At 66.5% G+C, this 46,631-nt stretch carries 43 protein-coding genes and 1 other RNA gene (2 of these 44 only partly in view); 29 read left to right on the top strand and 15 right to left on the bottom strand.

The genetic code is table 11. The features are described from left to right. The 4 genes in view from EXR94_11575 to EXR94_11560 are tightly spaced (at most 4 nt apart) and all read right to left on the bottom strand, a layout consistent with a single transcriptional unit that may run on beyond the window. On the bottom strand, positions 1–1,058 hold the 5' portion of the coding sequence (locus EXR94_11575; GenBank protein MSR03359.1) for an acyl-CoA synthetase. The gene continues 586 nt to the left of window position 1, outside the view; the window shows 1,058 of its 1,644 coding nt (coding positions 1–1,058); it begins with the start codon at positions 1,056–1,058; its stop codon lies off the left edge, out of view. Between the two features lie 4 nt (positions 1,059–1,062). Continuing rightward, positions 1,063–2,598 (bottom strand): D-aminoacylase, encoded by a 1,536-nt coding sequence (locus EXR94_11570; protein ID MSR03358.1) that lies wholly within the window; start codon positions 2,596–2,598, stop codon positions 1,063–1,065. Then, the gene (locus tag EXR94_11565; GenBank protein MSR03357.1) at positions 2,595–4,595 is read right to left on the bottom strand and encodes a S9 family peptidase; all 2,001 of its coding nucleotides are present in this window, start codon (positions 4,593–4,595) and stop codon (positions 2,595–2,597) included. Before EXR94_11565 ends, EXR94_11570 begins: the two co-directional genes overlap by 4 nt. Continuing rightward, the gene (locus EXR94_11560) at positions 4,592–6,598 is read right to left on the bottom strand and encodes a S9 family peptidase (protein ID MSR03356.1); all 2,007 of its coding nucleotides are present in this window, start codon (positions 6,596–6,598) and stop codon (positions 4,592–4,594) included. Before EXR94_11560 ends, EXR94_11565 begins: the two co-directional genes overlap by 4 nt. Before the next feature lie 97 nt (positions 6,599–6,695). Between EXR94_11560 and EXR94_11555 the strand changes: the two genes are divergently transcribed. The 22 genes from EXR94_11555 (at position 6,696) to ppk1 (ending at position 31,873) form a co-directional block, all read left to right on the top strand. Continuing rightward, entirely contained in the window at positions 6,696–7,838 is a 1,143-nt protein-coding gene (locus EXR94_11555) for an aminotransferase class V-fold PLP-dependent enzyme (protein MSR03355.1), read from the top strand. 206 nt (positions 7,839–8,044) lie between these two features. Continuing rightward, positions 8,045–9,058: a 3-deoxy-7-phosphoheptulonate synthase gene (gene aroF / locus EXR94_11550; protein ID MSR03354.1), complete on the top strand. Its 1,014-nt coding sequence runs from the start codon at positions 8,045–8,047 to the stop codon at positions 9,056–9,058. Next, on the top strand, positions 9,055–10,641 hold the full coding sequence (locus EXR94_11545; protein ID MSR03353.1) for an anthranilate synthase component 1: 1,587 nt from the start codon (positions 9,055–9,057) through the stop codon (positions 10,639–10,641). The genes aroF and EXR94_11545 overlap by 4 nt, the downstream gene beginning before the upstream one ends. Further along, on the top strand, positions 10,634–11,233 hold the full coding sequence (locus tag EXR94_11540) for an aminodeoxychorismate/anthranilate synthase component II (GenBank protein MSR03352.1): 600 nt from the start codon (positions 10,634–10,636) through the stop codon (positions 11,231–11,233). The genes EXR94_11545 and EXR94_11540 overlap by 8 nt, the downstream gene beginning before the upstream one ends. Continuing rightward, on the top strand, positions 11,220–12,236 hold the full coding sequence (gene trpD / locus EXR94_11535) for an anthranilate phosphoribosyltransferase (GenBank protein MSR03351.1): 1,017 nt from the start codon (positions 11,220–11,222) through the stop codon (positions 12,234–12,236). The genes EXR94_11540 and trpD overlap by 14 nt, the downstream gene beginning before the upstream one ends. Then, a complete protein-coding gene (gene trpF / locus EXR94_11530; GenBank protein ID MSR03350.1) occupies positions 12,226–13,614 on the top strand; it encodes a bifunctional indole-3-glycerol-phosphate synthase TrpC/phosphoribosylanthranilate isomerase TrpF in 1,389 nt (462 codons plus the stop codon). The genes trpD and trpF overlap by 11 nt, the downstream gene beginning before the upstream one ends. After that, the gene (trpB, locus tag EXR94_11525; GenBank protein ID MSR03349.1) at positions 13,614–14,783 is read left to right on the top strand and encodes a tryptophan synthase subunit beta; all 1,170 of its coding nucleotides are present in this window, start codon (positions 13,614–13,616) and stop codon (positions 14,781–14,783) included. Before trpF ends, trpB begins: the two co-directional genes overlap by 1 nt. Beyond that, complete coding sequence (trpA, locus tag EXR94_11520) at positions 14,780–15,622, top strand: tryptophan synthase subunit alpha (GenBank protein MSR03348.1); 843 nt, start codon at positions 14,780–14,782, stop codon at positions 15,620–15,622. The genes trpB and trpA overlap by 4 nt, the downstream gene beginning before the upstream one ends. Positions 15,623–15,644: 22 nt before the next feature. Continuing rightward, the gene (locus tag EXR94_11515; protein MSR03347.1) at positions 15,645–16,052 is read left to right on the top strand and encodes a RidA family protein; all 408 of its coding nucleotides are present in this window, start codon (positions 15,645–15,647) and stop codon (positions 16,050–16,052) included. Then, on the top strand, positions 16,049–17,287 hold the full coding sequence (locus EXR94_11510) for a M20/M25/M40 family metallo-hydrolase (protein ID MSR03346.1): 1,239 nt from the start codon (positions 16,049–16,051) through the stop codon (positions 17,285–17,287). The genes EXR94_11515 and EXR94_11510 overlap by 4 nt, the downstream gene beginning before the upstream one ends. 165 nt (positions 17,288–17,452) lie before the next feature. After that, on the top strand, positions 17,453–19,105 hold the full coding sequence (locus EXR94_11505; protein MSR03345.1) for a TolC family protein: 1,653 nt from the start codon (positions 17,453–17,455) through the stop codon (positions 19,103–19,105). Between the two features lie 15 nt (positions 19,106–19,120). Further along, the gene (locus EXR94_11500; protein MSR03344.1) at positions 19,121–20,389 is read left to right on the top strand and encodes an efflux RND transporter periplasmic adaptor subunit; all 1,269 of its coding nucleotides are present in this window, start codon (positions 19,121–19,123) and stop codon (positions 20,387–20,389) included. 44 nt (positions 20,390–20,433) lie between these two features. Continuing rightward, positions 20,434–21,090: an ABC transporter ATP-binding protein gene (locus tag EXR94_11495; GenBank protein ID MSR03343.1), complete on the top strand. Its 657-nt coding sequence runs from the start codon at positions 20,434–20,436 to the stop codon at positions 21,088–21,090. Between the two features lies 1 nt (position 21,091). Beyond that, entirely contained in the window at positions 21,092–22,333 is a 1,242-nt protein-coding gene (locus EXR94_11490) for an FtsX-like permease family protein (protein ID MSR03342.1), read from the top strand. Next, the gene (locus EXR94_11485) at positions 22,330–23,643 is read left to right on the top strand and encodes an ABC transporter permease (GenBank protein MSR03341.1); all 1,314 of its coding nucleotides are present in this window, start codon (positions 22,330–22,332) and stop codon (positions 23,641–23,643) included. The genes EXR94_11490 and EXR94_11485 overlap by 4 nt, the downstream gene beginning before the upstream one ends. Positions 23,644–23,692: 49 nt before the next feature. Then, on the top strand, positions 23,693–24,940 hold the full coding sequence (locus tag EXR94_11480) for an ABC transporter permease (protein MSR03340.1): 1,248 nt from the start codon (positions 23,693–23,695) through the stop codon (positions 24,938–24,940). 4 nt (positions 24,941–24,944) lie between these two features. Continuing rightward, a complete protein-coding gene (locus EXR94_11475; GenBank protein MSR03339.1) occupies positions 24,945–26,186 on the top strand; it encodes an ABC transporter permease in 1,242 nt (413 codons plus the stop codon). Between the two features lie 15 nt (positions 26,187–26,201). Continuing rightward, on the top strand, positions 26,202–26,918 hold the full coding sequence (gene bshB1, locus EXR94_11470) for a bacillithiol biosynthesis deacetylase BshB1 (protein ID MSR03338.1): 717 nt from the start codon (positions 26,202–26,204) through the stop codon (positions 26,916–26,918). Positions 26,919–26,957: 39 nt separating this feature from the next. After that, positions 26,958–28,133, top strand: coding sequence for a cysteine desulfurase (locus EXR94_11465; GenBank protein MSR03337.1), 1,176 nt, complete (start codon positions 26,958–26,960; stop codon positions 28,131–28,133). After that, a complete protein-coding gene (gene mnmA, locus EXR94_11460; protein MSR03336.1) occupies positions 28,036–29,184 on the top strand; it encodes a tRNA 2-thiouridine(34) synthase MnmA in 1,149 nt (382 codons plus the stop codon). Before EXR94_11465 ends, mnmA begins: the two co-directional genes overlap by 98 nt. Continuing rightward, positions 29,181–29,711: a hypothetical protein gene (locus tag EXR94_11455; GenBank protein MSR03335.1), complete on the top strand. Its 531-nt coding sequence runs from the start codon at positions 29,181–29,183 to the stop codon at positions 29,709–29,711. The genes mnmA and EXR94_11455 overlap by 4 nt, the downstream gene beginning before the upstream one ends. A gap of 47 nt (positions 29,712–29,758) precedes the next feature. Beyond that, positions 29,759–31,873, top strand: coding sequence for a polyphosphate kinase 1 (gene ppk1 / locus EXR94_11450; GenBank protein ID MSR03334.1), 2,115 nt, complete (start codon positions 29,759–29,761; stop codon positions 31,871–31,873). Here the strand turns inward: ppk1 and EXR94_11445 are convergent. The 9 genes from EXR94_11445 to dnaX all read right to left on the bottom strand — a co-directional run bounded on the left by EXR94_11445 (position 31,870) and on the right by dnaX (position 38,962). Continuing rightward, entirely contained in the window at positions 31,870–33,141 is a 1,272-nt protein-coding gene (locus tag EXR94_11445; protein ID MSR03333.1) for a J domain-containing protein, read from the bottom strand. The two genes, ppk1 and EXR94_11445, sit on opposite strands and share 4 nt — an antisense overlap. Next, positions 32,972–33,541 carry a nucleotide exchange factor GrpE gene (gene grpE, locus EXR94_11440; GenBank protein ID MSR03332.1) on the bottom strand — a complete coding sequence of 190 codons (570 nt, stop codon included), beginning with the start codon at positions 33,539–33,541 and terminating at the stop codon, positions 32,972–32,974. Before grpE ends, EXR94_11445 begins: the two co-directional genes overlap by 170 nt. After that, positions 33,538–34,818 carry a competence/damage-inducible protein A gene (locus EXR94_11435; GenBank protein MSR03331.1) on the bottom strand — a complete coding sequence of 427 codons (1,281 nt, stop codon included), beginning with the start codon at positions 34,816–34,818 and terminating at the stop codon, positions 33,538–33,540. The genes grpE and EXR94_11435 overlap by 4 nt, the downstream gene beginning before the upstream one ends. Positions 34,819–34,832: 14 nt before the next feature. Next, entirely contained in the window at positions 34,833–35,471 is a 639-nt protein-coding gene (pgsA, locus tag EXR94_11430) for a CDP-diacylglycerol--glycerol-3-phosphate 3-phosphatidyltransferase (protein ID MSR03330.1), read from the bottom strand. 6 nt (positions 35,472–35,477) lie between these two features. Further along, positions 35,478–35,969 carry a gliding-motility protein MglA gene (locus EXR94_11425; GenBank protein ID MSR03329.1) on the bottom strand — a complete coding sequence of 164 codons (492 nt, stop codon included), beginning with the start codon at positions 35,967–35,969 and terminating at the stop codon, positions 35,478–35,480. An 8-nt stretch (positions 35,970–35,977) separates the two neighbouring features. Further along, on the bottom strand, positions 35,978–36,223 hold the full coding sequence (locus EXR94_11420) for a hypothetical protein (protein MSR03328.1): 246 nt from the start codon (positions 36,221–36,223) through the stop codon (positions 35,978–35,980). Positions 36,224–36,371: 148 nt separating this feature from the next. Further along, positions 36,372–36,962: a recombination protein RecR gene (recR, locus tag EXR94_11415; GenBank protein ID MSR03327.1), complete on the bottom strand. Its 591-nt coding sequence runs from the start codon at positions 36,960–36,962 to the stop codon at positions 36,372–36,374. An 8-nt stretch (positions 36,963–36,970) separates the two neighbouring features. Beyond that, positions 36,971–37,279 carry a YbaB/EbfC family nucleoid-associated protein gene (locus EXR94_11410; protein MSR03326.1) on the bottom strand — a complete coding sequence of 103 codons (309 nt, stop codon included), beginning with the start codon at positions 37,277–37,279 and terminating at the stop codon, positions 36,971–36,973. A 6-nt stretch (positions 37,280–37,285) separates the two neighbouring features. Then, positions 37,286–38,962, bottom strand: a complete 1,677-nt coding sequence (dnaX, locus tag EXR94_11405; protein MSR03325.1) for a DNA polymerase III subunit gamma/tau — start codon at positions 38,960–38,962, stop codon at positions 37,286–37,288. Between the two features lie 130 nt (positions 38,963–39,092). On the opposite strand from dnaX, the gene EXR94_11400 reads away from it, so the two are divergent. Further along, positions 39,093–39,383, top strand: coding sequence for a four helix bundle protein (locus tag EXR94_11400; GenBank protein MSR03324.1), 291 nt, complete (start codon positions 39,093–39,095; stop codon positions 39,381–39,383). 28 nt (positions 39,384–39,411) lie between these two features. Here EXR94_11400 and ffs read toward each other — a convergent pair. Continuing rightward, an RNA gene (gene ffs, locus EXR94_11395) (signal recognition particle sRNA small type) lies at positions 39,412–39,509 on the bottom strand. 119 nt (positions 39,510–39,628) lie between these two features. Then, the gene (locus tag EXR94_11390; protein MSR03323.1) at positions 39,629–41,047 is read right to left on the bottom strand and encodes an aldolase; all 1,419 of its coding nucleotides are present in this window, start codon (positions 41,045–41,047) and stop codon (positions 39,629–39,631) included. Positions 41,048–41,563: 516 nt separating this feature from the next. Between EXR94_11390 and pyk the strand changes: the two genes are divergently transcribed. The 6 genes from pyk to EXR94_11360 all read left to right on the top strand — a co-directional run. Beyond that, a complete protein-coding gene (pyk, locus tag EXR94_11385) occupies positions 41,564–43,000 on the top strand; it encodes a pyruvate kinase (protein MSR03322.1) in 1,437 nt (478 codons plus the stop codon). A 10-nt stretch (positions 43,001–43,010) separates the two neighbouring features. After that, the gene (locus EXR94_11380; GenBank protein ID MSR03321.1) at positions 43,011–43,790 is read left to right on the top strand and encodes an MBL fold metallo-hydrolase; all 780 of its coding nucleotides are present in this window, start codon (positions 43,011–43,013) and stop codon (positions 43,788–43,790) included. A 20-nt stretch (positions 43,791–43,810) separates the two neighbouring features. Then, positions 43,811–45,178 carry a glucose-6-phosphate isomerase gene (locus tag EXR94_11375; GenBank protein ID MSR03320.1) on the top strand — a complete coding sequence of 456 codons (1,368 nt, stop codon included), beginning with the start codon at positions 43,811–43,813 and terminating at the stop codon, positions 45,176–45,178. A gap of 37 nt (positions 45,179–45,215) precedes the next feature. Continuing rightward, positions 45,216–45,488: a type II toxin-antitoxin system Phd/YefM family antitoxin gene (locus EXR94_11370; protein MSR03319.1), complete on the top strand. Its 273-nt coding sequence runs from the start codon at positions 45,216–45,218 to the stop codon at positions 45,486–45,488. Then, positions 45,485–45,859, top strand: a complete 375-nt coding sequence (locus EXR94_11365) for a type II toxin-antitoxin system VapC family toxin (protein MSR03318.1) — start codon at positions 45,485–45,487, stop codon at positions 45,857–45,859. The genes EXR94_11370 and EXR94_11365 overlap by 4 nt, the downstream gene beginning before the upstream one ends. Positions 45,860–46,429: 570 nt before the next feature. Continuing rightward, positions 46,430–46,631 carry the 5' portion of a hypothetical protein gene (locus tag EXR94_11360; GenBank protein MSR03317.1) on the top strand. It continues 194 nt past the right edge of the window, so the window shows 202 of its 396 coding nt (coding positions 1–202); it begins with the start codon at positions 46,430–46,432; its stop codon lies beyond the right edge, outside the window.

The following is a 46,631-nucleotide window of genomic DNA, read 5'->3' as shown; positions in this document are numbered from 1 at the left end:
ACGTCGAGGTCATTCCAGTCATCCTGTTTGGCACACACCGTGGCCGGCCCGTAGACCTCGGTCAAACCGTACACGTGGGTCAACTCGACCCCGCGGCGCTCCATGGCCTCGAGCGTGGCAATCGGCGGCGGCGCTCCGGCCACGAAGGCATGCAGCCGCTGGCCGATCCCGGCCCAGAGGGCGTCCGGCGCACCCAGCAGCGTGTTGTGCACGATCGGGGCACCGCAGTAATGAGTCACCCGATGGGCTTTGATCAGGCGGAAAATCGCCTCGGCATCGGCCTTCCGGAGGCAGACATTGGTGCCCGCGAGCGCCGCGATGGTCCACGGGAAACACCAGCCGTTGCAGTGATACATCGGCACGGTCCAGAGATAGACCGTGTGTCGGGGCATGCCCCACATCAAGACGTGGTTGATCGCATTGAGGTGGGCGCCGCGGTGATGATACACCACACCCTTGGGATTTCCGGTGGTGCCCGAGGTGTAGTTGAGCGAGATCGCATCCCATTCGTCCGGCGGCGGCGCCCAGGCAAACTCCGGGTCACCCCCCGCCAGAAAGCCCTCGTACTCGGCCTCGCCCAGCCGGTCGCCCGGGCCGGCATACTCGGGGTCGAGCACATCGATGATCATCGGCTTGGCCGAACATTGGCCTAACGCGGCGCGAACCGTCGGACTGAACTCGCGATCCGTGATCAGGACCTTGGCTTCGCCGTGGTCGAGCATGAAGGCGATGGTCGACGCGTCGAGCCGGACGTTCATCGTGTTGAGGACCGCCCCCGTCATCGGGACGCCGAAATGGCATTCGTACATCTCGGGCGTATTGGTCAGCATGACCGCGACGGTATCGCCGCGGCCAATTCCGGCCCGGACCAGGGCCGAGGCCAGCCGCCGGCTCCGCTGGTAGGTTTGGCGCCAAGTGAACTGGCGGGCCCCGTGGAGAACCGCCGGGCGGTCCGGGTACACCGAGGCGCTCCATTCCAGGAACGACACCGGCGAGAGCGGGGCAAAGTTGGCCGCACCCCGGTCGAGGCCGATGTCATAAATCCCGGGGTTCGGCATCGGGCTATCGTTCCCGCCGCGCCAGCGGACGGCCGGCCAGGACCGGTGTCGCCTTGCCGGCATCGATCGCCAGCCGGCCGTTCACCAGGACATAGCGCATCCCCACCGCCAAGAGCTCCGGCGCATCATACGTCGACTGGTCTTCGATCGTGGTGGAATCGAACACCGCGATGTCGGCATAGTTCCCGACGACCAAGGTGCCCCGTTCGGCCAGGCCGAGGATCTGGGCCGTTTGACCACTGCTGGCTTCGATGGCCCGGGTCAGGGAAATGACCCCCCGGTCCAGCGCATACCGGCGGATCTTCCGAGGGAACGTCCCATATTTCCTGGGATGGCCTCCCGATCCGTCCGAACCGGTCACCACGAAGCTCTGGGCCATGAACCGGTCGATATCGGCGTCATTCATATTGAACGACGCCACGCCGGCATCGCCGGCTTTGATGATCTCGAGGGCCGCTGAAATCGAGTCCACCTTCATGGCCGTCGCGATCGCGGCCAAGCGCTGCCCCTTCCACCGCCCCGCGGTCACCAGCAGCGACCCGGCCCCGCCCCGGCGCCGGAGGTTTTCGGTCATCTCTTTGACCAGTTTGTCTCGGGTGGCCGGGTCGTTGATCCGCCGAAGCAAAGAGTCACGCCCGCCCGCTTCGGCCCACCGAGGCAGCAACGATGCGCCTACGCTGGTCCCCGAGGCGGTATAGGGATACTGGTCGGCGGTAACCCGAAGGCCGCCCGCCCGGGCCGCCAGGATCTTGGCGACCACCTCGTCGCTCTTCCCCCAGACGTCGACGCCTAACGCTTTGATGTGGGCAAAGTGAACCGGGAGCGCCGCCTCGCGCCCGATCCGAAGCACTTCGTCCACCGCACCCAGCAGGCCGATCGTGTAGCTCGACTCATCTCGGATATGGGAGTCGTAGTAGCCACCAGCCCGGCCCGCGACCTTGGCGAGCTCGATCACTTCCTCGGTCGTCGCATAGCTGGCGGGCGCATAGTACAAGCCCGTCGAGAGGCCGAAGGCTCCTTCCCGCATTCCTTTGGCCACCAGGGTCCGCATGCTGTCGAGCTCGGCCGCCGTGGGCGCCCGGTCCGCCATGCCGAGCACGTGGCGGCGGATGGTGCCATGACCGACGAGGAACACGGCGTTGACGCCGAGACCGGCGCTGAGCCGCTGGCGGGCGGCCGCCACTTCGAACGGCCCGGAGCCGTCGCTGCCCATCACGACCGTCGTGACACCCTGGGCCAGGAACGGCACCAACCGCCGCCGAATCGGATCCCGGGCATCGGCATCGGTATGGGTGTGGGGGTCGATGAATCCCGGTGCCACCACCAGGCCCCGGGCGTCGATCACTCGTCCCGGCACCACCCTGACCGGGGCATCGCCGATGAAGATGATCCGGTCACCGGCAATCCCGATATCCGCCAGGCGCGGCGGTCCCCCGGTCCCGTCATACACACTGCCACCGCGAATCAGGACATCAATCCGGGCCTGTGCCGCCGCGGGCCCGGCCAGCAGCAATCCGAGGATGGCAACTCGAACGATCATGGCACCAGCTCCGCTTTGGGCTTGGGCTCGACACCCAACACATACTTGGCGAAAAAGTTGTACTCCCGGACGATCTTGTCGAGGGCGTGCCGGGGTTCCTGCAGCCCGTGGGGTTCCCGGGGAAAGAACACCAACTCGACCGGAATGTCGTTCTTCTTGAGCCCCATGTAGAGCTCTTGCGCCTGCCCGACCGGCACCCGGGTATCCTGCTGGCCGTGGAGAATCAGGGTCGGCGTCTTGGCTTGCTTGATGTGCACCATGGCCGAGGCCCGGCGGTAGGCTTGCTCGTCGTCCCAGGGCTCGCCCCCGAAGTAGTCCTCGAGCACCGACTGGAGGTCGTTGGTCGAGTACATCGAGTACATGTTGGTCAGGCCCGCCCCAACCATGATCGCTTTGAACCGATTGGTCTGGGTCAGGGTCCAGGCGCTCATATAACCGCCGTAGCTCCAGCCGCCCTGGGCCAGCTTGGTCGAGTCGGCAATGCCCCGCTTGACCAGGTAATCGAGGCCGGTCTGAATGTCTTGATAGTCGCCGCCACCCCAGTCGCGGTAGTTGGCCGCCAGGTATTTCTCCCCGTAGCCGCTCGAGCCGCGGGGGTTCGGCAGGAACGCCACCCAGCCTTGAGCGGCGTAGACCTGCGCCGGATTGTACCAGTTGGCGGGAAACGATTCGTCCCAGACACCCGATGGGCCGCCGTGGATGATCGCCACCGTCGGGTACCGCTTCCCGGGTTGGTACCCAACCGGATACACCACCACCCCTTCCGCCTCCATCCCGTCCCGGCTCTTCCACCGAACCACTTCGCCCCGGCCCATGGCCACCCCGGCCAACTCCGGATGCAGCGTGGTCAGCGCGGTGTGGACCCAGGGCGATTCGACCCGAGCGACGTACACCTCGTCGGGCGTCTCGACCGTGGAGCGCCCGAACGCAATCATCCGGCCGTCAGCCGACAGCGACGGCGGCCCCCCGGCGAACAGGCCTAACGATCCTTTGAGATCGGAAATCTGCTTGACCGGCCCACCGGCCACCGCGACCTGGTAGAGTTCGGGCCGGGTCCGGGTCACCGCCCAGAAATAGAGCGACTTCCCGTCCGGTGCCCACGCGGTCGGGCCGGGTTGATAGTGGAAATCACCCGCCAGCGTCCGCGGGGCCCCGCCGGCGGCCGCCACCACCACGAGCTTCGATTGCGTCGTCGAAGCCCGATTGGCGGATTTGGTGTCGAACGCGATCCAATTGCCGTCCGGCGACCAGCTCGGATTGGCATCCGGCCCTGCGTTCTCGATCAACCGGCGGGTCGCTCCCGAGGCAACATCGACGATCATGACGTCGGTGTGCCGGCTATCATCGGCCCGCGGCGTCGGCATCGAGACGTAGGCAATCTGCTTCCCGTCGGGCGACCAGGCCGCTCCGATAATCTGATAGTCGCCCTTGACGACCTCGGTAGCCTTCATGGCGCCGAGATCGAAGACATGAAGACGCGCCGGGACGAAATTTCGATCGACCTCGATGGCGTCGTCCTTTTCTTTCTGCTTCCGCTCCTCGTCGGGCGTCGGCTCGCGCCCGGCGACATAGGCGATCCGCCGGCTGTCCGCGGCCCACTCGAGCCCCTGCACGCCCGACTTCGAGTCGGTGAGCTTCTCGGCCTCGCCGCCAAACGGCGAGATCCGATAGATCTGCGGCTTGCCGTCGCGCGTGGACACGAACGCGATCCATTTGCCGTCGGGCGACCACCGCGCCTGATCGTCGACCGCCTTGCTGTTGGTGAGGCGGACCGGCTCACCGCCGGCCGACGACACCAACCAAATGTCCGAGTTGGTGCTGCTCTGTTTCAGGTCCTGCACCGTGACGGTGTAGGCAACCCACCGCCCGTCCGGCGAGATCCGGACGTTGCCGAGCTGCCGCATCCCCGCGGCCTGTTCCGCGGTGATGCCCGACTGCGCCGCCAAGGGCCCCGCCAGAAGCGCGAGGCCCGTCACTACCCGCACAATCATCGTCATGGCACCAGCTCCGGTTTGTCCTTCACCTCGACCCCGAGGACGGTCTTGGCAAAGAATGAGTACTCTCGCTTGATCTTGTCTAATTGATGGCGGGGTTCCGAGAGCCCGTGGCCTTCCCGCGGGAAGAACACCAAGGTGACCGGCACCTCGTTCTTCGTGAGGCCCATGTACAGCTCCTGCGCCTGGCCGATCGGCACCCGGTTGTCCTGCTGGCCGTGGAGAATCAGGGTCGGGGTCTTGGCCTGCTTGATGAACGTCATCGCCGACGCTCGGCGGTAGGCCTGCTCGTCGTCCCAGGGTTCGGCCCCGAAGTAATTCTCCAAGGTGGTTTGGAGGTCGTTGGTCGAGTACATCGAGTACATGTTGGTGAGCCCCGCCCCGACCATGACGCCCTTGAACCGGTTGGTCTGGGTCAAGGTCCACGCCGTCATGTACCCGCCGTAGCTCCAGCCGCTCTGGCCCAGGCGGGTCGAATCGGCGATTCCCCGCTTCACCAAATGGTCGAGCCCGGTTTGAATGTCTTGATAGTCGCCGCCACCCCAGTCCCGGACGTTGGCCTTGAGGTACTTCTCGCCGTACCCGCTCGACCCGCGGACGTTGGGAAAGAAACTCACCCAGCCCTGCCCGGCCCATACGTGGGCGTAATTGCCCCAACTCCCCGGGAAGGACTCCGTCCAGACTCCGGAGGGCCCGCCATGAATGAAGGCCATGGTCGGGTACCGCTTGGCCGGATCGTGGCCGACGGGATAGACCAGGACGCCCTCGATTTCCATCCCGTCCTTGCTCTTCCACCGAATCGTCTCGCTCCGACCTAACGCAATCTGGGCCAGGTCCGGATGATGGTTGGTCAGCCGGCGCGGTTCGATCGCTGCCGAGACCGGCGCGACGTACACGTCGTTGGGCTGCTGCACCGTGCCGAACGTGAACGCCAGGGTCCGCCGGTCCGCCGACATCGTTGGTGAGCTCATCACGCCCCGGACCTGCGTTAGCTGCTTGGGCTCGCCGCCCGCCACCGGGACCGAATACATCTGCGTCGTGGTCCGGGTCGGCGAGGCGAAGAACAGTGTTTGGCCGTCCGCAGACCACGTCGCGGGACCCGGCTGGTAGAGGAAGCTCGGGCTCACCGATCGCGGCCTGCCGCCGTCCGCCGCAATCACGGTCAGCCGTTGCTGCCCGAACGCCCGGAGGGTGTCGCCGCGGGACAAGTAGGCGATCCACCGGCCGTCCGGCGACCACCGGGGCCCGTTGTCGGGTCCGGCGTTCTCGATCAACTGCCGCCGCTCGCCGGTGGCGACCGTGACGATGTGGATGTCGGACCGGCTGCCGTCGTCCGCCTTGGGTGTCGGGGTGGTCGTGAAGGCAATCCGGGTTCCGTCCGGCGACCACTGCGGGTCCCCGACCTGGAATTCACCCTTCACCAACTCGGCGGCCTTCTTGGTGGCCAGGTCGATGGTCCAGAGCCAGCTCATTCGGAAATCGCGATCGACCACGATCGCGTCGTCCTTCTCTTTCTCTTTCTTCTCCTCGTCAGCCGTCGGTGCCCGGGTGGCCAGGAACGCGATCCGCTTCCCATCGGGCGACCATTGGAACGACTGGACCCCGGTCTTCGAATCGGTCAGCTTCTCCGCTTCGCCACCGTGCGGGCGGATCAACCAGACCTGGGGCCGGTCTTCCCGGGCCGACACGAACCCGATCCACCGGCCGTCCGGCGACCACCGGGGTTGGCCGTCCGCTTTCGGGCTCGAGGTCAACCGAACCGGCGGGCAAGCGGCCGGCCCCGCACAATCGGCGGCCACCAGCCACACGTCACTGTTCGCCGCGTTCTGGGCCATATCGGCGGCCGTAACGACATAGGCCACCCACTTCCCGTCCGGTGAGATCTGGGCGTCACTGACCTGGCGGATGGCCAGCACGTCTTCGGCCGTCATCGGCCGCTGGGCCATGGCGGCGACGATCGGCGTATGCAGGGCCGCCACGGCAAGCCCAAATCGGAGTATTCGCATCGGTCTTCACGCTCCACGGGTCGATTGGTTCGAATTGGTATCCAAAGGTGCCGACCTCTGACCAATCCGGCAACCGGTGTTAGAATCCTTGATGCCCATTCTCCTCTCTCAGCGTCATTTGTTCGATATCCCGGCCGACGTGGCGTATCTCAACTGCGCCTATATGTCCCCGCTCGCCAACTCGGTCACCAAGGCCGGGCAGGCGGGGTTGGTCCGGAAGCAGCGGCCGTGGAACGTGTCCCCCGCTGATTTCTTTACCCTGACCCAGCAGGCGCGGGAGACCTTTGCCCGGCTGATCGGACCGGGCGCCGCCGCCGAGGACATCGCGATCGTTCCGGCCGCCAGCTACGGGATGGCCACCGCCGCGGCCAACATCCCCCTCACCAAAGGCGACCGGATCCTGGTGCTGGAGGGCGAGTTCCCCTCGACCATCCTGACCTGGCGGGAACGGGCCCGGGCCACCGGCGCCGAGCTGGTCACGCTGCCGGAACCTCCCGACCACGACTGGACCCGCGTCATCCTGGCCGCCATCGACGACCGGACCCGGGTGGCGGCCCTCCCGGCCGTGCACTGGATCAGCGGCGCGGCGCTCGACCTCAAAGCCATCCGCCAGCGCCTCCAGGCGGTCCAGGGCGCGCTGGTGCTCGACTTGACCCAATCGTTAGGCGCCATGCCCTTCGACGCCGGCGACATCGACCCGGACTTCATGGTGGCCGCCTGTTATAAATGGCTGCTCGGACCGTACAGCACCGGGTTCCTCTACGTGGCGCCCCGCCACCACGGGGGCCGGCCGCTCGAGCACCATTGGTTCGGCCGGGCCGGCTCGGAGAACTTCAGCGGACTCGGGTATCCGGAAGAGTTCCAACCGGGGGCCCGGCGGTTCGACATGGGGGAGCCGGCGAACTTCGCGCTCCTTCCCGCCGCCATCGCCGCCGTCGAGTTGATTCTGAGTTGGGGGGTGGCCAACATCGCGGCAACCGCCGGGGCCTTTGCAGAGGACATCGTCGCCCGCGGCGGCGACCTCGGCCTGACGGCGGTCCCACCGAGGCTCCGGGCGCCGCATTATGTTGGCCTGACCTCGCGGGCCGGGCTGGCCCCCGGATTGGCCGACCGACTGGCCGCCAGCCGGGTGTATGTGACCGTTCGGGGCGGCCGGTCGCTCCGAATTACCCCCCACGTCTATAACGAACCGGCCGACGTCGACCGACTGTTCAGCGTCCTGACCCAGGCCCTGGCTTGACTCGAAGCGGATCGTGCCTTATCTATTTTCCTATGACTCAACCAATCGCGTTGAACCTTTGGTGGTGGCCCTGGCGCATTTCAGCGGTAGGGACTACTGACGTTTGAGTCGATAACTCGATCCTGACACTTGGAGCCCACCGCAGCCGCGGTGGGCTCCTTCGTTTCGGGCCCTTCCGTGCTGCGCGCTCCCCAGCAAGGAAGGCCATGATCATTGTCTTGAAGCACCATGCCACCCGCGCGGACGCCGACGAGCTGATCGATACGATCAGGTCGCAAGGGCTCACACCGCTGCATATGCCCGGTACCGAGCGGGTCGTTCTCGGCGCCCTCGGCGACGAACGGGTCCTCGCCCGACTCGGACTCGAAGCCCACCCAATGGTCGAGAGCGTCAAGCCGATCCTGGCCCCCTACAAGCTGGTGGCCCGCGAACTCCATCCCGCCGACACCGTGGTCGAGCTCGGCGGAGTCCCGATCGGCGGCGAACGGCTGGTCGTGATCGCCGGGCCCTGCTCGGTTGAAAGTGACGAGCAGATGCAGGCCACCGCCACCGCGGTGGTCGCGGCCGGCGCCTCCATCCTCCGAGGCGGCGCCTTCAAGCCCCGGACCAGCCCGTACGCGTTTCAAGGCCTCGGCCAAGCCGGCCTCGAGATCCTGAGGCGGGCCTCCGAAGCGACTGGAACCCCGACCCTGACCGAGGTGGTCGACGCCGCGGACGTGGAGTTGGTCGATCGGTACGCGGACGGGTTTCAAGCCGGCGCCCGGAACATGCAGAATTTCCGGCTTCTCAAGGCGTTAGGCCAGACCCGGAAACCGGTAGTTCTGAAACGCGGTCCGGCCGCTCGCATCGACGACCTGCTGCTCGCGGCCGAGTACATCTTGGCCGAGGGCAATCCGAACGTCATTCTGTGCGAGCGCGGCATCCAGAGTTTCGACCCGGCCACTCGCAATACGCTCGACCTGTCGGCCGTCCCCGCCATCAAGGCGCGCAGCCACCTGCCGGTCATCGTCGATCCGTCCCATGGCACTGGGGTCCGCGAATATGTCGCGCCCATGGCGAAGGCCGCCATCGCCTGCGGGGCGGACGGACTGCTCATCGAGGTTCATGTCGACCCGCGAACCGCCCTGTCCGACGGACACCAATCGCTTTTCCCAGCCCAATTCGCGGCGTTGATGCGTGACCTCGGCCGGTTCGCCGCGGCGGCGGGGAGGACCCTGTGACGCCAACCCGCCTCGGAATCGTGACCCCGGTGGTCCGGCGGATCCCGGGCGCCGGTGACCCGCTTAGCTGGTATCGGGCCGTCAGCGCCGACGGGGCCACGCCCCACACCCAGCTGCTTGAGTCCGCCGACCACACGCCCGGCGGAACGACCCGGAGCTTGATCGGCGTCCGCTCCGCGGTGCACCTCACCGCCGACCGAACGACCGTCACGGTCGCTCCGACCTCGCCGAACGGCCCGGCCGCCATTGCCTGGCTGGCCGAGCGGCGGCCGGACGGCCGAACCGACTCAGCCGGCATCTTTCGACTCGCGATACCGGCCGGTGGACCCGATCCGGCGGAGCGGGACCGGTTCCGCCAACCGTCCCCCCTCGATATCGTCCGGGAGTTGGCCGGCCAGATCCAACTCGCCGGCGCCCCGGCGCGGTGGTGCCATCTCCTGATCGGCACCATCGGCTACGACGCGATCGACTATTTCGAGACGTTGCCGGCGGGGCCCCAACCCGAGGCCGAGGCGCCTCGGGTCGAGTTCTGGGTTCCCGATCGGCTCATCGTCGTGGACCACACGAGAGACACCACGACCCTCATCGCCACGACCTGGTCCGGTCCCGGCGACGAGTACCGCCGCCATGATGCCAGCGCCGACCTGGCCGCCCTCGTCGAGTTGGGGTCCGGTCTTCCCGCCAACCTCGCCCACCGCCGCCTGGACGGCGGCATACCTGAGGCCCCGGCCGTCGACCAGGATGACCCAGCCTTCGAGGCCGTCGTGACCGAACTCGCCGAACACCTCCGCGCAGGCGACGGATATCAGGTGGTGGCCTCCCGGACGTTCACGCTTCCCTGTCCCGAGCCGTTGACGGCCTATGGGATTCTCCGAGCCGCCAATCCCAGCCCGTATCTCTTCTTCCTCAACGGCCCCGCCACCGTGCTGTTCGGCGCCTCGCCGGAAACGTGCCTGCGCGTCGACGGACCAACTCGACGGGCCACCATTGTCCCGATTGCCGGAACAGTTCCGAGGGGTCGGCGACCGGACGGGACGATCGACCCGGACCTCGATACCCGCTACGAGGTCGCGCTCCGCTCCGATCCCAAGGAACTCGCCGAGCACCTGATGCTGGTCGATTTGGCCCGGAACGACCTGGCCCGGATTTCGATGCCGGGCACTCGTTCGGTAACCCGGCTCCTCGACGTGGAACGATACAGCCACGTGATGCACTTGGTCTCCGAAGTAACCGGCGTCCTCCGCGACGGCGTCGACGCGATCGAGGCCTACGCGGCGACGATGCCGATGGGGACGCTGGTCGGGGCGCCGAAGCTCGAAGCCGCGTCGTTGCTCCGGCGGGTCGAACCCGGTCGCCGGGGCTACTACGGGGGCGCGGTCGGATACCTGCTGTCGGATGGCTCGCTCGAAACCGCGATCGTGATCCGATCCGCAGTGGTCCGCGATGGGGTCGCCTCGGTTCGCGCTGGTGCCGGCATCGTCCTGGACTCGATCCCGGCCAAGGAGGCGGCCGAGACCCGCCGGAAAGCCGCGGCCGTCATCGGCGCGATCCAGCGCGCGGCGCCCGAGGTGGCAAATGCCTAACGTCTTGTCCGTCACCCTGCTCGACAATCGTGATTCGTTCACCTACAACCTGGCCGAAGAATTCGCCGTCCGGGGGGCCCAGATCGAGGTCATCCGCCACGAGGCGACGGCCCGGCGGGTCCTTGCCCAGGCCACTCGACCCGGCGGGCCGAGACTCTTGGTCATATCGCCTGGCCCGGGAACGCCCTCGGGTGCCGGATGTTGCCTCGAGGTGGTCCGCGGGGCGCTCGGCCGGGTACCACTCTTCGGCGTTTGCCTCGGGCATCAGGCCCTCGTCGAGGCCACGGGAGGCACCGTGGCCCGGGCCCCCGAGGCGGTGCACGGCAAGGCCGTCTCGATCGGGCACGACGGCAAGCCGCCGTTCAACGGCCTGCCGAGCCCAATGCCGGCGGGGCGGTACCACTCGCTCGTGGCGACGGCCCTGCCGGCCGAACTCGAGTTGGCCGCCGAGGCCGACGGGATCGTCATGGCCGTTCGGCATCGCCATGCCCCCGCCATCGGGGTCCAGTTTCACCCCGAATCGGTTCTGACCCCGGAGGGCGGGCGGCTGATCGGCAACGTGATCGCCTGGGCTATTCATGCCGGTCGCTGATTTGCTCGAGACCCTCAGCCATCGCCACCTCGACCAGGCGGAGAGCTACCGGACCTTTGAGATGCTGCTCTCGGGCTGCTTTTCCGAGGTCGAGATCACCGCGGTGCTCGTCGCGCTCAAGACCCGGGGCGAAAGCGCCGATGAAATTGCCGGCGCCGCCATGGCCCTTCGCGACGCCGCGCGGCCGTTTCCGAAACCGCCCGGACCGGTGGCCGACACCTGCGGCACCGGCGGCGACCGGAGCGGCACCATCAACATCTCGACCGCCGCCGCCTTTGTCGCCGCCGCGGGCGGCGTACCGGTGGCCAAGCATGGCAACCGGGCCACGACCTCCCGGTGTGGCTCGGCCGACCTGATCGAGGCGTTAGGCATTCCCCTGGACCTGGCGCCGAGCCTCGCCCGCCGGGCGCTGGATGATGCCGGGATCTGCTTTCTGTTCGCCCCCGCCTACCACGCCGGCGTCCGGCTGGCCTCGGCCGTCCGGCAGACCCTCAAGACCCGGACCGTGTTCAACCGGCTCGGTCCCCTGGCCAACCCGGCCCGGCCCGAGATTCAGCTGATGGGGATCTACGCCGCCGGCCTTTGCCGCTCCACGGCGTTGACCCTGGGCCGGCTTGGATGCCGTTCCGCGCTGGTCGTGCACGGCGGCGGCCTCGATGAGTTGGCCCTCCACCACCATTCTGAGGCGACGTTGCTCCAGGACGGTAACCTGACGGACCTGATCCTCACTCCGGAAGACGCCGGGCTGCCGAGGTATCCGGTCAGCGCCTTGCTGGCGGAAGGGGGGCCGGCCGACGCGGCGGTATGGCTCCGGGAACTCCTCGCTGGCCGGGCGCCCGACGCGCACCTCGCGGCCGTCGCCCTCAACGCGGGCGCCCTGTTCTGGATCGCGGGGGTGGCACCCGATCTTCGTTCCGGCGTCAACGTCGCTCGGGAGATTCTCGGCCGCGGCACCGCGACGGCGACCCTCGAACGGCTGATCGAGGCGTCCCATGGGACTTGAGTCGATGGTTGCCGCCACCCGGGTGGACCTGGAGGCGCGGCGCGAGCGGCGGCCGCTCGCCGAGTTGCTGGAGGGGCTCGAGCCAAGCGATCGCAACTTCGAGGCGGCCCTCCAGCACGAGCATCCCGCGTTTATCCTGGAAATCAAGCCGGCCTCGCCGTCCCGCGGCCGGATCAGGGCGGCTTCGGAACTCGACGCCGTGATCCGGGCCTACCGGGGGTTCGCCACCGCCGTCAGCGTCCTGACCGATCACCGGTTTTTCGGCGGGTCGTTTGAGTTGCTCAGCCGAGTCCGCGCCAGCCTCTCCCAGCCGGTGCTCTGCAAGGGCTTCATCCTGGATGCCTATCAGGTCGTCGAGGCTCGGCGGGCCGGGGCCGACGCCGTCCTCCTGATGCTGTCGCTCCTCGACGACGCCCAATATCGAGCCGCCGCCGACCTGGCCGGCCGGCTCCGGATGGCCGTCCTGGCCGAGGTTCACAGCGCGTCCGAGATGGCCCGGGCGACGGCGTTAGGCGCCACCCTCATCGGGATCAACAATCGCGACCTTCGGACCCTCGACGTTGACTTGGCGGTGACCGAGCGGCTGGCGCCGTTGGCCCCGGCAGCGGCAATCGTGATTTCGGAATCGGGGATCGGATCGCCCGCCGACGTCCGTCGCCTCGCACCCATCGTCGACGGATTCCTCGTCGGCTCGGCCCCGATGGCCTCGGCCAATCCCGAGGTGACCACGCGGGAACTGATCTTCGGTCCGACCAAGGTGTGCGGACTGACCTCGCCGGACGACGCGGCCGCCGCCTGGCAGTTCGGGGCCACCCATGGCGGATTGGTGTTCGCCGTCGATTCGCCGCGGGCCGTGACGGTGGCCTCGGCCCGGCCAATTCGGGCCGCCGCCGGCCTTCAGTGGACCGGGGTGTTCGTGAACGAACCCGAGCGCCGAGTTGCCGCCATCGCCAACGACTTGGGCCTGCAGGCGGTTCAACTCCACGGCGACGAAGACGCGAGCTACGCGGTTCACCTTCGAGCCAGACTCTCCCCGGACACGGAGATTTGGAAAGCGGTGCCGGTTGGATCGGTGCCCCCGCCGGCAACCGTCCAAGCGTTCGACCGCCGCCTCCTCGATCGAGCCGACCCCAACCGGAGGGGCGGAACCGGGCGAACGTTCGACTGGGGCCTCCTAGCCGGGCTGGCCGATCCGGATCGGTGCATCCTGAGCGGCGGACTTACGCCCCGCAACGTGACGGCCGCGGCAGCCACCGGCATCAGCTTTCTCGACGTGAGCTCGGGGGTCGAGCGGGCGCCGGGCCGAAAGGATCATTCGACCCTCGCCCGTTTCTTTGCCGCACGCCGGGCGGCATCCATCTCCAGGAGGATCAGCTGATGAAACTGCCGACGCGGTTTGGTGCCTTCGGGGGAACGTTCGTGCCCGAAATCCTTCTGCCGGCGCTCGAAGAGCTCGAAACGGCCTTCATCCTCGCTCGCGAAGACCCGGCTTTTCAGACCGAACTCCAGGCCCTGCTCATTCACTACGCCGGGCGTCCGACCCCGCTGTATCGCTGCGTGCGCACCGGCGATGGGTGCCCCGTCTGGCTCAAGCGGGAGGACCTCCTCCACGGCGGCGCGCACAAAACCAATCAGGCGCTCGGCCAGGGGCTCCTGGCTAAACGGTTACGCAAGACTCGGCTCATCGCGGAAACCGGCGCGGGACAACATGGCGTGGCCACCGCGATGGCGGGCGCCGTGTTCGGATTCGAGACGGTGATCTACATGGGCGCCAAGGATATCGAACGCCAAGGGTCGAACGTTGATCGGATGCGACTGTTCGGAGCCGAGGTGATTCCGGTCACGACCGGTGGTGCCACCCTCAAGGACGCGATCAATGAGGCGCTTCGCGACTGGTCCGCCTCCTACGCGAACACCCACTACCTCCTGGGGACCGTTGCCGGCCCGCACCCCTACCCCACGATGGTGCGGGACTTCCAACGGATCATCGGTGACGAGGCCCGGCGCCAATTCCTGGCGGCCACCGGCAGCTTGCCTGACGTCGTGGTCGCCGCGGTCGGCGGCGGCTCGAACGCGATCGGGATCTTCACGGCGTTTCTTGGCGATCCCGTCGACCTAATCGGGGTCGAGCCCGGGGGCTGCGGGCTCGACACCAACCACCATGGTGCCACCCTCCGCCTGGGACGGCCCGGCGTCTTGCACGGCGCGCACACCATGGTCCTCCAAAACGCCCACGGGCAAATCCTCGAGTCCCATTCGATTTCGGCCGGGCTCGACTACCCCGCCGTCGGGCCCGAACACGCCCATCTTGCCGCCACCGGACGGGTCATGTACCGGAGCTGCACCGACGCCGCCGCGGTCGCGGCGTTCACCGACTTGGCCGCCCGTGAAGGGATTCTTCCCGCCCTCGAAAGTGCCCATGCTCTGTCAGTGGCGGCCGAGCTCGCGGCCGACGGCCGATACCAGTCCATTCTCGTGAATTTGTCCGGTCGCGGAGACAAAGACCTCGCAGCCGTCGAGCGGTTTCTCGAGAAGGTCCGTCGATGAGCCACCAACGGTACCCCGAGATGTTTCGGCGCCTCGAGGCCCGCCGGGAAGGCGCCTTCATCCCGTTCGTTATGCTCGGTGACCCCGACCTCGCCACCTCGGCTCGGATTCTCGTCGAGCTTGCGGAGTCCGAAGCTGACGCGATTGAGGTCGGCATTCCGTTTTCCGATCCGGTGGCTGATGGCCCCGTCATCCAAGCCGCCGCCGTCCGCGCCCTGGCGGCCGGAACCACGCCGGCCGCCTGCTGGACCTTGATCCGAGGTCTGCGACGCCGGCGAGGGACCCTTCCGATCGGCGTCCTGACCTACACTAACCTCGCGCTCCAGCGCGGGCCCGAGCAATTCTACCACGAGGCGGCGGCCTCGGGAGCCGACTCGGTCTTGCTCGCGGATCTCGGCTCCGAAGAAGCGACGCCGTTCGCCGCCCTCGCCCGGGCAGCGGGGATCGCCTCGATCATGATCGTGCCGCCGAACGCGACACCGGAACGGCTATCGCGGCTCGCCAACCTCACCGAAGGCTTCAGCTATGTCACCCGGCGCTCTGGTGTCACTGGGGAGGACTCGACCGAGGCGGCGTCGACCGCGGGCTTGATTCGCGACCTCAAGCGGACCGGCGCCCCGCCGGCCCTCTTGGGTTTCGGGATCGGAGAACCCAGCCACGTCCGCGAGGCTCTCGCCCTGGGAGCGGCCGGGGCGATCTCCGGATCGGCCCTCGTTCGCCGAATCGCCACGGCCGCACCCGACCGACTCGGCGAGGTGACCCGCACATTCGTGGCTGAGATGAAAGCCGCCACCCGATCCCTCGGGGTTGCCTCTAGCGGTCGGGGGCTTGAGAATTAGGCGACCCCTTTCCAATGGCAGCATGGCCTCCATCAGACCAATCCAGGCCCCCGGCACCCTCCGCCCGGCCGGCCACTACGCTCAGGCCGTCGTTCATGGCGGCCTTGTTTATGTCTCCGGCCAGCTTCCCTCCGATCTGGAGACCGGCGCCCCGCGAGTCGGGACCATCGAGGAACAGACCGAGCTCTGCTTGGCCAACATCGGCCGGATCCTCGAATCCGCCGGCAGCGGACTCGAGTTCGCGCTCCAGATGTCGATTTTCATCTCGCGGATCGAGGACTGGGCCACCATCAACGCGGTCTACGCCCGGATCATGGGGAGCGCCCGCCCGACCCGCGCGGTGGTGCCCGTTGGACCTCTGCACCACGGGGCCGGGCTGGAGATTGTCTGCGTGGCGGCCGTGGCGCTGACGGAGGGCCCCACCCCATGAACCGGACTCACTCGCTGGTCGCCGCGCTCCTGGCCGGCGCACCCATCACGACGCGGGCCCAACCGGCCCCCGAGCCCTCCGTTCGGGCCGCCCTCGACATCCTTCGGCGCGACAACGCCTGGACCCTCGAGCAGCAGATTTCGCTGTGTGAAATCCCCGCCCCGCCGTTCAAGGAAGCCGTCCGTGGGGCCGAGTATGCTCGCCGGCTGGAAGCGTTAGGCTATCGGGTGGTGACCGACCGGATCGGCAATGTCATCGCCACCCGGCCCGGCACCGGTGGCGGCCGCCGTCTGGTGCTAGCGGCCCATCTCGACACGGTGTTTCCCGAGGGCACCGACGTCACCGTCAGCCGGGACGGCGGTCGGCTCAAGGGCCCCGGCATCGGCGACGACTGCCGCGGCCTCGCGGTGGTGTTGAGCGTGGCCCGGGCCATGGCCCTGGCCAACGTCACCACCGCGGGCGATGTGGTCTTTGTCGCCAATGTCGGCGAGGAGGGCCCCGGCAACCTCCGGGGCACCCTCCATCTGTTCGACGAACAGTCGGCCGGGCCGATCGACGCGTTTGTCTCGGTCGACGGCGTCGGCCTCGGCATGGTGACGGGCGCGGTCGGCAGCAACCGGTATCGGGTCACGTTCCAGGGTCCCGGCGGGCACAGCTTCGGGGATTTCGGGATCCCCAATCCGATGCACGCGATGGGACGCGCCATCGCCGCGATCGCCGATCTCACGGTCCCGAGTTCGCCTCGGACCATCTTCAACGTGGGCGTGGTCGAAGGCGGCACCTCGGTGAATTCGATCACCGCAACGGCCACGATGCAGATCGATCTTCGGTCGGAATCCGCCGCGGCCCTCGCGGCGCTCGATGACCAAGTCCACCGGGCCATCCGGGCGGCGGCCGCCACCGAGAAGGCTCGCTGGCCGGGGTCGACGGCGGCCCTCGGGGCGACCATCGACGTGATCGGCAAGCGGGCCGCGGGGTCGCAACCGGACACCCTCTGGCTCGCCCGGGCGGCCCAGGCCGCCGCCAAGACGTTAGGATTTCCGGTACCCCAAGGCGCGGCGGCGAGCACCGACGCGAACGTGCCGATCGCTCGGGGCATCCCCGCCCTCGCCATCGATGGCGGGGGCCGGGCGGACGGGGCCCATTCCTTGGGTGAGTGGTACGAAGACGGGGACCGGGGCTACCTCGGCCCCCAGTGGGCGCTCCTGATCGCGGTCGCGGCGACCGGACGCTGATTTACCGGGGCCAGCCGTCCGGCCGGCCGGCCGTCAGGAGAATGATGGGTGACTTGATATCCCCCGCTCCGACAAGGAGTTAGATTTCCGTCCCTCGACGGCACGAACCGGGCGTTGAAACCTGGAATCCGACGGGGTCGGCCACCCCCTCTTTCAGGTCCGACGATGCCCAATAAGAATATTCCCATCATCGACTTATGTCCGGTTCGTCGCAATTTGAAACTATCGCGTGAAGCGATGCGTACTACCCCCTGTTCCAGTCCCAATTTGAGCAAAGGAAAGACCGCGATGAGGTTTTGGGCTCCCGCCATCCTGTTGGGCATCTGCACCGCGACCGCCTCGGCGCAGCAAGTGGCCCCCCGGCTGTCACTGGCCCAGGCACTCGAGCAAGCCCAGCGCTCGAGTCCCGCCTATCGGCAAATCCTCAATGATGCCGGCGCGGCGCGGTGGGGCGTTCGAAACGCCTATGCCAACGCGCTGGTGCCCCAGTTTTCGGTTGGGAGCAGTCTGTCCTACACCGGCTCGGGGTCGGCCACGTTCGGCGGCTCGCTCTTCAATCAGTCGTCCCCGACCCTCTCGTCCGGGTATGGCGTCCAGCTCGACTGGCAGGTCTCCGGCACCACGCTGGCGGCCCCGGGTCAACAGCGGGCCAATCAGACGGCCGTCGGCGAGGATATCAACAACGCCCTCGTCGGTCTCCGGTACGATGTCACTTTCCAGTACCTCGCCGCGCTGCAGGGCGCGGCGCAATCCGGAGTGGCACGCCAACAGGTGACGCGGAACACCGAGTTCCTCGGCCTGGCCCAGGCCCGGTACCAGGTGGGCCAAGCCACGATTCTCGACGTCAAGCAGGCCGAAGTTCAGAAGGGCCAAGCCGACGTCGCGCTCCTCCGGGCCGAGCAAACGGAGAGTGACGCGAAGCTGGAATTGCTGCGCCGGATCGGCGTCAACGCCCCTGCGGCCATTGCCGAGTTGGCCCTGACCGACTCGTTTCCGGTGACCCAGCCCGCCTGGGAGCTGGGCCAGTTGATGAGCGTGGCCATCGAGCAGAACCCGACGCTCCGGGCCTCCCGGGCCCGTGAGTCCGCCGCCGACTACTCGGTTCGAGCCCAGAAGTCCCGGTACCTCCCCACCCTCAATTTTTCGGCGGGCTGGAACGGGTTTACCCAGCAGTTTACCAACAGCGGCGTCCTGATCGGCCAGTCGCTCGAACGAGCCCAAGGGAACCTCACGAACTGCACGTTCCAAAACAGTTTGATTGGAAGCCTTCCGGGCGGGGGCATCGGCGGCCAGGCCGGCAACGGGATCATTCCCGACTGCAAGGCTCGCTTCAACTTGGACGCGACCGGCGATCAGCTGACCCCGGAGACCATCGCCGCCATCAAGAAAGCCAACAACGTCTTCCCGTTCAGCTTTACCAGTCAGCCCTTCCGGGCCCAAGTTCAGATCTCGCTCCCGATTTTCGACGGGTTCCAGCGTGACCTGTCGGTGTCGCAGGCCCGGGCCCAGCGCGACGACCTGCGCGAAGCCGTCCGGGCCCGCGAGCTGCAACTCCGGACCGACGTCCAGTCGCGATATCTCGGCTTGCAGACCTCGTTCCGCGCCATTGCGGTCCAGGCGGCCAACCGCGACGCCTCCCGCGACCAGCTTCGGTTGGCCCAGGATCGGTACCGGTTAGGCGCCGGCAGCGCGCTCGATGTCACCGATGCCCAGAACAACGTCCAGCGGGCTGAAGGCGATTACGTCAACTCGGTTTACGAGTACCACAAGGCCATCGCCGCGCTCGAGTTCGCGGTGGGCCGTTCACTCCGCCAGTAGGCGGGGACACCAACCATGTCGAAACGCACCAAGTTCACCATCGCGTTCGTCGCCCTTGTCGGCGCGGGCTTCGCCATCTTCTCGCTGACGGCCGCTCGGTCGGACCGCAATACCACCGAGGTCCGGATGGAGGCGGTCGGGCAGCGTTCGCTGGTCGCGGCGGTGACCGCGAGCGGCAAGATCGAAGCCGACGCCCAGGTCGACATCTCCGCCGACATCACCGGCCGGATCGTTCAGCTGGGCGTCAAGGAAGGTGACCTGGTCAAGAAGGGCCAGTTCCTGATCCAGATCGACCCGGCACAATACCAGTCGGCCGTCAAGCGCCTCGAAGGATTGTTGGCGTCGAACCAGGCCAATGTGGTGCAGGCGCAGACCAACCGCGATCAGCTGAAGCGGCAACTCGACCGCTGGAACGAGATGCGGAAGATCAACGCGGCGTTGGTCTCGCAAGAACAAGTCGAGCAGGCCCAGCAGCAGTACGACGTCGCCGTGGCCTCCCACAACGCGGGCCTCGCCAACGTCGAGCAGGCTCGCGGCTCCCTGTCGGAGTCCCGCGATCAGCTGAGCAAGACCCGGATTCTCTCCCCGATCAACGGCCGGGTGGTCCGGCTCCCGGTTGAAGTCGGAGAAGTGGCCGTGCCGGGCACCTTTTCGCGCGAGACCGGGCGGCTGATGACCATTGCTGACTTGGGCACCATCTTGGCAAAAGTCAAAGTCGATGAGACCGACGTCGTCCGGGTTCACCTGGGCGATTCCGTCGAAGTCAGCATCGATGCGTTCCAGGACAGCGCCTTCGCGGGCCGGGTCACCAAGATTTCGAATAGTGCGTCGGCCGCAACGGCTGCCGCGGGCGGCTCAACCGATCGAGCCGTCGATTTCGACGTCGAGATCACCCTGGACAACCCCCCGGCCGGGGTCCGCCCTGATCTATCGGCCACCAGCCGGATCATCACCGACACCCGGACCCGAGCCACGGCCATTCCGATCATCGCGTTGACGGTCCGCCAACACGAGGAACTCCCGAACGAGTTGAAGCCGGAGCAGTCCGGCGGCACGGCGGCCACGAAGGAAAAGGACCGGGAGGGCGTGTTCGTGGTCCAAAACGGCGTCGCCACCTTCCGAGCCGTCAAAGTCGGCATCGCCGGCGACGAGTATTTCGAAGTCCTCGACGGTCTCAAGGTCGGTGACTCGATCGTGGCGGGGCCCTACCAAGCCGTCCGCGATCTCAAAGACTCGACCAAGGTTCGCACCGCGAAGGTCGAGAAGGGCGCCAAAAAGCCCTGAGCGACCTCGTGATCCAGATTACCGATCTGACCCGGGAGTATCTCATGGGCATGGAGCGAGTCCAGGCCCTCCGCGGCGTCTCGCTCGAGATCCGCCGCAATGAGTACGCGGCGATCATGGGGCCGTCGGGGTCGGGCAAATCGACGATGATGAACATGCTCGGGTGCCTCGACACCCCGTCGTCCGGCGAGTATTGGCTGAACGGCCAGGCAGTCTCCCGGATGCCCGACGACGCGCTCGCCCGGGTTCGGAACCAAGAAATCGGGTTCGTGTTCCAGACCTTCAACCTGCTGCCCCGCGCCACCGCACTCCAGAATGTCGAGCTCCCGTTGGTCTATGCCGGCGTGTCCGGCAAGAAACGACGCGACCGAGCCCGCCGGGCCCTCGACCGCGTCAACTTGAGCAACCGAATGGACCACCGGCCCAATGAATTGTCGGGTGGCCAGCGCCAGCGGGTGGCGATTGCCCGGGCGCTGGTCAACGAGCCGTCGATCCTGCTGGCGGACGAGCCGACCGGCAATCTCGACAGCGCCACCAGCACCGACGTGATGCGGGTGTTCGATCTCCTCCACGGCCAGGGCCAGACCATCATCGTCGTCACCCACGAGGCCGACATCGCCGCCCACGCCGAGCGGGTGGTGACCCTCCGGGACGGCCGGGTGGCCAATGATGCCCGCCAAGAGCGGGTGCAGGCCGCCTGAGATGCCGTTTACCGAAGCGATCCGGATGGCACTGGCCACCCTGTGGAGCCAGAAGCTCAAGAGCTTCTTCAGCCTGATCGGCGTGTTGATCGGGGTGACGTTCTTGATCGCCGTCGTGTCAATCGTGCAGGGCATGAACGTGTACATGGAAGACCAGTTCGCCAACCGGCTGATCGGCCTCAACACCTTCCAGCTCCGCCGGAACCCCGGCATGAACATGGGGAATATCAGCGACGACACCTGGAAGGAGTGGATGCGCCGGCCCCGGATCAGCTACGGCGATGCCGCGTGGGTCGAGGCCAAGCTCGAGACCCCGGTCCGAATGGCCCGGTACTGCGATGACCGGGCCCAGATTGTCGCCAACGGCAAATCGGCCAAAGGCGTTCAGATCGTCGCCACGGACGCCGACTATGTCCCCATCAAGAACTACGACATCGGGGCGGGGCGTCCGTTCACGGTTCAGGAAACCCGGGTCGGTGCGCCGGTGACCGTGGTCGGTTTCGACGTGGCCGACAAGATGTTTCCGGGCCTCGACCCGATCGGCAAGACCGTCGCGGTCGGCGGCATCCCGTACCGGATCGTCGGCGTGGTGGCCAAGCAGGGCACGCTGTTTGGGATGTCGCTCGACAATTTCGTGATCGCGCCGTTCACATCTCCGATGCAGCGGCTGGCCTGCCGATATGGGTACATGGACGAGTTGCATGTCCAGGCGGCCAACGTGAATGCGATGACCGAGGCGGTGAGCCAGACCGAGGGATTGATGCGGGTGCGCCGCCAACTCCGCCCCAGCCAAAAAAGCAACTTCGCGATCCAAACCGCGGAGGGCGCCCTGTCTGGCTGGCGGAAAATCTCCGCGGTCCTCTTCGCGGCCCTTCCCGGATTGGTGGCGATTTCCCTCGTGGTCGGCGGGATCGTGATCATGAACATCATGCTGATGGCGGTCAGCGAACGCACCCGGGAAATCGGGGTCCGGAAAGCCCTCGGGGCCAAACGGCGCGACATTCTGGCCCAGTTCATCATCGAATCCGCCACGATTTCCACGGTCGGCGCCATCATCGGCATCGTACTCGGCATCGGCCTCGCCTATCTGATCAAGGCCACGACCCCGCTGCCCGCCTCGGTGGCGCCCTGGTCGATCGGCGTCGCGGTCTTCCTCGGGATCTTCGTCGGCATGGTCGCGGGCGTCTATCCGGCCAGCCGGGCCTCCAAGCTCGACCCGATCACGGCCCTCCGGTCGGAATGAGCGACGCGACGTTAGGCGCGCCCTGGCGCCCCGCCCCGCAGCCGAGCCGCCGGTTGGCCCGGATCAGCCTCCTCGACCCGGCCCGGATCTTTGAGGGCATCGGCATTGCCTTTGAGTCGATCCGGGTCAGCAAGGTCCGGGCGACCCTGACCATCCTGGGCGTCGCCATCGGCGTCATGGTCGTCATCGCGATGGCCGCGATGATCACCGGGATCAACCGTTCGGTCAGCAGTATGTTGGACCAAGCGGGCCCCCGGACCTTCATGGTGATGCGATACTTCCGGGAAGGCATCCAAATCGACGACGGGTCCGACGATGCCGAGGACCGCAACCCGTACCTGACGATCGGCGAAGCCAAGATGCTCCGCCGCCTCCCGGGAATTGCCCAAGTGGCCTGGAAGGAGGAAGCCGGCGGTCCGGTGACCGCCGGGTCGGTGACGATGAACTCAGTCTGGGTGATCGGGGCCACGCCCAACATGCTGGCGGCGGGGGGCGGCGTCATTTCCTCGGGGCGGCTTTTTACCGATATCGAGGCAGCGACGGCCGGGTATGTGGCGGTCATCAACGATGTCACTGCCAAACGACTGTTCCCCAATCTCGAACCCGTCGGCCGAACGGCCAAGATCTTCGGCATCCCGTTCAAGATCATCGGGATCTATACCGAACCAGCCAGCCTGTTCAGCGGTGCCGCCTCGAACCCGATCGCCATCATTCCCCACGCCACGTTCGTCAAGACCGGCGAGTACGACCGCGGCTGGATGACCATCATGGTGAAGCCCGACGACACCACCAACGTCGCCGTGGCCCAGGACCGGGTCATCACGGCCCTCCGGATCAAACGGGGGCTCAAGCCGGCTCAAGAGAACGATTTTGGAATCGTGACCCAGGAAAAGATCCTCGAGGTGTATAACCAGGTGACCAGCGGCTTCTTCCTCGTCATGCTCGCCCTGTCGAGCATTGGCCTGCTGGTCGGCGGCGTGGGCGTGGTGGCCATTATGATGATCTCCGTCACCGAACGGACCCGGGAAATCGGGGTCCGCAAGGCGCTCGGCGCCACCAAGCGCGAGATCATGTTCCAGTTCCTGGTTGAGGCAACCACCCTGACCGTGCTCGGCGGCGCCATCGGCATGTTGATGGGCGGAGCCATCGCCTGGACCATCCGACACTTCACGCCGATTCCCGCGGCCGTCCCCCTCTGGTCGGTCGTCGCCGCCCTGGCGGCCAGCGCCGTCACCGGGATCTTCTTCGGCCTCTACCCCGCCAGCAAGGCCGCCAAACTCGACCCCGTCGAGGCCCTCCGCTACGAATGAAGGCTCGGAGTGCCGAGTGCCGAGTGCCGAGTGCCGACTATCTTCCAGCATGCCCCTGTCCGAAGCCATCCGGCTGGCCCTTGAGACCATCCGAACCTCGAAACTCCGGTCGTTCTTCACCCTGCTCGGGATTATCGTCTCGGTCGGCTTCTTGGTCACCGTGGTGGCGATCATCCAGGGAATGAATTCCTACGTCAAAGACAATCTCACCGGCGCCATCATCGGGACCAATTCGTTCCAGGTGCGCCGGACCCCGATCGCCACGACCCTGCTGTCCGACGACGCCATCCGCCAGATCAACAAACGGCCACTGATTTCCCGAACCGATGCGGAGGCCGTTCGGGCGGCCCTCCCGGACGTCGAAGCCGTCTCCCTCCAGTCAGGCTGGCCGACGCCCTCGGTCGACGTCACCTTTCGGAACCGGGAAGTGTCCGGCGCCTTGGTCTTCGGCGTCACGCCCGACTATCAGGCCGTTCAGGACTACCGGTTCGCGGCCGGTGAACCGCTGACCGACACCGACGTCCGGGAGCGACGGTACGTGGCGGTGGTCGGGTTCGATGTCGCGGACAAGTTGTTCGACGGCGCCGAGCAAGCCGTCGGGAAGTCGATCCGGGTCGGGGGCCTGCCGTTGACCATCAAGGGGGTCGTCGCCTCCAAGGGCCGGGTCCTCGGCCAGTCGTTCGATGCCTTCATCCTGGCCCCCCTGCCAACCTTCGAAGCCATGTACGGCCGCCGGTTGACCACCACGGTCTCCGTCAAAGTCTCGGCCTCGGACCAGATCGCCGGGGCCATGGCCCGGGCCGAGGAGGCGATGCGGGTGGCTCACCGGCTCCGGCCGAACGAGCCCAACGACTTCGCGATCGACAAGGCCGACGCCCTCTTGGCGTTTTGGGCCACCCTGACCAGCGTCCTCTTCCTGGTGGTGCCCGCGGTGGTGGCCATCGGGATCGTTGTCGGGGGTATCGTCATCATGAACGTGATGCTGATGTCGGTGACCGAGCGGACCTATGAGATCGGACTCCGGAAGTCCTTGGGCGCCCGGCGGCAGGACATCCTTCGCCAGTTCATGGTGGAGTCGGTGATCCTGGCCGCGTTAGGCGGACTCCTGGGGGTGCTCTCGGGCGCGGGCTTGGCCATGGTGGTGGCGGCGGTCAGCCCGTTACCAGCCAAGGTCACCGCCTGGTCGGTCGCGGTGGCGCTGGCGCTCGGTGCCGGCACCGGAATTCTGTTCGGGGTCTATCCGGCCAATCGAGCCGCCCGTCTCGATCCGATCGCGGCCTTGCGGTCCGACGGCTAGCTCAGTGCGACTCCACACTCTGACCGAGGGCGTCGCCATGGCCCTCGACTCGCTCCGCGCCAACAAACTCCGCTCGTTCCTGACCATTCTCGGCGTGGTCATCGGGGTCTCGACGGTGATGACGATGGCGTCGATCGTCCAAGGCATCCGGACCCAGATTTTCACTGCGCTGAACGCCGCGGTACCGAATACCTTCTACATCTTCCGCTTCAATGCGGGCACCCCGATGAATCCGGACAACCTGCCCCCCGAGGTCCGCCAACGCCCGGTCGTCTCGGAAGCCGATGCCGCGGCGATCGCCCAGTCCCCGGTCATCCGCCACGCGGCGCTGTGGTGCCGGTTCTTCACCCGGATCGGCCAGGCCGAAGCCACCACCCAGACCACGATTGTGTTCGGCGCCGATGAGCGCTTCATGGATCTCCAAGGGGGAACCCTGCTCCGGGGCCGGTTCTTCGCGCCGTCCGAAATCCGCGGCGGCGCCCCCGTCACCGTCTTGGCGGCAGACATCGCGGAGACCCTCTTCGGTTCCGGCAATCCGATCGGCCGGTTTGTCCGAATGGGCACCCGTGCGCTCATGGTCATCGGGGTGTGGCAGCCACCGGACAACGTCTTTTCACCGCAGGGCGTCTCGACCGGGGCCATCATTCCTTTCCGAGCCGCCAAAGGGTCCTTTCGTTTCAGCGAGACGACCGACCAATTCGTGATTGTCCTCGGGGTGCCGACCCTGCCGATCGATGAGGTCCAGGATGGCGCTGCCATCGCGTTGCGGAAGCATCGGGGGCTCCGGCCCGGCATGGAGGACAATTTCGACATGCTGACCCAGGACCAGATCCTCGAAATCATCGGCAAGCTGACCGGCGCGTTCTTCCTCGTGATGGTCGCCTTGTCGGGCGTCGCGCTCCTGGTCGGGGGGATCGGGGTCATGGCGATCATGATGGTGTCCGTCACCAGCCGGACCCGGGAAATCGGGACTCGGAAGGCCTTGGGCGCCACCCGGCGGGAAGTGCTCTGGCAGTTCCTGGTCGAGGCCGCCACCCTTACCGCCCTGGGCGGCGTCATGGGAATCCTGGCCGGCCTACTCTTCGGCGAGGTCCTCAAGTTCGCCCTCAAGATCGACGCCAGTCCGCCGCTCTGGAGCGCGGTCGTGGCGGTCGGGGTGTCGGTGGCCATCGGCCTCGGCTTTGGACTCTATCCCGCCAACCGGGCCGCCAGGATGGACCCGGTTGAAGCCCTTCGTCACGAATAACCGTCCGGCCTGATCATGCCAGTTGACCTGTTAGCCATTGCCGCCCACCGCGACGACGTCGAATTGACCTGCGCGGGCACCCTGCTCAAAGCCGCCGACCAGGGGCATCGCACCGGCATTCTCGATCTGACCGCCGGCGAGACCGGGTCTCGCGGTTCCGCCGATCTCCGCGGCGAGGAGGCCGAGCGAGCCGCCGCGATCTTGGGGGTGGTGGAGCGGATCAACGCCGGCCTGCCTGATGCCCATCTCCACAACACCGACGCAACCCGCCGTCAGGTCGTCGAAGCCATCCGGCACTTTGCTCCGCGCGTGGTCATCCTGCCCTTCCCGGTGGGCCGCCATCCAGATCACCGGATTGCAGCCGAGTTGGCCCGCGATGCCTGCTTCCTGGCCGGCCTTGTGAAGTACCCGGCGGCCGGAACACCCCATCGGCCGGTCAAGATCCTCTACTCCCTCGCCTACCGCGAAGATCCGGTGAAACCCACGTTCGTGGTCGATATCAGCGACCAGTTCGTGCGGAAGATGGCCGCGATCCGGTGCTACACCAGCCAGTTCGACGGGGCCAACTCGGCCGGCGAGATCTTCCCGACCGGACAAGATCTCTATGCCCTGATCGAGACCCAGAACGCCCACTACGGATCGTTGATCAGGTCCCGCTTCGGCGAGCCGTTCTTTACCCACGAAACGATGCTCGTCGACGATGTGGTCGCCCTTGGGGGCTCCAGCATGTAAACCCTAACCCTCTCCCCCACAACACGTTATAATGAGAACATGCGGACTACCGTGTACCTCGATCATGCCGCCACCACCCCGGTTCGACCCGAGGTCCTGGAGGCGATGCTCCCGTATTTCGGCGCCACCTCCTTCGGGAATCCTTCGAGCAGCCACCGCTTCGGCCGGACTGCCCGAGCCGGGCTCGAAAAGGCCCGCCGGGAGGTTGCTCTGGCCGTCGGGGCCGACCCAACCCAAGTGATCTTCACGTCGGGCGGAACCGAAGCCGACAATCTGGCGATCATCGGCACCGCCTTGGCGGCGCGCGATCGGGGCCGGCCGATGCGGATCCTGACCACGGCCACCGAACACAAGGCCATTCTGGCCGCCGCCCACCAGGTCGTGAAGCTCGGTGGCTCGGAGCACATCCTCCCGGTCGATCGATCCGGCTTGATCGACCTCGCCGCGCTCGACCGGGCGCTGGAAGAGCAACCGGCGGTCGTGTCGGTCATGTGGGTCAACAACGAGACCGGGGTCCGCCAGCCGGTCGAGGGCGTCGCCGCTCGGTGCGCCGCGGCCATGGTCCCCTTCCATTCCGATGCGGTCCAGGCCTTCGGCAAGATCGCCGTCTCGCTTGAGGACACGCCATGCACCTTCCTCACTCTGTCGGGACACAAGATCGGCGCTCCAAAGGGGGTCGGGGCCTTGGTGGTGCGGGATCGGAAGGCCGTCGACGCCATCATCCACGGCGGAGGCCAACAGTTCGGGATCCGGCCCGGCACCGAGAACGTCGCGGGTGCCGTGGCACTCGGCCGCGCCGCCGGGTTGGCAGCTCAAGAGGTCGCGACCGAGTCGGTGCGACTGGCCGGGCTCCGAGACGCGCTGGCGGCCGCGCTGCAGGCCGCGGTGCCTGACCTGGTCGTGAACGGTGCGGGCGCCCCCCGGGGGCCCCATGTCCTTAACGTCGCCGTTCCGGGGGGGGACAACGAGGCCCTGTTGATGCACCTTGATCTCGCCGGGATCGCCGCGTCCGGAGGGTCGGCGTGTTCGACCGGAGCCGTTGAACCGTCCCATGTGCTGATGGCGATGGGTTTGCATCGAAGTATGGCCTTGGGATCGGTTCGGTTCAGCTTGGGACATGAAACGACCGCGCGGGATACTGCAGCCCTGGTTGCGGTGTTCCCCGGCATCGTCGAGAAAGTGCGGCAACTCGCAGCGGTGCTCGGACGTGCCTGAGAAGATCTTGGTCGCCATGTCGGGCGGGGTCGATAGTTCGGTCGCGGCCGCCCTGCTCGTCGAGCAGGGCCATGAGGTCGTCGGCGCGACCATGAAGCTGTTCTGCTACGGGGACGACGTACCCGACCGGCCGTGTTGCTCGCTCGACTCGATCAACGACGCCCGGGACGTGGCTCACCGACTCGGCATTCCGCACTACGTCTTGAATTTCGAGGACCGGTTCGGCCAGCAGGTCATCCAAAACTTCGTCGACGAGTACAGCCGCGGCCGGACCCCGATCCCGTGCGTCAGGTGCAACTCGTTCACCAAGTTCCGGGATCTCTTGGCCCACGCCACTGCCCTGGGCTGCGACGCGATCGCGACCGGCCACTATGCGGTGGCCCGCGACGGGGCCCTCTTTCGGGGCACCGACCGCACCAAAGACCAGAGTTACTTCCTGTGGGGCATTGCCCGGGACGTCGTTCAGCGAATGCGGACGCCGGTGGGTGAGTTGAGCAAGACGGAGACCCGCGCCTACGCCCGTCGGCTCGGGCTCGCAACCGCCGACAAGGAGGAGTCGGTCGAGATTTGCTTCGTGCCGGACGACAACTACGTCGGGGTCCTCGAGAAACACTTGCCGGCCGACGCCCCCGCCCTGTCGCCCGGACCGGTCCTGACCACCGCCGGCGAGCAGATCGGCGAGCATCAGGGATTTGCCCGCTATACCATCGGGCAGCGCCGCCGGCTCCCGGGCGGGGCTGCCCTACCGCTCTACGTCGTCGCGATCCGCCCCGAGGATCGGGCCGTGGTGGTCGGCCCCGCCTCGGCCCTTGACGGACGAACGGTTTGCCTCGAGGAAATGAACTGGCTGGTCGACCCGCTCCCCGCCGGCACCGCCTGCGAGATCCAGATCCGGTACCGAAGCCGGGCGGTTCCCGGGCGGATTCGGTCAACCGACGGAGCCACCGTCACCGTCGATCTCGACCTGGCGGCGCGGGCCATTACCCCGGGCCAGTCCGGCGTCCTTTATACCGCAACCGGCCAAGTCTTGGGCGGAGGAGTCATTGCATGAAATTCCTCGGATCGTTCATTCTCGGCCTTTCGTTCGTCGCCCCGCTCGGCGCTCAGGATAAGCGGCCCCTCGGCGTCGATGATTTTCTTCGGATCGGCATCGTCGGTGATCCCCAGATTTCCCCGAACGGGGCCCTGGTCGCCTATCCCGTCACCACGCCGTCGCTCGCCGACGACCGGAATATCTCCCGGCTCCGGGTCCTCGATCTGGTGACCGGAAGCAGCCGAGAGTTGACCAGCGGACCTGGCTCGGACCGGGCGCCCCGGTGGGCCAAAGACGGCCTGACGCTGGCGTTCCTCTCCAACCGGAACGGCACCTCGCAAGTGTGGCGGACCCGGATCGACCCCTCCGAGGGGATGCAGGCTTTCACCGCCCTCCAACTCCAGCGGATTCCGTCCAAGTTCCTCTACGTCCCCGACGAGGGGCATTTTGTGCTCAGGCTCAGGAACCGCCGGCTCTGGTGGGGCGTGGTGCTCGACTGGCTCGACGAGTACCTCCGGCCCGGCGCCGCCAAGACCAACCCATGACCGACTCGTTACCCGTCGATCGGCGGTCCGGTCGACATTCCACCGCCATGGGAACGTCACTTACGGACGAGACGCCGGGTCTTCGCCATCCGGGCCTCTACATCAATCGCGAGCTCTCCTGGCTTGAATTCAACCGTCGGGTGCTCCACGAGGCGCTTGATTCCCGAACCCCGCTCCTCGAGCGGGTCAAGTTCCTGGCCATCTACTCCTCAAACCTCGACGAGTTCTTCCAAGTCCGGGTGGCGGGCCTCCGGAAACAGGTCGTGGCGCGGTACCACGAGCCGACCTCTGACGGGCTCACCGCCGAAGAACAACTAGCCGCCATCTCGGCCTCGGTCCGGGAGCTTCAGCGGCTTCACGACCGGTGTCTGACCCGGGTCGTCCTTCCGGCGCTCGCGGAGGCCGGCCCCGCGCTGATCACCGACTGGCACCACCTGACCGCGGCAGACCGAACCGCACTGGAACGGTACTTTACCGATCAAGTGTTTCCGGTCCTGACTCCGCTCGCCGTCGACCCGGCCCACCCATTTCCGTATATCTCCAACCTGAGCCTCTCGCTGGCGGTCGTCCTCCGGGGGCCCGATGGCGACGAACGGCTTGCGCGGGTCAAGGTTCCCAAGATCCTGCCTCGATGGGTACCGCTCCCCGGCAACCATCGATTCGTGCCGCTCGAGCTCGTCATCGCGAGCCACCTCGATTCGCTTTTTCCCGGCATCGAAATCCTCGGCGCGTACCCCTTCCGGATCAGCCGGAACACCGACCTCGACATTGACCCCGACGAGGCCGAGGACCTGCTGTCGTTGATCCAGGAAGAGGTCCGGAACCGCCGGTTCGCCGAGGTGGTGCGCCTCGAAGTCCACGCCTCGACGCCGGAGTCGCTCCGCCACCTCCTGCTGGCTGAAATCAACGCCGACCAAGACGGCCTGACGTTAGGCAATGACGACATCTTTGAAGTGGCCGGGTTGCTCGACGCCGGCGATCTGCTGTTACTCTCGGGGCTCGAGTTTCCCGACCTGAGGGATCCGCCCTTTACCCCGGTCACCCAGGTCCGGCTGGCACCGGGGCGGAACCTTTTCGACGTGATTCGCGAAGGCGATGTGCTGGTGCACCACCCGTACGAAAGCTTTACGACCTCCGTCGAGCGCTTCCTCCAACTCGCCACCGAAGATCCCGACGTCCTCGCCATCAAGATGACGCTCTACCGAACCGGCGGGGACTCCCATATTGCCCGGATGCTCGCGACCGCCGCCGAGCGAGGCAAGCAGGTCGCGGTCCTAATCGAGCTCCAGGCCCGGTTCGACGAAGAGAACAACATCCGCTGGGCCCAGCGATTCGAGGATGTCGGAGTGCATGTGAGTTATGGCGCCAGCGGGCTCAAGACCCACGCCAAGGTGATCCTCGTGGTCCGGCGGGAGGGCGGGGAGATCCGTCGATACGTCCACATCGGCACCGGGAATTACCAGCCCAAGACCGCCCGGATCTACACCGATTTGGGCCTCTTCAGCTCCGACCCGGCCCTCGGCGCCGATCTCTCCGACTTGTTCAACGTCCTGACCGGATTCGCCGCACCGACCGGCTATCGCAAACTGCTCGTCGCTCCCGCCGGCATGCTGCCCGAAATCCTCCGGTTGATCCGCCGCGAGTCCGAGCACGCGCGGGCCGGGCGACCGGCCCGGATCCTCGCCAAGATGAACGCGATTACCCACCCGGACGTGATGGTGGCGCTCTATGAAGCATCGGCGGCCGGCGTGGCCGTCGACCTGATCGTCCGCGGGATCTGTTGCCTCCGTCCCGGGGTCCCGGGCGCCAGCGACAACATCCGGGTCATCAGCATCGTCGGCCGGTTCCTCGAGCATTCGCGGGTCTGGTACTTCGCCAATGCCGGATCACCCGATGTGTACATTACGTCGGCCGACTGGATGCCTCGGAACCTCGACCGGCGGATTGAGTCCGCCGTGCCGTTGACCGACCCGGCCCACCGCGAAGCCCTTCGCGAGTTGCTCGAACAAATGTGGCTGGACAACCGGCAGGCGTGGGAGTTGTCGGCCGAGGGCACTTGGACGCAGCGGCACCCCGGCTCCGGCCCCGAGGTCGCGACCCATCGAGTGCTGGTCGACCGGTATCGCCCCGAGTTTCGCCGGGAGGCGGCCGGGCCGGTCTAGTAGGCGAGCCCGGCCTGGTCGGCGAACTGCTTGAAGATTTCTTGCTGTTCGGGCGTGAGCTGTTCGGGCATGGTCACGGCGATCTCGACCAATTGATCACCCTTTCGATCGCCTTTCACGACGCCCATGCCTTTGATCCGGAATTTCTTCCCGGCCGGCGTCCCGGGAGGAATCGTGAGCACCACTTTCTTCCCGTCAACCGTCCGGACTTTGATCTTGGTGCCTAACACCGCCTGAGCCAGATTGACCGGGACCTCGCATTCGAGATCGAGGCCGGACCGCGTGAAGAACCGGTCCGGCTGCACGTCGAACGTCACCAGCAGATCGCCGGCCTGACCGGTCCCGGCGGCCTCGCCCTGCCCTTTCACCCGGATCTTGGTCCCCGAATCGATCCCCGACGGCACCGTGATCGTCACGGTCTTCTCGGACCTGACCTCGCCGCCCCCAAGACAGGTCCCGCACTTCTGGGACGGAATCCTCCCCTGCCCCCGGCACTGCGGACAGGGCCGGTTGACCGCGAAGCCGCCCTGGCCGAACGAAATGGTCCCCCGGCCTTTGCACTCAGGGCATTGGGACACCGTGGCGCCCGGCGCGGCGCCGATTCCCGCACACGCCGGGCAGGACCCGTTCATCGCGAGTGTCACGGGAATCTTGCCGCCGAGGACCGCGGTCCGAAATGGGATCTCGAGGGCCACCTCGAGCGGGTCGGCCCGGGGCTGCTGCTCCTTCTTGCCGCCCTTCCCGAAGATCGACGAAAAGATGTCGCCCAGCCCCATCGAGCCGAAGTCGCCGAAGTCGAAGGTCTCGGCCGGGCCGCCGCCACCGGGACGCGACGCCCCACCGGGACGCCCGGGTCCCCGGGCCCCAAGATCGAACGCGCCGAGCCGGCGCATCTGGTCGTATTTCTTCCGCTTCTCGGGGTCCGACAGCACCCCGTGGGCCTCGGCGATCTGCTTGAACTGATCGGAGGCCTTCGGGTTGCCGGGGTTGGCATCGGGATGGTGCTGCTTGGCAAGTTTCCGGTACGCCTTCTTGATCTCGTCCGGCGTGGCGCCTTCGGTGATACCGAGTACTTGGTAGAAGTCCTTTGCCGCCACGTTAAGTGTGACTTTCAGCCGAGTACACTTGCACCCGGGCCGGCCGGACCAGCGACCCCTTGAACCGGTAGCCGACCTGGAAGGTGGCCGCGACGATGTGGTCCTGGTCCGCGGAGGGGGGCATCGCCACCGCCACCGCTTCCGCCACCGCAGGATCGAATTTCTGCCCAACCGGGTCCAGCCGCTCCAGGCCCGCACCCTCGAGTTCCTTCCGGAGTTTCTTGTCCACCATCTCGACGCCCTGGCGCACCACCGTGGTCGGGCCGCCGAGGTCCGACGCCGCCAAACGGTCGAGGTCATCGAGCACATCGAGGAGTTTGATCACGAAGCCGGCCTGGGCCCGATCGGCCAGTTCGATCCGCTCCTTGGCCACCCGCTTCCGGAAGTTGTCGAAGTCGGCCGCCAACCGAAGGTAGCGATCGTTCGACTCGCTCAACTGATCGGCCAAGCGCTTGACCGCGCTTTCCGATGGCTCCGCCGGTGGCCCCGACGAGACCGTCCCGGTCAGTTCCATGTCGGGCAGGGCGTCGGTCAACTGAGCATCTTCTTCAAACGGACGTTCGTGGCTCACGGGGCATTACCCTGGTTGGTGTCTCCACCGGGAAACTTCTCAAGACCCGCCGCCCGGCGCCAGAGGCCGTGGAGCGCCGCCTGGCTGGCCCGGCCCCGAATGTCCTCCCGGGTTCCGGGAAACCCGACCCGCAGCGTCTCGACCTGGCCCCCGACCGAGAACCCAAACCAGACCGTCCCGACCGGCTTGGCCGCGGAACCTCCCCCCGGCCCCGCCACCCCGGTGACCGCCACCGCGAGGTCGGCCCCGGTCGCCCGCGCGACCCCGGCGGCCATGGCCCCCGCCACCGACTCGCTGACCGCCCCGTCCCGTTCCAGCACGGCCGGGTCGACCCCGAGCAGGCCGGTCTTGACCCGGTTGTCGTAGGCGATCACCCCGCCGAGGAACCCGTCAGAGCTCCCCGGAATCGCGGTAATCCGCTGGCCGATCAGGCCGCCCGTACACGATTCGGCCACGGCAACCGTCAGGCCCCGTTCGCGAAGCCGGCTGAGCAACACGGCGGCAAGATCGTCGTCGCCCGTCCCATACCCGTGGTCCTTGACGATCACTTGAATGGCCGTCGCCGCCCGGTCGAGCAGCGGCTTGGCCTCGCCGGGCGCCAGATCCCAGGCGGTGAGGCGGAGGTCGACACCCTCGAGGCCCGGCAAATACGCCAGGGTCAGCGCCCCGAGGGCATCCTCGACCGGGGCCAGTCGTTCCGCCAAACTCGACTCGGGAATCCCCGTGGTCCGAAGCACCAGAGAGGTGATGGCCCGGCCGCCGGACCGCTCGGCCAGCCTCGGGACCACTTCCTCAACCATCAACCCCTTCATCTCGGACGGGACCCCCGGCAACATCACCACTTCACCTGGTGCCCCGGTGAGCCAGAGCCCGGGCGCGGTCCCCCGCTGGTTCGGGAGCACGATGGCGCCCCGAGGCACCTCGGCCTGGCACCGGTTGGTGGGCGAAATGGTCCGGCCGAAACTGGCCCACTTGGCCACCAGCCGGTCCCAAATCCAGTCCTGGAACTCGAGCGGGGCGCCAAACAACTCCGCCACCACCTTCTTGGTCATATCGTCCCGAGTCGGACCGAGCCCGCCGGTCGTAATCACAAACCGGGACCGGGTCAGGGCCTCGCGGACGGCGTCCCGAATCTCATCCGGGTTATCGCGCACTGACGTCCGGCGGGCGATCCGGACGCCGGCCTCGCTCAACCGCTGGCCCATGAAGGCGCTGTTGGTGTCGATGGTAAAGCCGAGGAGCAGCTCGGTGCCGATGGTGACGAGTTCAATGTCCATGGGGGCGCTTTGGCCTACTTGAGCAGTTGCCGGTACCGATAGAGATAGATCACGAACGAATACACGGTCAGCCCGGTCGCGATCGCAAGGCTCACCGACACGAACCCACCGTGGAACGTTTTCCAGAACTGCCAGAAGACGCTCCGGTGGAGACCGAGCGGATGCCAGGCATCCCGAAACGCGAACCAGAGAATGGTCCCGCCGACGAAGATGTTTTGCATGACCGCCTTGAGCTTGCCGGGACCCTGCGCCGCGATCACGACGCCCCGCCGCGCTGCCCACCAGCGAAACGCGGTCATCAAGAATTCTCGGCCCAGCATCACGAGGCACACCCAGAGCGGAATGCTCCGCCACACCGGGATCTCGTAGAGGTCGTGCCGGGTCTGGGCAATGACGTAAATCGGCACCACCGTCGCCAATAACAGCAGTTTGTCGGCGAGCGGATCGAGCGTCTTGCCGAGGTCGGTCACTTCATTCCGCGACCGGGCCAACCGGCCGTCGATAATATCGGTGATCGCGGCAATGAGAAACACCACGAAGAGGAGCAGCTTCGGCCAATATCCGGCCATGAAGGGCAAGTAGGCAATCACCGGTGTGGTCGCGATTCGAGCCACCGTAATCAGGTTCGGAAGGTTCCACATCGGCCGGGGCACCTCGGACTATCCGAGCGTCTTCAGCACGAGTTTGCTGATCGAGCGGAGGGTGTCGAACACCCCGTCGCCCTTGACCGCCACGGCCTCGAAATACGGAATCTTCGTCAAGTCATACCCGTGCTGGAGCAGGTTGTCGTAGAGATTCTGCATCGACTCGACATTGGCTTCCATCCGCTCGATCTGGCTGTCGGCGACGAAGACGACCCCGTCGACCCCCTTCAAGATCAGCTTCCGCAAGGCGTTGTAGTACACCCGGCCCGGCACCGTGTAGAGATGGAACCGGGTCTTGAACCCCCGGATCGTCCCGAGGTCGACCGGGAGGAAGCCGAAGAACAGGGTCCGCTCCGTTTCCGTCGCCAGGGAAATCGTCTTCCCCTTCGACGAGGGCGAGACCTTCTCATAGATGTATTCCAGGTTGGTCGTCGTACCGCCGAGACCAGGCCCGTAGTACACCAGCTTGCAGTTGATTTCCCGAGGCCCATAGTTAATGAGCGACATCGCCAGCCTTACGACCCGAAGAGTTTGCCGATCTCGCCTTCCGCTTCACCCAGGAATGCGGCCTCGACCTTGGGAGGATCTTGATCGCGGCGTTCGAACATATTGGTGAACAACGTCGTCAAGCGTCCGACCACGGGACGGACCCGCAACTTCACCAGCCCGAGGGTCGTCCGATTGTCGAACAGCACCGCCAAAATGACCCGCCGGGCCACGTCGGCCAGATAGAGCAACTCTTTCTCACCCTGATGGAACAACGCCCGGAACTCCGGCTCGCGGGATAGCCGAGCGCGGCCAACCGCCGGAGCCGGTTGGCCCTGAACAAGGCTGCCTTGTGGCGCTCGACGTGGCGGGCCGCCAACCCAACCAGCGCCGCCACCGAAAACGCTCCGGCCTTCGTCGGTTTCACGACACCTCCTGCCGGGCGTCCATCGCGTGGCTCAGCGTCATCCCGTCGATGTATTCGAGATCTCCCCCAACCGGCAAACCACGGGCCAAACGACTGACCCTGACCCCCGAGCCGCTGAGGAGTTGATGAACATATGTAGCGGTGGCCTCGCCTTCGAGCGAAGGGTTGGTGGCCAAAATGACCTCGCGGACCCCTCCATCGGCCATTTTTCGCTTCAGCAGGCCAATCCGGAGCTGGTCCGGGCCTACCCCTTCAAGGGGAGACAGGTGCCCACCCAGCACCAAATATCGGCCCCGATACCCGGTGGAGCGTTCAACGAGGGCCACGGTCGACGGCTCCTCGACCAGACAGAGCAAGCCGGCATCCCGGCGCGGGTCGGTACAGATCGGGCACCGCTCGCCTTCGCAGTAGTTCCCGCACTCGGGGCACGCGCCCACCCGTTCGGCCACGGTCGAAAGCGCGGCGGCCAACCGACTGATCCGCTCGCGCGGCTGATGGAGGAGATGGAAAGTCAGGCGCTCTGCCGTTTTCCGCCCGATGCCAGGGAGCTTGGCCAGCTCCAAGACCAAATCGTCAATCGCCGCCACGGGAAGGACTACAGCCCAGGCAACGGCGGAAGCCCGGGCATCTTCTTCATCTCCGCCTGGGATACCTCCAGAGCCCGCCGCTGCACCTCGGCCACCGCCGACAAAATCAGGTCGGACAGCAGCTCGGCGTCGCGCCCCGCGAACACCGCGGGATCAATGGTGACATACCGCACCAAGCCGCGGCCATCCGCCCTGACCTTGACCATCCCGCCACCGGCGCTCGCCTCGACCACTCGGTCGGCGAGATCGGCCTGGAGCTGCTGGAGCCGGCCCTGCATTTGTTGACTTAGCTGGAACAACTGTTGGATATCGGCCATAAAGTCTCAGTCCACGATCTCCAAATCTAACGCGTCAGCGGCCGCATCCAATGTGGCATCTTTGGCGCGGAATTCCCGCAATTTTTCGGCCTTTAAGTCTTTTTCCAACAATCGTTTAGGCTTGTCAGGCTTGGCCCAGGCCGCCGCCGGATCAACCACCAAAACCACCAGGCGCTGGCCGAGCGCCGCGCTGAGATGATCCTGAATGGCGCCGAGTTGCCGTTTGGCGCCTTCGGCCATGTGCGTCGCCTCATCGTCGGGGGTGACCGTGAGTTGGTTCCCGGCCAGGGCCACCGGTTTCAGATGCTCGATCACCGTCGCAAGCAGCGGGCTCTTGTCTTTCGCTTGGCCAATGAGGCCCTTCCAGGCATCGGCAATCGACTCGATCGTGAGCGCCCCGGTGATCAGTGGTCGAACCGGAGCCGGAGGACTCGGCGGTTCGGCCGGGCCGGCGGAGCTCGGCGACGGCTGGGCCGACGCGGCTGGCGGCCTCCGCTCTCCACTCGGCGCCGGCGCGGCGGCCGGACGGGATCGCGGCGTGGCCGGCCCCGCACTTGCGAGGACCGCCTCCAGATCAACCGTGCGATCCATGACCGCCCACCGAATCAACAAGGTCTCCACCGCCAAGCGCGGATTGGCGCTCCGGCGGATCGACTGCTCGGCCTGACTCAACAGACCGAGCATCCGGAGCACGTCGCCGGCTGCGAGTTCGGCGGCTGCCAGGTTGACGACCTCCCGCTGGGCGGCGGTCAGACCTTCCGGCACCGCCCCGGTGGCCACCATCAAGACCGCCCGGAGCAGCTCGCCCATTCCGTTGGCGAACTCGACGAGGTCGGCTCCCGAGGCCAGGAGCCGGTCGACCACCGGGAAGATCGCGGCCGGGTCCTTCCGGGCCACCGCCGCCAGGACCTCCGCGTAGACATCGTCTCCGATCAAGCCTAACGCCTGCCGGACCCGCTCCGCCGTGAGGATTCCATCGGACATGCTCAACGCTTGATCGAGCACCGACAAGGCATCGCGCATCCCGCCGTCCGCGTAGCGGGCAATGACCGCCACAGCGTCGTCATCGGCCCGGAGACCTTCGGCCGCGAGGACCTCCTTGACCCGGTCCCGAATGGCCCCGGCGCCAATCCGCTTGAAATCGAACCGCTGCAACCGCGACAACACCGGCGCGGCGTTGTTGGCGATTTTCTGCGGCTCCGTCGTCGCAAAAACGAAGACGACCCGCGGCGGCGGCTCCTCGAGGATCTTGAGGAGCGCGTTCCAGGCCTCCCGGGTCAGCATGTGCGCTTCGTCGACGATGTAAACCTTGTAGCGATCCTCCTGGGACGCCGCATACATGGCCCGCTCCCGAAGATCGCGGGCGTCGTCCACGCTCCGATGGCTCGCCGCGTCGATCTCGATCACATCAAGGTTGGCCGACCCACTCCAGATCCGCTGGCAGGTGTCACATTCGCCGCACGGTTCGCCGGTCCTGGCCTTCACATCTTGCCGCTCGCAATTGAGCGCCATCGCCAAGATCCGCGCCGCCGTCGTCTTGCCAACCCCCCGCGGACCCGTCAACAGGTACCCATGGCCGACTCGGCCCTTGGAGATCGCACCCCGCAACGCGGCCGCCACATGATCCTGCACGAGGAGGTCGGCAAAGCGGCGGGGACGGTACTTCCGGGCGAGGGCGATCATGGCAGGAAGATAATCTCGGCACTCGGCGCTCGGCACTCGGCGTTGACATTGGGTTGATGGGGTGGGGATAGGATTGGCGGGGACCTGAGAAAATGGGAGGGAACGGGTGGCGATTCGGAGTTATCGGGATTTGAGAACGTGGCCACTGAGTATGGAGTTGGCGCGGGCGGTGCACGCAACCACGGCAACCTGGCCGCCAACCGAGGTGCTCGGCCGGGAGCTCCGGCGGACCTCGATCTCGATCCCCTCGAACATCGCCGAAGGCTACGGCCGCGGGGGCACCAAAGAGTACCTCCGCTACCTCAGAATCGCGATGGGATCAGTGGCCGAGATGGACACCCAACTCCGCCTAGCCGCCATGATGAAGTTGGGATCCGGCCGCAGCCTCAACCGGCTCCTCCACGCCATCCCCCCACCCTAACCCCCGAGTGCCGAGTGCCGAGAAAAAGTGCCCCCAGGCACCCCGAAGCAATACTGGACATCGCTTAGCGCTGCTACCGGCAAGGTCCTGACGCGGTTCGCGCGCCAGCATCCTTCGGACCTGGAGGCCCGTCAAAATACCCCCACCCCCCCTTACCCGCTACCCGCCGAGCGCCGAGTGCCGAGACCTGCATCTCCCGGAGTTCCCAGATCTCGGCCACCACCCCCCAAGCAAGAACACCATCGTCATTCCCCCGCGTCGGCGTCATCAACCGCCCGGACGGCCGGTTTGGTCAAGTCGCCATGGCCCAACCGAACCGGCTGGACGTACTTCCGAACCACATCAGCCGTCCCGGTCACCCCAAGTTGCGTAAACAGGAAGCTGAACATTTTCTCCAGGTCGGCCGCAATCGCCGAGCGGACCGTCTCGGGCAGCGACCAGCACTCCTTCTTGAACGGCCCGATCGCCCGCTTCCGGGCCCGATAGTAGAACTGCTCGGGCGTATCGTCCGGTTTCTTCTCGCTGGTGGCATGCTGGTCGAGCCAGCCGTAGGCCAACTGCCGAAGGTCACCCGGCAGCGCGGGATGATCGAAGACCATGCTTTGGAAGTTGGTGGCCAAGTGGATCTCGGCGGTTTCGATCCGCGGAAAATTCCCGAAGGCGCCCTGCGGCAACGTGCTAGCGCCGTGCTGCACCGCCCCCGCCATCCCGTACTGCCGGGCCGCGGTCGAGAGGGCCTCCAGGGCGGCCAAGTCGAGCTTCACGTCGGCCATCGAGCCGTCCGGTAACACCACCCCGCCGTGCGACGTCCCCGTTTGCACCGAGATCTTACTGATGCCGGTCAACCCCTTGCCCCGGGAGGCCAATGCCCGGTTGTACCCCTGCATGAACGCATGGAGCTCTTCCACCGTGCTGTTCTTATGCCCGACTTCGCCGATTTCCGCCCCGATCGAGACCGTCACGCCCTTCGGCTCGAGCCCGCGAATGAACGCCGTGATCTCGACCGCCCGCTGGTAGTTGTCGCGCTGTTGTTCGTCGAGCGTCGGGCGGGACAGATCGACCAGCGTCGAGGTGTCGACGTCGATGTTAAAGAAGCCGGCGCCGACTTCCTCGGCAATCAACTTCTTGACCTCGCCGACCTCGCCCTCCGGATCGGATTGATATTTCTTGGCGTTGACCTGGCAGTGGTCGCCTTGGATGAAGATCGGGAGCCGGTAGCCCTCCCGAAGCGCCGCGCCGATCATCACCGCGACATACTCCGCCGGCCGCTGCTCGGTGTAGGCGATCTCCGATCGGGCAATCTCGAGCAGAATGGCGCCGCCATTGGCTTTGATCGCGGCGCGGAACACCGCCCGGGCCGTATCGTACGCCATCATCCGCACGTTGATGGCCGGGACGGTAAACCCACCGCACTCGCCCCGGCCCCGAGCGGTATAGAGATCCTGAATCGATGCCGGCATCACTCCAACCGCCTGGCCGATCTCCCAGAGCAGCCAGCGAGCCGCTTCCTGTTCCGCGGGGGTCCCAAACACCGCCAACCACACGACTTGGTCGGTCGCCGACGACCGCAACACGGCGGGATCCGTCACCGTCACACCGATCGCCGTTACCCGGACCGCCGGTCCGTAGTCTGCCGCCACCTGCTGCCGCTGTTCGAGGGTCATGCCGAGAATCCGTAAGTAGTTGCCTGATCAACAATTTAGCCTGCCGAAACGAGCCAGGTAAGGCCGACCCGGCCGACCGGGGCCGAACCCATCGTCACGCAACGGTCAGGGACCATTGCAAGAGCCGAAAAAAAGTCAAGCCCCGCTCGGTTGTCCACATAACGTCGTTATGTGCATGGATTGTGGAGCGCCGGTCAAAAGAAACCCAATTCTGTGGATTGCCCCGACCGGCCCGATCCCGTTACCAGCGAACACTTTGAACCTCACCCGATCGAACCCGCGAAAAACCCCGATGTGGAGAACCAGGAAATTCCACATAACTGTACAGGGATATTATCCCTCTCAATCGGCCCAAAATCGACCGCCACACTTTGTGGATAGCCAGTTTGATTCGAAAGCTTATGTCATTATGATATAAGCGCTTACAATCAACACACTGGTCGATCTGTGGTTTCCACATCTCGACCGACGAGCCCTCCACCACAGCCGAGCGCCGAGCGCCGAGTGCCGAGATCAATGCCGAGAGAAAGCCGTCGAACCAAGATCGTCGCCACCCTGGGACCCGCCTGGGAACAGCCGGACCAAATGCGCGCCATGCTCGATACCGGGGTCGATGTCGTCCGGGTGAATTCATCCCACGGCACCCCGGAGATCCGCGGTCGGTGGATTGCCGATCTCAAAGAAATCCAGCGCCAGCGAGACAAGGCGTCGGCCATCTTGGTCGACCTTCAAGGTCCCCGCATTCGGATCGGCGACCTCGCGGAGCCGATTCAACTGACCTTCGGGCAATCGGTGGTCTTCGCGCCCGAAGACGTCGCGGCCCCGAACGAGATTCCGACGACCTACCGCGAGTTGGCCGCCGACGTCCGGTCCGGAACCCGGATCCTCCTCGATGACGGCCTGCTCGCCCTCGATGTCACCAGTGTCATCGGCGACAAAGTCCACGCCTCGGTGCGGTACGGCGGCATGCTCAAATCGAACAAGGGCATGAACCTTCCGGGCGTCGAAGTGTCGGCGCCGGCGCTGACGGACAAAGATCGCGAGGATGCGATCCACGCCACTGAGCTCGGCGCCGATTACCTCGGCATGAGTTTCGTCCGCCGCCCCCAGGATATCGAAGGCCTCCGTCGCCTGGTGCCGAAGCACGTCAAACTGATCGCCAAAATCGAGAAGGACACCGCGCTCCAGCACCTGACCGCCATTCTCGACGCCGCTGACGGCATTATGGTGGCCCGGGGCGATCTCGGCGTCGAGCTCCCGTTCGAACAGGTCCCGCTGGTCCAGAAGAAACTGATCCGGGAGGCCAACCGGCACGGCAAGCCCGTGATCACCGCCACCCAAATGCTCGAGTCGATGATCAAGGCCCCGCGGCCCACCCGGGCCGAAGTTTCCGACGTGGCCAACGCCATTCTCGACGGCACCGACGCGGTCATGCTCTCCGCCGAGACCGCCGTCGGCAGTTATCCGCTCGAAGCCGTCTTGGCCATGGACCAAATTGCCCGCGAGGTCGAGTCGCACCGGCAGGACGGCGACGACCATGCCTCCGTCTGGCAAGCATCGATCGCTCAGCTCAACCAGCCCCACGTGACCGCCCGAACCGAAGACGCCATCGCCGTGGCGGTCTGCGCCGCGGCCGAGCTGCTCAAGGTCCCGCTGATCGTCTGCCTCACGAGCAGCGGCTTCACGGCCCGGACCATCGCGTCGTACCGGCCGTTGACGCCGATCCTGGCCGTGACCCCCGAAGCCGATACCTACCGCCGGCTGGCCCTGATCTGGGGCGTCATTCCGGCGGTCGTCGAACGCCGCCCCGACTACGAAGCCATGCTGGCCGTGACCCGAGAGATCATCGTCAAGAAGGGCCTGGCCTGGCCCGGCGACCGGTTCGTCGTGACCGCCGGCGTGCCGTTCGACCTGGCGGGCACCACCAACCTCCTCCGCATCGAAACGGTGTAGCCGGGTTTCGATGCGGCTCACGCTTCTCGGGACGGGCACCTCCTTCGGGGTTCCGCAGATCGGCTGCCGGTGCGCCGTCTGCCGCTCGACCGATCCGCGCGACCGCCGCCATCGGACCGCCGCGCTGATCGAGACGGCCGGCGGCAACATCCTGATCGACACGCCCCCGGAAGTTCGAGTCGAATTGTTAGGCGCTGGGGTGGCCGACATTGCGGCCGTGCTCTTCACCCACGAACATGCCGACCACGTGGCGGGCATCGACGACCTGAGGATCTTTTCGCTGCAACACCGGAGCCCGCTGCCGGTCTACGCCAACGAAACGACCGCGGCGTTGCTCCGGCAGTCGTACCGCTACATCTTCGACGACGGCATGGTGCCGATCCCCGGCACCTCGAAACCGCGGTTGGCGCTCGAAACGATCACGCCCGGGCGGGCGTTCACGGCAGCCGGCGTCGAGGTCTTGCCGTTGCCGTTTGCCCACGGCCGGGTCGAAGTCCTCGGCTTTCGAGTGGGCCGGATGGCTTACCTCACCGACGTCAAATCCGTGCCGGCGGCGGCCCGAGCGGCCCTGGCCGGCCTCGACGTGCTGGTGCTGAATGCGCTCTGGTGGCGAGAGCATCCCACCCACCAGAGCATTCCCGAGGCGATCGCGGCCGCGGAAGCGATCGGGGCCAAGCGGACGTACCTGACCCATTTGACTCACGAAACCGGCCACGCCGAGCTGGCCGCTTCCCTGCCAGCGGGAATTGAACCAGGTTACGACGGGCTTACTCTGGAGATTGCCCCATAAAACTTCACTACGGTCGGATCTTGAGCGACAAGCTCGACGGGCAACACGGGCTCGGTCGAAACCGGGTGGCCGAGTTGACGCAACGGTTCGGCGGGGTGCTCGCCGAAGTTGAGACCCGACGAAGCCAAGGCGAATACGGTTTCTATGGGCTGGGCCAACAAGCCGACGTGGTCGCCGGCATCCGGCGATTCGCCGAGGGCATGGGCCAGGCGTACGACCATATCCTTGTGCTCGGCATTGGGGGCTCGGCACTCGGCACGCGGGCGTTAGTGACGGCGCTTCGGGCGCCGGCGTGGAATGAGTTAGATGATGAGGCGCGGGAGTATTTTCCGCGGATTACGGTGCTCGAAAATGTCGATCCGACGTCGATGGCGGCGGCGCTTCGGCGGATTGATCCGCGGCGGGTGTTTGTCAACGTGATCAGTAAGTCGGGGGGGACGGCGGAGACGCTGGCGCAGTACCTCGTGGTGCGGGGCTGGCTCGATCAGGCGCTCGGGCCGGACGCGGCGGTTCGGCACTTGGCGTTTACGACGGATCCGACCGAGGGGCCGCTCCGGGAACTCGCCACCCGGGAGGGAATCGCGGCGCTCGAGGTGCCGCCGGAGGTTGGGGGACGGTTCAGCGTGCTGACGGCGGTCGGTCTGTTGCCGGCGGCCTTGGTCGGGATCGACATCGAGGGCCTGATTCGAGGCGCCGACCGAGCCCTCGAGAAGGGTACTGAGACCGACCTCCTCAAGAACCCGGCGGCCCTGTACGCCGGCCTGCTCTGGGCCGCCGATGCCTGGCTCGGCGCGAAAATCCACGTCCTGATGCCCTACAGCGACCGGCTCCGCGACTTCGGCGCCTGGTTCGTCCAGCTCTGGGCCGAGAGCCTCGGCAAACGGGTCGACCGGCGGGGCCAGCCGGTCTTTGCCGGCCCGACTCCGTTAGGCGCGGTCGGGGCCTCCGACCAGCACAGCCAGGTCCAGCTCTTCATGGAGGGCCCGTTCGACAAGGTCGTCACCTTCATTCGGATCGAAGCCCCCGGCGAGGACATTCGAATTCCCCACCGTCCGGACTTGCCCGAAGAAATGGCCTACCTCCAGGGCCACTCCCTCGGCGAGCTGCTCCACGCCGAACAGGAGGCCACCTCGGCGGCCCTGGCCCGGATGGGCCGGATGAACGCCACCATCGAGGTGCCCCGGCTCGACGCCGATGTCCTCGGCGAGCTGATCATGTTCATGCAGTTGGCCACCGGATTTGCCGGGGCCTGGTACGGGGTCAACCCGTTCGACCAGCCCGGGGTCGAGCTCGGCAAGCGCCTGACCTTCGCCGCGATGGGTCGGCCTGGTTTTCCCAAGGAGGGGTCGATGGCAGCCGGTACCGGTCTGCCGCCGGACGTCGCCTGATACTTGACCACATTGGTCAACACCGATAATTGGGTCCATGAAAACGGATCCGGTGGAAACCAAAGTCTGGTACGTCCGCGAACCGATGAGCCTCTACGAGGCCAAGACCCACCTGTCCGAACTGGTGGAGTTGGCCTCAGCCGGCGAAGAAATCGTGATCATGAAATCGGGTAAGCCGATGGCCCGCCTTGTTGGCATGCCGGCCCGCCCGGTCCGGACGCCCGGTCGCGGCCACGGTTCCTGGCTCGTCGGGGACGATTTCGATGATCCACTTCCGCCCGAAGTCCAGGCCGACTTCGAACCCAAGTGAGGCTCCTCCTCGATACCCACGTCCTGATCTGGTGGGACGAGGGGGCCCGCCTCAAACCCGAGGCCTCCCGGGCCATCCGGGACGCCGATCAAGTCTTCGTCAGCTCGGCCACCGGCTGGGAAATCGCCATCAAGACCTCGCTCGGCCGCCCGGTCACGAAACGCACCGTGGCCGAAGCCCTCCTCGAAAACCACTTCGAAGAACTCCCGATCCATCTCCGCCACGCCGCCGAAGTAGCCCACCTGCCCTGGCACCACCGAGACCCGTTCGATCGCCTCCTGATTGCCCAGGCCCGGACCGACCACCTCACCATTGTCACTCGAGACCCGGCCTTCCGACCCTATGCCGGCATCAAGCTCCTCCCAGCATAGCATGCGCCCCTCATGGTTCGTCAACCCGCTGATCGCCGGGTACCTCGTCATTCAGGCGCTCTACCCAATTCGCGGCTTCATCGCGGACCGGTCCGATATCTGGGGCCGGTTTACTTGGAACATGTAGGCCTCGACCTACAAATGCCGGGGCCGGGGCCCCCGGGGTGCACCTGCACCCCCGCTACCATCGGCCCCGCGTCGGGGCCGAAACGCTCATCCAGCCGCCAAGTGGTTGGGGGGGGAAACGACATGGACATCTTGAGAACGCTGAATTCCATCCTGTCACCGGGAATCAGCCCGGTAAACCGTTCCCGGCCAGCCGTGCCGGTTACGGAAACTCAGTCCGGCACGCGGACGTTCGCGCAGACCCTCGAGGATGCGGCTGGAACCGACCCCTCGATCGCGCCATTCGGCCCTCTGGGGCGTCATTCGGCGGCGGCGCAAACACCACCCCGCAGCTGGCCTGACGCCCCAGAGCGACGCTGACGGGGTTTCCGGCGGCCCGACCAGCCAGCCCTCGATCTGCCGATCGACCAGGTTCAGATCGACATCGGCGAGACCCTGGAGTCCGTGGTCACCCGGAAGCTCGAACTCGCCGCCAGACCCGAGGCCAGCCCGTCGGCATCCATCGACAGCGGGGCCCCGGCCGTTCCCGACTCCGCCACCATATCCGATGGCAACCAACCGACCCTCTCCCCCAAACCCTCGGTGGACGAGTCGCTGAGGGCCAAGTTCGCGCAGTACCCGGACCCGGCGGCCAACGGGGTGTCCG

The organism is Gemmatimonadota bacterium, assembly GCA_009692115.1.
Taxonomy (GTDB): Bacteria; Gemmatimonadota; Gemmatimonadetes; order Gemmatimonadales; family GWC2-71-9; genus SHZU01.
The sequence above is the reverse complement of the archived record's forward strand: the minus strand, read 5'-3'. Positions and strand labels throughout refer to the sequence as shown.

Excerpts from the sequence above, each read along its gene's own strand:
- EXR94_11515 (MSR03347.1), top strand. The coding sequence starts at position 15,645 with ATGGCCTCCATCAGACCAATCCAGGCCCCCGGCACCCTCCGCCCGGCC.
- trpF (MSR03350.1), top strand. The coding sequence starts at position 12,226 with ATGGGACTTGAGTCGATGGTTGCCGCCACCCGGGTGGACCTGGAGGCG.
- pyk (MSR03322.1), top strand. The coding sequence starts at position 41,564 with ATGCCGAGAGAAAGCCGTCGAACCAAGATCGTCGCCACCCTGGGACCC.
- EXR94_11485 (MSR03341.1), top strand. The coding sequence starts at position 22,330 with ATGAGCGACGCGACGTTAGGCGCGCCCTGGCGCCCCGCCCCGCAGCCG.
- EXR94_11380 (MSR03321.1), top strand. The coding sequence starts at position 43,011 with ATGCGGCTCACGCTTCTCGGGACGGGCACCTCCTTCGGGGTTCCGCAG.
- EXR94_11410 (MSR03326.1), bottom strand. The coding sequence starts at position 37,279 with ATGGCCGATATCCAACAGTTGTTCCAGCTAAGTCAACAAATGCAGGGC.
- EXR94_11455 (MSR03335.1), top strand. The coding sequence starts at position 29,181 with ATGAAATTCCTCGGATCGTTCATTCTCGGCCTTTCGTTCGTCGCCCCG.
- EXR94_11480 (MSR03340.1), top strand. The coding sequence starts at position 23,693 with ATGCCCCTGTCCGAAGCCATCCGGCTGGCCCTTGAGACCATCCGAACC.
- EXR94_11560 (MSR03356.1), bottom strand. The coding sequence starts at position 6,598 with ATGCGAATACTCCGATTTGGGCTTGCCGTGGCGGCCCTGCATACGCCG.
- EXR94_11495 (MSR03343.1), top strand. The coding sequence starts at position 20,434 with ATGGGCATGGAGCGAGTCCAGGCCCTCCGCGGCGTCTCGCTCGAGATC.
- trpA (MSR03348.1), top strand. The coding sequence starts at position 14,780 with ATGAGCCACCAACGGTACCCCGAGATGTTTCGGCGCCTCGAGGCCCGC.
- EXR94_11510 (MSR03346.1), top strand. The coding sequence starts at position 16,049 with ATGAACCGGACTCACTCGCTGGTCGCCGCGCTCCTGGCCGGCGCACCC.
- EXR94_11500 (MSR03344.1), top strand. The coding sequence starts at position 19,121 with ATGTCGAAACGCACCAAGTTCACCATCGCGTTCGTCGCCCTTGTCGGC.
- EXR94_11370 (MSR03319.1), top strand. The coding sequence starts at position 45,216 with ATGAAAACGGATCCGGTGGAAACCAAAGTCTGGTACGTCCGCGAACCG.
- EXR94_11505 (MSR03345.1), top strand. The coding sequence starts at position 17,453 with ATGCCCAATAAGAATATTCCCATCATCGACTTATGTCCGGTTCGTCGC.
- mnmA (MSR03336.1), top strand. The coding sequence starts at position 28,036 with ATGAAACGACCGCGCGGGATACTGCAGCCCTGGTTGCGGTGTTCCCCG.
- dnaX (MSR03325.1), bottom strand. The coding sequence starts at position 38,962 with ATGATCGCCCTCGCCCGGAAGTACCGTCCCCGCCGCTTTGCCGACCTC.
- trpD (MSR03351.1), top strand. The coding sequence starts at position 11,220 with ATGCCGGTCGCTGATTTGCTCGAGACCCTCAGCCATCGCCACCTCGAC.
- EXR94_11390 (MSR03323.1), bottom strand. The coding sequence starts at position 41,047 with ATGACCCTCGAACAGCGGCAGCAGGTGGCGGCAGACTACGGACCGGCG.
- EXR94_11570 (MSR03358.1), bottom strand. The coding sequence starts at position 2,598 with ATGATCGTTCGAGTTGCCATCCTCGGATTGCTGCTGGCCGGGCCCGCG.
- EXR94_11565 (MSR03357.1), bottom strand. The coding sequence starts at position 4,595 with ATGACGATGATTGTGCGGGTAGTGACGGGCCTCGCGCTTCTGGCGGGG.
- EXR94_11490 (MSR03342.1), top strand. The coding sequence starts at position 21,092 with ATGCCGTTTACCGAAGCGATCCGGATGGCACTGGCCACCCTGTGGAGC.
- EXR94_11435 (MSR03331.1), bottom strand. The coding sequence starts at position 34,818 with ATGGACATTGAACTCGTCACCATCGGCACCGAGCTGCTCCTCGGCTTT.
- ppk1 (MSR03334.1), top strand. The coding sequence starts at position 29,759 with ATGGGAACGTCACTTACGGACGAGACGCCGGGTCTTCGCCATCCGGGC.
- bshB1 (MSR03338.1), top strand. The coding sequence starts at position 26,202 with ATGCCAGTTGACCTGTTAGCCATTGCCGCCCACCGCGACGACGTCGAA.
- EXR94_11425 (MSR03329.1), bottom strand. The coding sequence starts at position 35,969 with ATGTCGCTCATTAACTATGGGCCTCGGGAAATCAACTGCAAGCTGGTG.
- EXR94_11465 (MSR03337.1), top strand. The coding sequence starts at position 26,958 with ATGCGGACTACCGTGTACCTCGATCATGCCGCCACCACCCCGGTTCGA.
- EXR94_11540 (MSR03352.1), top strand. The coding sequence starts at position 10,634 with ATGCCTAACGTCTTGTCCGTCACCCTGCTCGACAATCGTGATTCGTTC.
- aroF (MSR03354.1), top strand. The coding sequence starts at position 8,045 with ATGATCATTGTCTTGAAGCACCATGCCACCCGCGCGGACGCCGACGAG.
- trpB (MSR03349.1), top strand. The coding sequence starts at position 13,614 with ATGAAACTGCCGACGCGGTTTGGTGCCTTCGGGGGAACGTTCGTGCCC.